This window comes from Coleofasciculaceae cyanobacterium (assembly GCA_036703275.1).
In the GTDB taxonomy this organism is placed as follows: Bacteria; Cyanobacteriota; Cyanobacteriia; order Cyanobacteriales; family Xenococcaceae; genus Waterburya.
Map to the genome: position 1 here is coordinate 173014 of DATNPK010000076.1, position 57671 is coordinate 230684.

General features: G+C 40.0%; 53 protein-coding genes, 1 tRNA gene and 2 pseudogenes. 29 read left to right on the forward strand and 27 right to left on the reverse strand.

The window, feature by feature from the left end:
- Nucleotides 1–416: 416 nt before the first annotated feature.
- A complete protein-coding gene (locus V6C71_14395) occupies nucleotides 417–1814 on the forward strand; it encodes a sugar transferase (protein ID HEY9769665.1) in 1398 nt (465 codons plus the stop codon).
- A gap of 186 nt (nucleotides 1815–2000) precedes the next feature.
- On the opposite strand, the gene mnmE is transcribed toward V6C71_14395, so the two are convergent.
- Nucleotides 2001–3377, reverse strand: coding sequence for a tRNA uridine-5-carboxymethylaminomethyl(34) synthesis GTPase MnmE (gene mnmE, locus V6C71_14400; protein HEY9769666.1), 1377 nt, complete (start codon nucleotides 3375–3377; stop codon nucleotides 2001–2003).
- A gap of 121 nt (nucleotides 3378–3498) precedes the next feature.
- Here mnmE and queC point away from each other — a divergent pair, with 121 nt between their 5' ends.
- On the forward strand, nucleotides 3499–4176 hold the full coding sequence (gene queC / locus V6C71_14405; protein ID HEY9769667.1) for a 7-cyano-7-deazaguanine synthase QueC: 678 nt from the start codon (nucleotides 3499–3501) through the stop codon (nucleotides 4174–4176).
- A gap of 149 nt (nucleotides 4177–4325) precedes the next feature.
- On the opposite strand, the gene V6C71_14410 is transcribed toward queC, so the two are convergent.
- The 4 genes from V6C71_14410 to V6C71_14425 all read right to left on the reverse strand — a co-directional run bounded on the left by V6C71_14410 (nucleotide 4326) and on the right by V6C71_14425 (nucleotide 10355).
- Nucleotides 4326–5921, reverse strand: a complete 1596-nt coding sequence (locus V6C71_14410; GenBank protein HEY9769668.1) for a 4Fe-4S binding protein — start codon at nucleotides 5919–5921, stop codon at nucleotides 4326–4328.
- Between the two features lie 582 nt (nucleotides 5922–6503).
- A complete protein-coding gene (locus tag V6C71_14415; protein HEY9769669.1) occupies nucleotides 6504–8300 on the reverse strand; it encodes a CARDB domain-containing protein in 1797 nt (598 codons plus the stop codon).
- A 47-nt stretch (nucleotides 8301–8347) separates the two neighbouring features.
- Nucleotides 8348–9646: a calcium-binding protein gene (locus V6C71_14420; protein HEY9769670.1), complete on the reverse strand. Its 1299-nt coding sequence runs from the start codon at nucleotides 9644–9646 to the stop codon at nucleotides 8348–8350.
- 211 nt (nucleotides 9647–9857) lie between these two features.
- Nucleotides 9858–10355 (reverse strand): hypothetical protein, encoded by a 498-nt coding sequence (locus V6C71_14425; GenBank protein ID HEY9769671.1) that lies wholly within the window; start codon nucleotides 10353–10355, stop codon nucleotides 9858–9860.
- Between the two features lie 525 nt (nucleotides 10356–10880).
- Between V6C71_14425 and V6C71_14430 the strand changes: the two genes are divergently transcribed.
- Entirely contained in the window at nucleotides 10881–11054 is a 174-nt protein-coding gene (locus V6C71_14430; protein HEY9769672.1) for a hypothetical protein, read from the forward strand.
- Nucleotides 11055–11282: 228 nt separating this feature from the next.
- Nucleotides 11283–13406: a DNA helicase RecQ gene (gene recQ, locus V6C71_14435; protein ID HEY9769673.1), complete on the forward strand. Its 2124-nt coding sequence runs from the start codon at nucleotides 11283–11285 to the stop codon at nucleotides 13404–13406.
- Nucleotides 13407–13563: 157 nt separating this feature from the next.
- Here recQ and V6C71_14440 read toward each other — a convergent pair.
- Nucleotides 13564–13710: pseudogene (locus V6C71_14440) on the reverse strand (F0F1 ATP synthase subunit gamma).
- A gap of 88 nt (nucleotides 13711–13798) precedes the next feature.
- On the opposite strand from V6C71_14440, the gene V6C71_14445 reads away from it, so the two are divergent.
- Nucleotides 13799–14518, forward strand: coding sequence for a hypothetical protein (locus V6C71_14445; protein HEY9769674.1), 720 nt, complete (start codon nucleotides 13799–13801; stop codon nucleotides 14516–14518).
- Nucleotides 14519–14704: 186 nt separating this feature from the next.
- Entirely contained in the window at nucleotides 14705–15253 is a 549-nt protein-coding gene (locus V6C71_14450) for a hypothetical protein (GenBank protein HEY9769675.1), read from the forward strand.
- Between the two features lie 157 nt (nucleotides 15254–15410).
- Here the strand turns inward: V6C71_14450 and V6C71_14455 are convergent.
- Nucleotides 15411–15575 (reverse strand): annotated as a pseudogene (locus tag V6C71_14455) (IS1 family transposase).
- Between the two features lie 294 nt (nucleotides 15576–15869).
- On the opposite strand from V6C71_14455, the gene V6C71_14460 reads away from it, so the two are divergent.
- Nucleotides 15870–16025, forward strand: coding sequence for a hypothetical protein (locus tag V6C71_14460; GenBank protein HEY9769676.1), 156 nt, complete (start codon nucleotides 15870–15872; stop codon nucleotides 16023–16025).
- A gap of 140 nt (nucleotides 16026–16165) precedes the next feature.
- Here the strand turns inward: V6C71_14460 and V6C71_14465 are convergent, their stop codons facing one another.
- The 9 genes from V6C71_14465 to V6C71_14505 form a co-directional block, all read right to left on the reverse strand.
- Nucleotides 16166–17110, reverse strand: a complete 945-nt coding sequence (locus tag V6C71_14465; protein ID HEY9769677.1) for a F0F1 ATP synthase subunit gamma — start codon at nucleotides 17108–17110, stop codon at nucleotides 16166–16168.
- Between the two features lie 107 nt (nucleotides 17111–17217).
- On the reverse strand, nucleotides 17218–18735 hold the full coding sequence (gene atpA, locus V6C71_14470; protein HEY9769678.1) for a F0F1 ATP synthase subunit alpha: 1518 nt from the start codon (nucleotides 18733–18735) through the stop codon (nucleotides 17218–17220).
- Between the two features lie 84 nt (nucleotides 18736–18819).
- Nucleotides 18820–19371 (reverse strand): ATP synthase F1 subunit delta, encoded by a 552-nt coding sequence (atpH, locus tag V6C71_14475; GenBank protein ID HEY9769679.1) that lies wholly within the window; start codon nucleotides 19369–19371, stop codon nucleotides 18820–18822.
- A 5-nt stretch (nucleotides 19372–19376) separates the two neighbouring features.
- The gene (locus V6C71_14480) at nucleotides 19377–19910 is read right to left on the reverse strand and encodes a F0F1 ATP synthase subunit B (GenBank protein HEY9769680.1); all 534 of its coding nucleotides are present in this window, start codon (nucleotides 19908–19910) and stop codon (nucleotides 19377–19379) included.
- A 63-nt stretch (nucleotides 19911–19973) separates the two neighbouring features.
- Nucleotides 19974–20405, reverse strand: a complete 432-nt coding sequence (locus V6C71_14485; GenBank protein HEY9769681.1) for a F0F1 ATP synthase subunit B' — start codon at nucleotides 20403–20405, stop codon at nucleotides 19974–19976.
- A gap of 80 nt (nucleotides 20406–20485) precedes the next feature.
- Nucleotides 20486–20725, reverse strand: coding sequence for an ATP synthase F0 subunit C (atpE, locus tag V6C71_14490; protein HEY9769682.1), 240 nt, complete (start codon nucleotides 20723–20725; stop codon nucleotides 20486–20488).
- A 120-nt stretch (nucleotides 20726–20845) separates the two neighbouring features.
- Nucleotides 20846–21589, reverse strand: coding sequence for a F0F1 ATP synthase subunit A (gene atpB, locus V6C71_14495; protein HEY9769683.1), 744 nt, complete (start codon nucleotides 21587–21589; stop codon nucleotides 20846–20848).
- A 65-nt stretch (nucleotides 21590–21654) separates the two neighbouring features.
- Entirely contained in the window at nucleotides 21655–22131 is a 477-nt protein-coding gene (locus V6C71_14500; protein ID HEY9769684.1) for an ATP synthase subunit I, read from the reverse strand.
- A 249-nt stretch (nucleotides 22132–22380) separates the two neighbouring features.
- Nucleotides 22381–23613 carry a class I SAM-dependent methyltransferase gene (locus tag V6C71_14505; GenBank protein ID HEY9769685.1) on the reverse strand — a complete coding sequence of 411 codons (1233 nt, stop codon included), beginning with the start codon at nucleotides 23611–23613 and terminating at the stop codon, nucleotides 22381–22383.
- Between the two features lie 401 nt (nucleotides 23614–24014).
- Here V6C71_14505 and miaA point away from each other — a divergent pair, with 401 nt between their 5' ends.
- The gene (miaA, locus tag V6C71_14510) at nucleotides 24015–24908 is read left to right on the forward strand and encodes a tRNA (adenosine(37)-N6)-dimethylallyltransferase MiaA (protein ID HEY9769686.1); all 894 of its coding nucleotides are present in this window, start codon (nucleotides 24015–24017) and stop codon (nucleotides 24906–24908) included.
- A gap of 66 nt (nucleotides 24909–24974) precedes the next feature.
- Here miaA and msrA read toward each other — a convergent pair whose 3' ends face one another.
- On the reverse strand, nucleotides 24975–25619 hold the full coding sequence (msrA, locus tag V6C71_14515; GenBank protein HEY9769687.1) for a peptide-methionine (S)-S-oxide reductase MsrA: 645 nt from the start codon (nucleotides 25617–25619) through the stop codon (nucleotides 24975–24977).
- A gap of 243 nt (nucleotides 25620–25862) precedes the next feature.
- On the opposite strand from msrA, the gene V6C71_14520 reads away from it, so the two are divergent.
- The 3 genes from V6C71_14520 to V6C71_14530 all read left to right on the forward strand — a co-directional run bounded on the left by V6C71_14520 (nucleotide 25863) and on the right by V6C71_14530 (nucleotide 29022).
- On the forward strand, nucleotides 25863–26552 hold the full coding sequence (locus V6C71_14520) for a response regulator transcription factor (GenBank protein HEY9769688.1): 690 nt from the start codon (nucleotides 25863–25865) through the stop codon (nucleotides 26550–26552).
- 15 nt (nucleotides 26553–26567) lie between these two features.
- Nucleotides 26568–27878: a HAMP domain-containing sensor histidine kinase gene (locus V6C71_14525; protein HEY9769689.1), complete on the forward strand. Its 1311-nt coding sequence runs from the start codon at nucleotides 26568–26570 to the stop codon at nucleotides 27876–27878.
- Nucleotides 27879–28059: 181 nt separating this feature from the next.
- Nucleotides 28060–29022 carry a MoxR family ATPase gene (locus V6C71_14530; GenBank protein ID HEY9769690.1) on the forward strand — a complete coding sequence of 321 codons (963 nt, stop codon included), beginning with the start codon at nucleotides 28060–28062 and terminating at the stop codon, nucleotides 29020–29022.
- 6 nt (nucleotides 29023–29028) lie between these two features.
- On the opposite strand, the gene galE is transcribed toward V6C71_14530, so the two are convergent.
- Nucleotides 29029–30015 carry a UDP-glucose 4-epimerase GalE gene (gene galE, locus V6C71_14535; protein HEY9769691.1) on the reverse strand — a complete coding sequence of 329 codons (987 nt, stop codon included), beginning with the start codon at nucleotides 30013–30015 and terminating at the stop codon, nucleotides 29029–29031.
- A gap of 340 nt (nucleotides 30016–30355) precedes the next feature.
- Here galE and V6C71_14540 point away from each other — a divergent pair, with 340 nt between their 5' ends.
- Complete coding sequence (locus V6C71_14540) at nucleotides 30356–31840, forward strand: DEAD/DEAH box helicase family protein (protein HEY9769692.1); 1485 nt, start codon at nucleotides 30356–30358, stop codon at nucleotides 31838–31840.
- A 54-nt stretch (nucleotides 31841–31894) separates the two neighbouring features.
- Here V6C71_14540 and V6C71_14545 read toward each other — a convergent pair whose 3' ends face one another.
- Nucleotides 31895–32773, reverse strand: a complete 879-nt coding sequence (locus tag V6C71_14545; protein ID HEY9769693.1) for a universal stress protein — start codon at nucleotides 32771–32773, stop codon at nucleotides 31895–31897.
- Nucleotides 32774–32939: 166 nt separating this feature from the next.
- Complete coding sequence (locus V6C71_14550) at nucleotides 32940–33134, reverse strand: NblA/ycf18 family protein (protein ID HEY9769694.1); 195 nt, start codon at nucleotides 33132–33134, stop codon at nucleotides 32940–32942.
- 632 nt (nucleotides 33135–33766) lie between these two features.
- Between V6C71_14550 and V6C71_14555 the strand changes: the two genes are divergently transcribed.
- From V6C71_14555 to V6C71_14580, 6 genes are all read left to right on the forward strand, one after another.
- The gene (locus V6C71_14555; GenBank protein HEY9769695.1) at nucleotides 33767–34228 is read left to right on the forward strand and encodes an RNA-binding protein; all 462 of its coding nucleotides are present in this window, start codon (nucleotides 33767–33769) and stop codon (nucleotides 34226–34228) included.
- A 246-nt stretch (nucleotides 34229–34474) separates the two neighbouring features.
- Entirely contained in the window at nucleotides 34475–35176 is a 702-nt protein-coding gene (gene rpiA / locus V6C71_14560; GenBank protein ID HEY9769696.1) for a ribose-5-phosphate isomerase RpiA, read from the forward strand.
- Between the two features lie 145 nt (nucleotides 35177–35321).
- Entirely contained in the window at nucleotides 35322–35666 is a 345-nt protein-coding gene (locus V6C71_14565; protein ID HEY9769697.1) for a c-type cytochrome, read from the forward strand.
- Nucleotides 35667–35780: 114 nt separating this feature from the next.
- Nucleotides 35781–36923 carry a 7,8-didemethyl-8-hydroxy-5-deazariboflavin synthase subunit CofH gene (gene cofH, locus V6C71_14570; protein ID HEY9769698.1) on the forward strand — a complete coding sequence of 381 codons (1143 nt, stop codon included), beginning with the start codon at nucleotides 35781–35783 and terminating at the stop codon, nucleotides 36921–36923.
- 98 nt (nucleotides 36924–37021) lie between these two features.
- Nucleotides 37022–37960, forward strand: coding sequence for a UDP-glucuronic acid decarboxylase family protein (locus tag V6C71_14575; protein ID HEY9769699.1), 939 nt, complete (start codon nucleotides 37022–37024; stop codon nucleotides 37958–37960).
- A gap of 104 nt (nucleotides 37961–38064) precedes the next feature.
- Entirely contained in the window at nucleotides 38065–39411 is a 1347-nt protein-coding gene (locus V6C71_14580) for a UDP-glucose/GDP-mannose dehydrogenase family protein (GenBank protein HEY9769700.1), read from the forward strand.
- Nucleotides 39412–39630: 219 nt separating this feature from the next.
- Here V6C71_14580 and V6C71_14585 read toward each other — a convergent pair whose 3' ends face one another.
- Nucleotides 39631–41865, reverse strand: coding sequence for a transglycosylase SLT domain-containing protein (locus V6C71_14585; GenBank protein ID HEY9769701.1), 2235 nt, complete (start codon nucleotides 41863–41865; stop codon nucleotides 39631–39633).
- Between the two features lie 200 nt (nucleotides 41866–42065).
- Between V6C71_14585 and V6C71_14590 the strand changes: the two genes are divergently transcribed.
- The gene (locus V6C71_14590; protein ID HEY9769702.1) at nucleotides 42066–42764 is read left to right on the forward strand and encodes a hypothetical protein; all 699 of its coding nucleotides are present in this window, start codon (nucleotides 42066–42068) and stop codon (nucleotides 42762–42764) included.
- A 114-nt stretch (nucleotides 42765–42878) separates the two neighbouring features.
- Here the strand turns inward: V6C71_14590 and V6C71_14595 are convergent, their stop codons facing one another.
- Together V6C71_14595 and pgl are read right to left on the reverse strand one after the other, a co-directional pair.
- A complete protein-coding gene (locus tag V6C71_14595) occupies nucleotides 42879–43919 on the reverse strand; it encodes an FHA domain-containing protein (protein HEY9769703.1) in 1041 nt (346 codons plus the stop codon).
- 304 nt (nucleotides 43920–44223) lie between these two features.
- Nucleotides 44224–44946 (reverse strand): 6-phosphogluconolactonase, encoded by a 723-nt coding sequence (gene pgl, locus V6C71_14600; protein HEY9769704.1) that lies wholly within the window; start codon nucleotides 44944–44946, stop codon nucleotides 44224–44226.
- Nucleotides 44947–45392: 446 nt separating this feature from the next.
- On the opposite strand from pgl, the gene V6C71_14605 reads away from it, so the two are divergent.
- A complete protein-coding gene (locus tag V6C71_14605) occupies nucleotides 45393–46130 on the forward strand; it encodes a DUF502 domain-containing protein (GenBank protein ID HEY9769705.1) in 738 nt (245 codons plus the stop codon).
- 75 nt (nucleotides 46131–46205) lie between these two features.
- On the forward strand, nucleotides 46206–47003 hold the full coding sequence (nusB, locus tag V6C71_14610; GenBank protein HEY9769706.1) for a transcription antitermination factor NusB: 798 nt from the start codon (nucleotides 46206–46208) through the stop codon (nucleotides 47001–47003).
- A 43-nt stretch (nucleotides 47004–47046) separates the two neighbouring features.
- Here nusB and V6C71_14615 read toward each other — a convergent pair whose 3' ends face one another.
- Entirely contained in the window at nucleotides 47047–47454 is a 408-nt protein-coding gene (locus V6C71_14615) for a hypothetical protein (GenBank protein HEY9769707.1), read from the reverse strand.
- Between the two features lie 95 nt (nucleotides 47455–47549).
- Nucleotides 47550–48830 carry a transposase gene (locus V6C71_14620; GenBank protein ID HEY9769708.1) on the reverse strand — a complete coding sequence of 427 codons (1281 nt, stop codon included), beginning with the start codon at nucleotides 48828–48830 and terminating at the stop codon, nucleotides 47550–47552.
- Between the two features lie 188 nt (nucleotides 48831–49018).
- Between V6C71_14620 and V6C71_14625 the strand changes: the two genes are divergently transcribed.
- Together V6C71_14625 and V6C71_14630 are read left to right on the forward strand one after the other, a co-directional pair.
- Nucleotides 49019–49615, forward strand: coding sequence for a chromophore lyase CpcT/CpeT (locus V6C71_14625; protein ID HEY9769709.1), 597 nt, complete (start codon nucleotides 49019–49021; stop codon nucleotides 49613–49615).
- A gap of 83 nt (nucleotides 49616–49698) precedes the next feature.
- On the forward strand, nucleotides 49699–50739 hold the full coding sequence (locus V6C71_14630) for a DUF6208 family protein (GenBank protein HEY9769710.1): 1041 nt from the start codon (nucleotides 49699–49701) through the stop codon (nucleotides 50737–50739).
- Nucleotides 50740–50796: 57 nt separating this feature from the next.
- On the opposite strand, the gene V6C71_14635 is transcribed toward V6C71_14630, so the two are convergent.
- Entirely contained in the window at nucleotides 50797–52197 is a 1401-nt protein-coding gene (locus V6C71_14635) for a HAMP domain-containing sensor histidine kinase (GenBank protein HEY9769711.1), read from the reverse strand.
- Nucleotides 52198–52456: 259 nt separating this feature from the next.
- Here V6C71_14635 and V6C71_14640 point away from each other — a divergent pair, with 259 nt between their 5' ends.
- The 6 genes from V6C71_14640 to V6C71_14665 all read left to right on the forward strand — a co-directional run bounded on the left by V6C71_14640 (nucleotide 52457) and on the right by V6C71_14665 (nucleotide 57038).
- A complete protein-coding gene (locus tag V6C71_14640) occupies nucleotides 52457–53941 on the forward strand; it encodes a TldD/PmbA family protein (GenBank protein HEY9769712.1) in 1485 nt (494 codons plus the stop codon).
- 187 nt (nucleotides 53942–54128) lie between these two features.
- Nucleotides 54129–54200: transfer RNA gene (locus V6C71_14645), tRNA-Gly, on the forward strand.
- 171 nt (nucleotides 54201–54371) lie between these two features.
- On the forward strand, nucleotides 54372–54785 hold the full coding sequence (locus V6C71_14650; GenBank protein HEY9769713.1) for a hypothetical protein: 414 nt from the start codon (nucleotides 54372–54374) through the stop codon (nucleotides 54783–54785).
- Nucleotides 54786–54795: 10 nt separating this feature from the next.
- A complete protein-coding gene (locus V6C71_14655; GenBank protein ID HEY9769714.1) occupies nucleotides 54796–56040 on the forward strand; it encodes a glutamate-5-semialdehyde dehydrogenase in 1245 nt (414 codons plus the stop codon).
- 147 nt (nucleotides 56041–56187) lie between these two features.
- On the forward strand, nucleotides 56188–56688 hold the full coding sequence (locus V6C71_14660; GenBank protein ID HEY9769715.1) for a DUF427 domain-containing protein: 501 nt from the start codon (nucleotides 56188–56190) through the stop codon (nucleotides 56686–56688).
- A gap of 47 nt (nucleotides 56689–56735) precedes the next feature.
- Nucleotides 56736–57038, forward strand: a complete 303-nt coding sequence (locus tag V6C71_14665; GenBank protein HEY9769716.1) for a hypothetical protein — start codon at nucleotides 56736–56738, stop codon at nucleotides 57036–57038.
- Between the two features lie 82 nt (nucleotides 57039–57120).
- Here the strand turns inward: V6C71_14665 and V6C71_14670 are convergent, their stop codons facing one another.
- Complete coding sequence (locus tag V6C71_14670; protein HEY9769717.1) at nucleotides 57121–57546, reverse strand: EAL domain-containing protein; 426 nt, start codon at nucleotides 57544–57546, stop codon at nucleotides 57121–57123.
- Between the last annotated feature and the right edge of the window lie 125 nt (nucleotides 57547–57671).

Consider the following 57671-nt stretch of genomic DNA (forward strand, 5'->3'; position numbering starts at 1 on the left):
TATATGTCCTAAGTTTTAAAATAATATTTGATTATAAATCATCGAACAACCTAAGAATATTAAATTTAAATTTGAATCATTTTTTTAATAGTCGTCAGTCTTAAGACTGATATTAGATATTTATTATTTATTTTAGAGGATCTAAAATAATTTTTAGGTTATTTTTTGATGCAGTGCATATTGTAATTTTAAAGTTTTTCCTAGCTATCTTTAATGGTTATTTGGCAACAAAATTTTAATTTTATTATTAGTAGTAAAATTACGGTTTACAAAAGTAAAAATAGCAAGATTTGATCGGTAAATCTACGGTTTATCCTGTAATATTAATTTTAATTATAAAATCCCGTGAACCTAAATAATCCTCTAACCAAATGTTTTACAGTAAGCGACCGTCGAAATACTTGTCGACTCTGCTAATGTATAGTCGCACTTCTCGGATGATTATTGTCTGGCTGCTAATCATTGGCGACATTGTTGGATTGGTATTGTGCTTCAATTTAGCTTTAAAGCTACGTCTATCTCAATCCTTAGATTTTCAAACCCCGGTTTTATATGCTCTAATCGCGATGTATCTGTTTGGCTTATATTTAACCGATACATATAAACTCAACAGGGAAGTTTCTGGTGTTCGCCTCTCAGAAAGAGCCATATTAGGTATTTTAGCAACAGTTACGGCAGTTACCTGCGGTGTTTATCTTACTGGACTGTGGGGTAGCGAACCGATAGTAGGTAGAGGAGTATTAGCGATCAGCGTCAGCTTGTTTTCAATTTGGGCTGTCACTAGCAGAATGATTGCAGATCGATGGCTTAAAATAAATCAGCAAAGCAGTCGATTTTTAGTTTTAGGTGACTACCAAAAAGTTGTAAAGTTTGGCAAGGAACACCGTAAATTAAATTCTCGGACTGAATTTGTTTCTTTTTCGGATTGTTTTGCAGGTGGCAAGTCAAATAATAGAGGCGAAATAACTAGTGGTAAGCCAATGATCTTAGACACCATAGATCAGCACAACTCAACCTGGAATCAGCAATATTGGTCGGGAATTTTAATTGATGGTGCGGAGCGTAACTTATCTCAGCAAATGATCCGAGAGCTAATGGACATGAGGCTTAAAGGGATTTATGTGTACAGCATAGCCGACTTTTGCGAACAGTTTTGGCAACAGATCCCGCCAGCTTATATTCAAGATGACTGGTTTGCCTTTACTTCTGGATTTAATATCTTACACAATCGGATTAAAGCCAAGCTGAAACAGGCAGTTGATATTTTGGCAGCAACGGTATTGCTAATTTTATCTTTGCCGATCACAGTTCCCATAGCGCTCGCCATCAAGTTGAGCAGTAAAGGGCCAATCTTCTATTCTCAAGTAAGAACGGGTCTAAATGGTAAGAAATTTCGCGTACATAAGTTTCGCTCTATGTACCAAAACGCCGAAGCAAAAGGCATTCAGTGGGCAAAGAAAAAAGATCCTCGAGTTACTCCAATTGGTTCTTTTATTCGGCTAACTAGAATTGACGAACTGCCTCAACTATGGAATATTTTCAAAGGAGAAATGAGTTTAGTTGGCCCTCGCCCAGAACGCCCTGAGTTCGATCTTCAGCTAAGAGAAGAGATTCCCTATTATGATGTGCGCTATTTGGTTAAACCAGGGATTACTGGATGGGCGCAGGTTTGTTATCCTTACGGTGCTTCTGTAGAAGATGCCTATCAAAAAGTAGCTTATGACCTTTACTACATCAAAAATTATTCCCTCTTTCTAGATTTGTCGATCGCTTTTAAAACCCTAGGAGTAGTAGTTTTAGGTAAAGGCAGATAAGAGTACTGATACTAAATCCTGTTTGAATAGAGCACTTTAAGGTTAGGTAAGTCACATGATTACTCCGCCGTCCTAAAGGATACCGCTTCGCGTCGTCCTTTAGGACAAGGGGATAACATCAGAAGAGTTATAGCTACTTTAAGTCAAGAGTACTTTATCAATCGGATTTAGTATGATAACTACCGATTATTTTCCCAGACAAAAGCGGCTAAAAATTCTGTCTAAAACTGATTCAGTAACTTCTTCTCCCGTAATCTCTCCCAATGCCTGAATTGCTCCTCTAAGATCAATTGTCCAAAAATCTAACGGCAGTTGGTTGGCGACAGTTTCTTGGACTTGTTCTAAAGCAACTCTCGCCCTAGTTAAAGCTGATGCCTGTCTTTGATTGACTGCTACCTCAGAATTGGCAGCAACTACCGCTCCTTGGCTAGCTAGAGTTAAAATTGCCGTTTCTAACTTTTCAATTCCTTGATGATTAGCTGCACTAGTATCAACTGTTTGTTCGATCTCTTCTGGATATTTTACAGACTGGGGCGAAGCTAGATCGGCTTTATTGATTACGAGAATTAGCGGTCGATTTTTTACCTGTTGATATATTTCTGAGTCTGCTGTCGTCCAACCGAGGGAAGCATCAATAGTTAATAAGATCAAATCCGCAACAGCAGCAGCGTTACGCGATCGCTCTACACCTAGCTTTTCTACGGTATCAGCAGTATCTCTAATTCCTGCCGTATCTAAAACCTTTACAGGAATTCCGCCCACTACCAAAGTAGACTCGATTACATCGCGAGTTGTCCCAGGAAGCTCGGTTACTATAGCGCGATCGCTTTTACTCCAAGAATTAAGTAAGCTCGACTTGCCCACATTGGGACAGCCCACAATCGCAATCTTTAAACCATTTCTAAGTAACTCTCCTTGTTCTGCCGTAGCTAAGATATTTTTAACCTGAATTAACACAGTCTTTAGCTGCTGTTCAATTTCTGCTTCATTTAGAGGTGGCAGATCGTCGGCAAAATCAATTCTCGCTTCGACTTCGGCGAGGATATCCAAGCAAGCTATTCTGAGATCGCGAATGGGAGTACCTAGTTTACCCTGTAAACCCGCCAGAGCTACTTCTGCGGCTGCTTTTGATTGAGCCGAAACCAGTTCGGCGATGCTTTCAGCTTGAGTCAGATCGATCCTGCCGTTGAGAAAAGCACGTAAGGTAAACTCTCCTGGTTGAGCTAATCTTGCCCCTTGAGCAACGCACAGCTGCAAAACTGATTGAACGGCAATAATTCCGCCATGACAGTGAAATTCTACTACGTCTTCGCGGGTAAAGGAACGAGGTTGCAGCATTACTAGTAACAATGCCTCGTCTACCAACTGTTTAGTTACGGGATGGCGAATATAACCGTAAAGAATGCGATGAGTCGACCATTCTTGCTTGCCTGGGGAGTGAAATAAGGTTTTAGCGATCGCCAGAGATTTTGCTCCTGATAGGCGAACAATACCTACGCTACCCTGTTGTGGTATAACGGCAGTGGCGATCGCTACTATGGTTTCTCCCTGGACTAAAGACATTCAATAAAATAAATATGTGTAAATTACCTTAAGCTAAGTATAATTCTAAAGCTTTTAGCTATGACGCGAAGCTAATCCTTTAGGATAGCTTTTAGCTATTAAATCTGAATGATCTAAAATTATGAACAAAGCAATAGTCTTGCTTTCTGGAGGTTTAGATTCCGCCACCACCGCAGCCATTGCCATTGCTGAAGGATATGAAGTTATGGCTCTTTCTTTTCAGTATGGTCAACGACATCAAAAAGAATTGGTAGCTGCGCAGAAAATTGCCAAAACACTAGGAATTAAAGAACATTTTGTGACTGAGATTAATTTATCCGCATGGGGTGGATCTTCGCTCACAGATGAATCAATGACTATTCCGATTGATGGTATTCAGTCTGATGTGATTCCTTCTACTTACGTACCTGGACGCAACACAGTTTTTATTGCGATCGCTCTTTCTTTAGCTGAAGCCAAAAATGCTCAGGCGATTTATCTCGGCATCAACGCCGTAGATTATTCTGGCTATCCCGACTGTCGCCCCGAATATCTCGCAGCCTATCAGCAGTTAGCCAATCTTGCTTCTAAAGTAGGAGTTGAAGGAAATGCACCCCAGTTAATCGCACCATTGGTTCAAGATTCTAAAGCAGATATTGTCCGTCGCGCCTTAAAATTAAACGTCCCCATTGCCGATACTTGGTCTTGCTATCAAGGTGATGAAATTCCCTGTGGTATGTGTGATTCCTGTCGGATACGCGATCGCGCTTTAACTGAAGCTGGACGGGAAGATTTGACAAGTAAAGCGATACAGCAGTAAGAAGTTAGCAAATTTACACTGATTTGACTTTTTTACTTCAACTAAGTCTCTTATTACTTTTGAGAAACGGTATAAGATTGGCTTTCTATCTGACTTGGCATTAATCTTATATCATTCCATAAAGATGCAACGCCGAATTTGTTTTTCAATTAAATTACTGGATTTAACAAATTTGGTTGCTCAAGAATAATTTCTAGCAAAATGCGATCGTGTTCCTCTTCTTCTAGCTGTAGCTTGTCGCGAAGTTGTCCTAAAGCTTCCCTACTGATATTTGGCTCAAAAAGTTTTTCTGACAAAGCTTCTTGTAGTATTTCTTTGTAAACTCGATAGTGGTCTTGTCGCGTAGCATTAGGTATTGCTGAAGCTAAAACGTATAGCTCATCGGCATTTAACTCATCTAAGGAACGTCCTGATAACAACCCAGAAAAGTCAAAAGACAGTTTTTTTAGTTGACGGCGTAATTTATGTGCGAAACCTTCCTTATTATACTTTTGGAAACTACGCCCCCAGGTTCGATAAAGCCAAACAGTACTAACCAGAATAATCAAAGCATTAAAGACTTGTTGTACCACTAAAGGTAAACGCAAAATTTCTGGACGACCACCATAGATAAAAAAAGTATTAAAGGCGATAAAAGTGCAAACAGAAAAGCTTCGGTGTACAGCCTGTTGCCGATCGCTCTTGGGATGGCGTCGTCTCAAATAGGAAAATAAAGCTCTTTCACTTCTGATGCAGACTAGCCAGCATACCCAGATAAACAAAACCAAGGTGAGAGGAACTGCTACTAGTTTGGGAATGGGAACAGACCGATTGAATAAGTAGAAGCCTGGTTTCAAGATGGTTGCTAACAGGTTTTCTTCGTGAGTCCAAGCACCAGAAAAATAATAGTTAAAATTTCCAGCATATAGGTAGTAATAACCGAAATATCCACTGACTAAGCCCAAATAACCATATTGAACAAGCTTACGACCAGGTTGGGTTAAATACTTCCAGTAAGACCTCTCAGCATCAATATCAAGACAGGCAGACTTACAGTTAGTACAGGCAATTTTTTCTCGTCCAGTACGATCGATGGTTCGGCACATCGACTGAGTTATGCTTCTTGGTGGTGCTTTATGTGCCTCGCTATCAAACAATCCTCTAGGTCCTGTAAATACTATTTGCACGATACCAAAGGGACAAACATAATGACACCAGCTACGACCACCGTAGAGAAAGACTACTGTTATGGCTGAGAATATAGTCAAGAGTAAAAAGCAACCAAAAACCATCCGGGCTGAATTAATCAGAAGAATCCGAAAATTTAGACCGATAAACAGTAAGGCAAACTGCACGTATAAATGGTTACGAACCAGCCAAAGATTGTTGTTAATCCTCAATCTCGGTTTTAATCCCAATGCTCGGGGAATTTGAGACAGAAAGTAAAGAGGACAAATGCGTCGCCAAGTTTCGTGACCCAAGACAAAGACAATCGCGATCGCACTAGGAACAATCATACCCCAAAATAACCTAGTTCCCATAGGATAAGGGGTTTCAACTAAACACTCTCCCTGAACTCTAACGCATCGAGCTGGTATACTGGCAAGAGCGATCGTGCGATCGCCAAAAGGACTAGACAAATTATGGGGATCGCTTAGATGGTGAGAGATCGGGTCATAAAACAGTGAGACAATTAGGATGAACCAAGCAATTACCAGCACCCATCTTATTAAGCGCATTTTTGCTTCAGAAATTCGCTCGATCATGATAAATACCTTGATTGTTTAATAAAAGTAGCTAAAAAAATCTTTTGTTCTTTAGTAAACTTAGGCATAAGTCAAAACACCATTTAGATAACCTGAAACACCGACAAGATCTCACTTGCTACCTCGTCCGTTCCTGATGTCATGTCTTATAAGGTTTCAAAAGCTTGTATTAAACGTTAGCTAGCGAAACGTTAGCAGATCGCTCGTCTACTCAAGCGAAGCGATACTATCTTCCTCGTCACCCTAACCATCAAATGTAGAAGCCTTCATCAGCTCTCACGGAGTTCTTATCTGCCAGCATATTCAACCATTCAACCGAACACGATCTAATGCAGGAAATCGGCGATCGCCCATAGCAATCGAACCGATATCCTAGTAACACAATCTGAAGATAGGACTCTGACTAACCGCAATAGCGATTTTCTATCCAAAAATATCCGATTCATTTAAGAAGTCACCTACTTCTAAACCTGTAGCAACGCCACTAAGTTAGATATTTCTACGTGAACCCCCCCGAGTTCTCGGCTATTGGCTTTTTCCCTAGCAGCTAGTTCAAAGCTACTGGTACTGCCCATTAATCTATCAGATTAGATCTGTTGGAGTTAAAGCATTATCAACCACGAATTGACCGATATTTTCTCCTGATTCTAAGCCTTCAATGGAAGACGAGTTTATATGAATTCCGCCAAAGACGCGACTATCGCCATTCTCTGCTGCTGCTTGGGAGAAGCTATCAAAAGAGCGAGCCAGACCTGGTATGTCTTGCGACGTAATCTCAAAGCCAAAGTCGTCACCAAAGAAAGATTCGAGGACTTTAGATGCTGCTCCACCGAATGTAGCGTGTCCTGAAGTGTAATCGGGAAATGCTGGAGTACCAATTAATGGATCCCAATCGGGGTCTTGCTTCGAGATTGGGTTGCCATCTATGTTTTCATAACCAAAACCAGGTTGAGGAATTATTTGATTTCTGGGGTCGGCATTGATAGTTTGTTCTGGGCGTGGTTGATCGAAGTCAAACTTAGAATCCCAAGAAACTACACCAGCATCAGTCAGAGCAATATTTAGCTGTGCAAACAAACGAGCCGTATCTATGAGCGACAACTCTTCACCATTTTTTTGATTTTGGAGAATTGCTTCTTGAGCAATTAGATTCCAGTGTCCAGGAGGTCTGAAGGTATCTGTGCGATCGAGAGACCAAAATTGAGCGATTTCAGTCTCTTCGCCGGTGCGAGTAATATTAGTAACATCAGTGTCCTTTAATCCACCTTTCATGCGAACGTCTTCCGTTTCCCTAGCAAATTTAGGGCTACCAAATTGTGGAGGACCATCGGGGCGAAACTGCTGGGTACTGGGGATAAAAAAGGGAGGAACGCTCTCAAACTGGGGTCCTAGTGGAGTTTGTTCCACAACCTCACCATTGACAGTAATAATCGGTCTCCACGCGCCTGGTTTATTAGTCGGCTCAAACACTTCGCCTGGCGGTGTAGTAAAGTCGGTATCTCTTAACTCTATGAGTTCTTTAGCGACTTCAACTCCAAATTCAAAACCTTTGGTCTTTTCTGCATTGGAAGCGCCTATTTCGGCAAGAGAACGCTTTTTTTGGGCGATAAAGTCAGGCGTTTGTTCTGAATATACTTCTTTTGAAGAAAGGATCGTAAATGCTGCTCCTACTACTGCTGCTTCTACAGATGCTCCACCTGGTGCCAGCTTATCTACCGCGAAAGGTTCAAATCCTCCCTCGAAAGCAACGGCGGTGTCAAAAATCGCTGTGTGTAGAAGTGCGCCGTTACGTGGGACTACTGGGGGAATTGTTCCATCTCCACCACTAGCATCAGGGCTAGTAAATCCGTAGGAGTCTGCTCCAGAAGCTTGTACAGCATTCAAAAATACTGAGTTCCAATCCTGTACGACGTTGCTGCCGTCGGTGGAAATAAACTGTTTGGCTTTGTTGTTTCCATCCTTGCTCTCTGGAATGGTGTTATTTGGGTCGACCTCAGATATTAAATAGTAGGCTCCAGGAGCTACAACACTGGGTGTACGTAAATCTGAAGAGGAAAAGTCTAGATTTACCGTTGCCGATTCTCCAGGGGCTAGGTTAAGATCGTCGACGGTTATCGTGCCGATGGTATCGTTACTACTTTGACCCGTCAGAACTTCATCTTGTCCGTCAAGTTTGTCGAGAGAACCCTTTTCATTGATATTAAGATCTTTCTTTTCCAGCTTTGAATTGGTTGAAGCATAAAGAGCCAGATCTGCCGAACCAGTAAAGGTACTGTCACCCTGATTGGTAATAATTACCTCTACTTCGCCCTCTTGTGTAGGAAAGATGCTGGGTGTTTCGAGAATCTCTCCAAAAGATGTCTTTAAATCTACTGTCATATTTCTACTCCTGATTATTTTTGCAAGTATCTCGTTTGGGTACTAGATTAAGATTGAAATTCAAATCCACTTTGAATGAGGTTTAAATCATTTACAGATAAGTCGAAGGTATCTACAGACGGTAAGCCTTGGGAATTGACTGTACTGCTAGAAGCCGAGCCAAACAACGAAGATTGTACAATGGCGATAAGTTCATCGACTTTCCCTTGCTCAGAATAGATTCCTATGCCAGAAGGTTCACCTGCGGGAGAAGCACCAAAAGTATAGTCACTCGATGAGCCAACGGCATCAAACGTATCGCCAAAAGCAAAGTCGGTTATTAAAGCGTAATCATCAGTGCCTTGTTGCTGTGGGTTGCCGTCATCATAGAAAACAACTTCCTCACCATTCTCGTTAGTGCCTCCAAGTACGAAGGTGTCGCGACCTGAACCACCTGTCAAAGTGTCGATGGTGTCAGCACCAAAATCAAACTGGATCTGAAAATCTTCTACTCCAATCAGGCGATCGCTACCCGAACCACCATTAAGAGAGTCGCTGTCAGCACCACCAATCAGGCGATCGCTACCCGAACCACCATTGATAGTGTCACTCCCAATTGCATTACTTGATGAGTCCCTGCGATCGCCGTAGAGGAGGTCGTCACCATTACCACCGAAAACTCTATCGTCCCCGTCTTCACCATAGACGAAATCATTGCCAACTTCACCATCGAGAGTATCATTGCCCTCGCCGCCAGCGATCTTATCTTTATCTGCGCCACCACCAATTGAGTCGTTGTCGTCGCCTCCACTAAGGACATCCTTTCCAGAATTGCCGCGGAGGGTGTCGTTTCCTAAACCGCTAAAGATAATGTCTCTGTCGCCTCCGCCAGAAATACTGTCATTGCCAAAAAAGCTTTCGGATGGGTCATCACTCAAGCGACTATCCCCAAAAATGACATCGCTTCCGCGTCCGCCAATAATTACATCATTTCCACCCTGTCCAGCAAGATCGTCATCTCCTGAGCCACCGTCGATCGTATCATTGCCCAGACGAGCCGAAACGAGATCGTCTCCTCCACGAGCAGAAATGTTATCTGCAAAATCAGTACCGACAATATCATCGTCATTAGAAGTGCCACTGATTTCATTAACTGTATCCCCTGGACTTTGTGCGGGCGAAAACACACCAGTAGGCTTACCGAGTACGTCAACTCCTTGCTCAGTAGTTTGTGTAACTGAAAACCTATTAGCAGAATTAGCTGTTTTGGAAGATTCTATATCTACAAGAGAGTTCTCAAGTTCATCAACTCTATTAATCTCGCTAGGACTCAATCCTAAATTCTGTAGTTCATTAATATCAACCATCGTTTACTCCTTGATTAATTTTTATGATGTTTTTGTTGTAATTAGATCGCATTATGAGTCTTTGTCTTTACCCTTTAATCTCGATCGGATTAGTAGAGTAATTATTGTTTACTGTCTATTCGTACTAGGTTTGAATTTTATAATTCCAGCCTCGATGGACTCAATGTTTTTATGTATGGCATACAGTTTTTAATTTTCAGATTCTATCCAATTATCTTGTTTCTAATTCCTGCAACATCTTCAATAAGGAAGCTTCATCTAATTCTTCCAGGCTCATAGTTATGACTCTTATTGCATCCACATAGCTTAAATAAATTTCATATTTTTGTTTTTTATCGACAGGAATTTTGTCAAATACAACACCTTTTCCCCAACGCTGAATCGTATTGGGCTTAATTTTTAAAATTTTGGCAATTAAGCGAATACATTTCTCTCGATAACCATGTTCTGACTCCATGGCTAAAATCTGTCCTTCCGTAAAACGAGGTCTGCCGTTTGCATTTATGGCAGATAAACCAAACCAACGACGGCAAAATAGTCTAGGATGTATACCTTCGGTATAATTAAAACTGTTATTTAAAATTTGGGCGGTTAAATTATCCAACCGATTATTTTTGTCTTTAGTATGAGAACCAAATTTGTTTTTAGCTGAAGCAATACTGTTATCGCGATCAAATCTAGTTACTGGGATACCTTTTTTGTAGAACATTTTCTAAAATCTTCAGATAGTAAATGCAGCAAATATCTAGAAACAGCAATTCGACAGAATGACACTGCTAAACACTTTTTCGGATCTGTTTTTTTTAAACTGGACGTATAAGTTCAAAAGTGACTACAATCATCAAAAAAATCAGTTTGTAATAAAAACTATTATTTTTGACTCTTTTGTCGATCGCTTAAAACTTTTAAATGTAAAAATTCTGGCAAGATGGCTATTCAAAGGTTTTAAACATTGCCAATTATCGACTCATACGTGCAATACGTTGTGTTGTGTCCATTTACTGTGAAATTGTCAATTTGTCTAAAAGCAGTGAATGAACTTAAGTCAATCACCACCTGCCACCAAATAACTAATTAAATACAACTATGTATAAACCGCTTATTTTATGCGATTAAATTGAGCGATCATTATTTTTGCGGTCAGGTCGCTCGATAATTGAGGCGAATTTGCTTCTAAACTTAACGTTGAGGAAAAAATAACGAATGAAGCAATTCAATAGTCGAAAAATTTTAATTGCAGGTAGTAGCGAAAGAGTCGGATTTACCATGGCAAAGGCATTTGCGCGGAGCGGTGTATATGTATGGCTTATCTATGGCAGGAATTGAAGATCGTACACCTCAGTTAATTGCGCCTTTAGTCAAAGATTCTAAAGCAGATATTATATTGTTCCTTGTGCCTTGGAATTAAACGTCCCTATTGTCGATGCTCGATCTGGCAATTTGGGGCAAAATCTTCCTTTTGCTGGGTGATTTCGCTCGGATACGCGATCGCGTCTTAATGGTAGACGAGAAGATTTGACAAGCAATGCGATTTTTTCTTTTAATACTAGAAATTTTTAAAACCAAATACTTTTTTAAAGTAGAATCATCATTCACTTCTACAATGATGTAGAAACTGATATCCCGTTGCTTGGTTATGTCAACTTTTGCCTCTTTAGAGTCAGCTTTAAAACATTTCTTTGGCTACGACACTTTTCGTCCTGGACAAAAGAAAATTATTGAAGCAGCATTACAGAATAAAGATTTACTGACGATCATGCCTACTGGAGGCGGGAAATCTCTTTGTTTTCAATTACCAGCTTTACTCAGAAAAGGGATAACTATTGTTGTCTCGCCGTTAATTGCCCTGATGCAGGATCAGGTTGATGCTTTGCAGGACAATGGTATTGATGCAACCTATCTCAACAGTACTCTGGAATACGACGAAAGGCGATCGCGCCAGATAGCTATTCTAAAGAATCAAATTAAGCTACTCTATGTTGCCCCTGAAAGACTTTTAAATCAAAGATTTGCTTTATTTCTGGAGCGAATACAAAACGATGTCGGCATAAGCGCGATCGCCATTGATGAGGCGCACTGTGTCTCGGAATGGGGGCATGACTTTCGACCTGAGTATAGTAAATTAAAATTAATTCGCCAACGTTATCCGCAGATTCCCCTCCAGGCACTTACCGCCACTGCTACTAAAAGAGTACGACAAGATATAATCCAACAGCTAGACTTGCGATCGCCCGATGTTCACGTTGCTAGCTTTGATCGCAGTAATATTCATTACGAAATACAGCCTAAAGACCGTAATATATACCGTAAAATGCTTCGAGCGCTCCGTAACGAATCGGGTGCAGGGATAGTTTATTGTCTGAGTCGTAACCGTGTTGAAGAAGTTGCCACCAGATTAAAGCATGATGGTATTGATGCGCTACCGTATCATGCAGGATTATCAGATCGAGAGCGTAGTAGCAATCAAACTAGTTTTCTCCGAGATGATATTCAGGTAATTGTTGCCACCGTTGCCTTTGGAATGGGAATAAATAAACCCGATGTGCGCTTTGTCTTTCATTACGATTTGCCCCGTAGTTTAGAAAGTTTCTATCAAGAATCAGGTAGGGCGGGTAGAGATGGTGAACCTTCGAAGTCAATTTTATTTTTTAGTCTGAGCGATCGCCAAAAAATTGAATTTCTAATCGATAAAAAGCCAGATCGTACCGAACAAAAGATTGCCATGCAACAGTTAAAGCAGGTAATTGACTATGCCGAAGGGCATGATTGTCGTCGCCAAATTATCCTGCGCTATTTCGGCGAGAAATACCAAGGCAACTGCGGCAAATGTGATAACTGTCTCAATCCCAAACCAATTGAAGACTGGACGGAAGAAGCGCAAAAGTTTCTTTCCTGTGTTGCTCGTTGTCAAGAAAAATTTGGCACTAATCATATTGTCGATGTTCTCATTGGTTCTCGCAAACAAAAGATTCATCAATACGGACATCATCTTTTGTCTACTTACGGTATTGGCAAAGGAAGAACTGCTGAGGAGTGGCGGATGCTAGGGCGAAGTTTGGTGCATCAAGGCTTGGTAGGACAAACAACTGATGGCTATCCTATACTTAAACTTAATAAACGCAGTTGGGAAATTTTCCGCGGTCATCTAGCGGTGAAGATTGCGGTAGATAAGTATCAGAGCCAAACCACAGTAGCATATAATCCGCGTCAGGCAGAAGCAGAATTACTCTTTGAAAAACTACGTCAGCTGCGTAAGCAAATTGCCGATCGCAACTCTCTTGCCCCCTACATGATTTTCGCTGATTCTAGCCTGAAGTTGATGGCACAGGTACGCCCCAAGAATATTAATGATTTTGCCGATCTATCGGGAGTCAATGAATATAAAGCACAACAGTACGGCGATCGCTTTATTTCGGCAATTTTGGAATTCAACGAACAGCACAAGTTACCCCTTAGTGTTCCCTCTAAAAGTCAGATGGCTACCCTACAGCTTCATCAACAGGGCTTAAGCGTCGTCGAAATAGCCCAAAACCGAGGTTTTGCTGTCGGCACAATCAATAGCCATTTAAGTGAACTAATTGAAATGAATCAGCCAGTTGCGCTTAATCAACTGGTTACAGCCGATAAACAGCAGGCAATTATCGAGGTAATTAAACAGGTAGGAGATATGACTCTCAAAACGATTAAAGATAGTTTGGGAGAAGAATATAGCTATGAAGAAATTAGGTTAGTTCGTGGCTGGTGGCGCAGTAATAACTGAGACTAATGAAAATTGGGATTAGTATAAGAGCCACCTCATAAAAAAACGCTCAGATTTCCTCTGAACGTTGCCTAAAATATATGATGTATAATTTCGCTTAGAGCTTAGAGCTAAAAACTAGCTAATTTGAACGAAGCTAATTCACATCAAAGGGATATTACAAAGCATTAGCACCAGCAACTACCTCAGAAAGTTCCTGTGTAATTGCAGCTTGTCTAGCTTGGTTGTAGGACAAGGTTAAATTGCCCATCAAATCTGTCGCATTTTCACTAGCATTATTCATCGCCGTCATTCTGGCTGCTAGTTCATTTGCTGCGGCTTAAGATAGATTAAGTTGGCAATTTCAATTGTTAAAATTATCTGTAAATAACATCCCACTGGAGCAAGTGACCATGATTGGTGAAAATAGACAACCAAATATTCAGTACGATCAAAATTATCAAACCGTCAATCCCGAAACATCTTATACTCGTTCGGCAGGTACAACTAACGCTTCGAGAACAACTCCTACAGAACAAAAATACGCGACGAATAGTACTCCTATGTCTGTAAATGGAAATAAAACTACAGACAAAAATCTTAATCCCCTTTTAGCAGGGGCGTTAATGGGAGGATTAATCGGTGTTAGCTTGGGTGCATTAAATGGTCTTTTAAATGGCAAAAAAACCTCTGAAGCTTTCAAGCAAACTTCTAAAGGTGTCAGTTCTGGTTTTAAAAATGTAGGGGAAGGTTTAAATTCTACTGCTAAAGGTTTGGGAGAGGTAGTTACCAGTATAGGTAAAGGTGTCAGTCATACAGTTGTGGGTGGCGCACAAGAAGCGATCAAAGGGGTTGGTGAAGTAACTCAACAAGCAGCAAATTCTGTTCAAGATACTGCCGAAAATATTAATCAAGCTGTAGCCGATACCGCCAATAACGTTAAAAATACAACTGAATCAGCCACATCATCTTTGGCGACTGAAATAGATTCTACTAGCGATATCGTACAGTACGATCGACCAGCTACCAATTCAAGTGTTGAGGAATTAAACGATTATAATGCTGCTAGCACAGATCTACTTAATAAAGAAAAGTCTTTAGCAGAAGACGACATTATGGGTTCCAATTATTAAAAGCAAAAAGTTTGTCAGCAAATTAGGTTTCTCAATGGAATTTTCGACCATACAAAATAAAAACCGTAACGTTGCATAGGCAAGCTCGACAATAAGCATAAAAAGGTAGCCATAAAATTACAAGTAAAAACTCGTTAAAGTTATTGGCTACTTTTCGTTTCAATAAATCAACAATTGAGAAAAAAAATGACTAATAGCAATCAAATTTCAATTGATCGAATCGAAAATAGTAGCTTTACAGAAGAGTCTGATCGCGTGCCATCAAATACCGATACAACAACGAAAACTCCCAAGAGCGAAATAGTAAGACTGTTAACTGGAATGCTAATCGGTGCTACTTTAGGTGGAGTTGCAAGCATTTTATCTAGCAAAAGTGCAATTTCTCGAATCAATCAAAACATTCAAAAAGCAGGAAGCGTAGTAGACAAGACAGCTACAAACATCAACAATACTGTCAAAGACGTAGGGGAAGCAGTTCAAAGTGTTGCCGTAGTCGTTAACGATACATTTCAAGATGTAGAAGTAACTTTTAAAAGTACAGCCGACGATGTTAACGAAACTGTAAAATCTACAGTAAGTACTGTTATGAATACCGCCCAAAGCGTTAATAACACCGTCAAAACTACAGCAGACATAATTAATACTGTCAAACAACCTGGAGAAAATAGAGAAAACAAGCAACCTAATAACAATGACGGTAATGAAACTCTATATAAATTAGTGCCGATCGAATGAATAAAGGCAACAGGTAATAGGTAATAGGCTTGGCATTGTCTGAAGGAAAATGAATACGATTGTCTGCGATCGACTACAATTTGTAGTTGATCGCAGGGATCGCGATGGAGTAATAGAAGATTTATTGGTAGTCCTAAAGATGTGAGGATGTGTTGTCCTAAAGGATACCGCTTCGCATATAGTAATGGACAAAGTACCAAATTGCCCCGATCTGATTTTCGATTTTCTTGGAAAATGAAAGAGTCTTCCTGACTAAACGAGAAACCCTTTGGCTTAATGTACAGTTAAATCTCTCGATATAATTAGTTTTTCCCGTTTCTTCTTGAAACAATCGCTGCGCGGGCGAATAGCCCGCCAGTCGTCGAAGACGACGATCTGAGCGAAGCTCTGCGGGGAAACCCCCAAGACCGCGTTGTTTCGCTTTTCCTATAGCTTGATAACGTTTTGAAGGAATTACCTGTTCGTAGGCTTCCCAAAAGTCGCTATAACAAACAGCACATTGTCGATAGAGTGGTAGAGATTGCCAAAGCTTTTTTTTTATGCTCCTTTTCTACTGCGATCGCCTTAATTTAGAATCTTCTAAGATTAAAGGCAAAAATAGGCTATAAGCAATAAAATGGGAATCCCACAACTAGTTATTGGCAATAAAAATTACTTATCATGGTCGCTTCGTGCTTGGCTGATTCTGGCTAAACTAGGTATTGAGTTTCAAGAAATTCGCGTACCACTTTGTACAGAAGGATATCAAGCAAAGGAAGTAAGAATTAAATAACTTATGCCTAAAGCGATCGCTTTTTAATAGTTTTGCTGCCAAATGAAAAACGTTCAGATTGCTTCTGAACGTTAGATTAAATATATAACTTAGCTTAGAGCTTAAAACTAGCTAATTTAAAGAAGCTAATTAACCTCATCTTACAAGGCATTAGCACCAGCAACTACCTCGGAAAGTTCCTGTGTAATTGCAGCTTGTCTAGCTTTGTTATAGGACAAGGTTAAAGTTCCCATTAGTTCAGTTGCATTCTCACTCGCATTATTCATCGCCGTCATTCTCGCTGCAAGTTCACTAGCTGCTGCTTCTTGTAAAGAACGCAAAATTTGGTTGTTGAGATATAGAGGCAGTAAAGCATCTAAGATCTGTACGGGATCTTGTTCAAAAATTGTATCTTTCGGATATGTTTCAACTTTTGAGGTGACGCTTTGCCTTTCTACACCAAATGCACCGCCTTTACTAGTAAGGCGAAAGATTTCGTCATCTTTTACTGCTAAGCTACCTGTTGTTAGCGGTAATAAAGTTTGAATTACAGGCTTAGAAGCAATTAAGGAAACAAACTTAGTATAGATAAGCTCCACCTTGTCTACTTCTTCTGCTAAAAACAGAGATAGTAATTCATCGCCAATTTCCGCTGCTTCGGGTGCGGTAGGAATTTGCTCTAGTCCGACAAAAGTTTTTTCAGTAGGAGCATTACGATTACCAAAATATTGCTTCGCTTTACGCCCAATCAAGACATAAGTATACTCAATACCCTGTGCTGATAATTCCTTGGCTCTATTTTCAGCTCTACGAATTACGTTGGCATTGTAACCGCCACATAAACCGCGATCGCCACTAACTACTAATAGACCAACCTTGTTAATTTCTCTTTGTTGAAACAGAGGTAGATCGACATCTTCAAACTGTAGTTTGTCTTGAATATTATAAAGAACTTGTGCCAAACTATCGGCAAAAGGGCGAGTAAAGTTTACCTGTTCTTGGGCGCGACGAACTTTAGCAGCAGCGACCAAGCGCATTGCTTCCGTGATTTTTTTAGTGTTTTTTACCGATGCGATGCGATCGCGAATCGCTTTTAAATTAGCCATATTTTTTAAAAGATAAATTATCAGGGATAAAGGATGGGACTATAAGGAAAAGAGCAAAGAACTAATCAAACCCTTGACCTTTACCCTTAACCCCTTACCCCAAAAAGCTACGCTGTTGCCATGAAGGATTGTTTAAATTCGTTAATACCTTCTTTGAGTAGGTTTTCTGCTTCATCGGTTAGTTTTTTCTCAGCAGCGATGATTTCCCCATACTTAGCTTTACTGTTACCCAGATATTGTTGTAATCCTTGAGCAAACTCACTCGCTTTATCGACAGGAACATCATCTAAATAGCCATTTAAGCCAGCGTATACTTTGGCTACCTGCTCTGCTACTGACAGAGGAGAACCTTGAGCCTGTTTAAGGATCTGACGTAGACGTTGACCCCTGGCTAGCTGGTTTTGAGTCGCTGCATCTAAGTCTGAGGCAAACTGAGCAAATGCTTCTAGTTCAGCAAACTGAGCTAGTTCTAGCTTGAGTTTACCTGCAACCTGCTTCATTGCTTTGGTTTGAGCAGCAGAACCTACGCGTGATACGGAAATACCAGCATTGATTGCAGGGCGGAAACCCGCGTTAAACAAGTCAGAAGACAGGAATATCTGCCCGTCGGTAATGGAAATTACGTTGGTAGGAATATAAGCTGATACGTCACCAGCTTGAGTTTCAATAATTGGTAGAGCAGTCATGCTACCGCCACCTAATGCATCACTCAGTTTTGCAGCACGTTCTAGTAGACGAGAGTGAAGATAAAATACGTCTCCTGGATATGCTTCACGACCTGGTGGACGACGTAATAGCAAGGACATTTGACGATATGCTTGAGCTTGCTTAGTCAGGTCATCATAGACAATCAAGGTTGCTTTGCCTTTATACATAAAGTATTCCGCGATCGCCGCACCTGTATAGGGAGCGAGATACTGTAGAGTAGCGGGATCGTTGGCATTAGCAGCTACGACGACAGTGTAATTCATCGCACCCTTTTCTTCTAGGGTATTGACTACTTGTGCCACTGTAGAAGCTTTTTGTCCTACTGCAACATAGACGCAAATTACATCTTCGCCCTGCTGGTTAATGATCGTATCTACGGCTACGGCAGTTTTGCCTGTTTGTCTATCACCGATAATCAACTCGCGCTGACCACGACCTACGGGAATCATGGCATCAATTGCGGTAATCCCCGTTTGCATCGGCTCACAAACTGACTTACGGGCAATAATTCCTGGTGCCATTGATTCAATCAGGCGAGTTTGATCGGTGTTGATATCGCCCTTGCCATCTAGAGGGCGTGCTAAAGAGTCAACGACTCTACCCGTCAAAGCTTCTCCTACAGGAATAGAAGCGATTTTGCTAGTTGCTTTAACGGTACTACCTTCCTGGATACCAAAACCGTCACCCATAAGTACGGCACCGACGTTATCTTCTTCCAAGTTGAGGGCAATACCGACAGTACCGTCTTCAAACTCTAGAAGTTCTCCTGCCATTGCCTGTTCTAGACCGTAGATACGAGCAATGCCGTCACCTACCTGAAGCACTGTACCTACATTGGATACTTGAACATCCTGCTCGTAAGACTCGATCTGCTGCTTAATAATGCTACTAATTTCGTCTGGTCTGATGCTAACCATAGCTTTCTTTGTATGTAAGAGTTAGTTTTTTGTTATTTATCGTCAACGCAATCCCTAAGATAGTTGCTGCGTCTGATTTGTGGTTTATTGATTTAAGCTGATACTAATACGACGGAGTTGTCCGCGAATGCTGGCATCGATCACTTTTGAGCCAACTTTGATAATAACCCCACCAATCAAGTCGGAGTCAATGCTGGTTTTTAGCTCTACATCACGAGCATCAGCGATCGCTTTTACCTTCTCAATTATGTTCTGCTTTTGCGAATCGCTTAACTTGGTAGCGGAAGTGACCTCTGCTAAAACGGTTTGATTTAGCTTGCGCAGTAAGTTCAAATATTGCTCTACAATTGGCTCCAAAAATACAATCCGCCTCTTGTCAATCAACAGCATCATGAAGTTTACTAAGTAAGGGTTTGCGTCGCTACCCAATACCTGCTTCAGTACTGCTTTTTTATCTTCCCCTTTGATCACTGGATTAAGCACAAAATCTTTAAATTCTTTGGACTCCGAGAGCAAAGAATCTAGAGAACGAAAAGTTTCACCAAACTGATTAGTTAAATCACGCTGCTGTGCCAGAGACATTAATGCCTGAGCATAGGGTTCTCCAACTTCACTATTGATTAGAGTTCCACTCATGATGATTAACCTCCTAATTTAGCGATACTGCTATCGATGAGCTTGCCCTGTACGTCATCGTTGAGAACATTTTCCATTTGAGATCTTGCCCGTTCCAAAGCTAATGCCACGACACGTTCTCTTAGCTGGGCGATCGCTTTTTCTTGTTCGGAACTCAGGTCTTTACCTGCAATCTCTTTAAGGCGTTGAACTTCTTTTTCTCCTTGAGCCAAGATTGTTTCTCTTGCTTTTTGAGCGTTGGTAGTTGCTTCAGAGCGAATTTTGGCGGCTGTTGATTTAGCTTCCTCTAGCTTTTTCTGTTCGTTTGCTAGAGTAACTTCAGCTTGTTTTTTCTTCTGCTCAACTGCTTGAATTTGCTCGGCAATTTTGGCACGTCTTTCGCTTAAAGTTTTAGTCAGTAATGGTTTACCAAAATAAACTAGTATTCCCACTAGGAGAGTAAGGTTGATTAGGTTTGTTTCAAAAATATCTAAGTTTAAACCAAAACCGCTTTCAACCTCTGAGTTTGCTTCTGCTAGAAATAATAAAGTCTCTATCATACCCAGATTTTGAGTTTTGTTATTTTTTTCATTTATGACCGCAATTAATCAATTTTGTTTGACTTATTTGACTAATTCTGGGTCGAGTATTTTTTCTAAGATTTGACGAGATAGAGAATCTATTTGCTGCTCTAAAGTTGCAAAAGCTGTTGCTTTCTGCTGCTCTATTTCTTGAGTTGCTGCTTCTCTTTGGGATTGAACTTCTTGTTGAGCCGTGGCTATTTTGGTTGTCGTAATTTCCTTGGCTTCTGCTTGGGCTTTTTGGATCAGATCTTGAGATTCTCGGCGCGCTTGGGCTATTTGTCTCTCATATTCTTTGACAATGCTTTCCGCTTTAGCTAGCTTATCTTTAGAACCAGTATCACCACTGCGAAGATAATCCTCTCGTTCATCCAGCACCTTCATTAATGGCTTGTAAAATACTGCGTTTAACAGTGCTGTTAAGACCAAAAACTGCACTGCCATTAAAGGCAAAGTCGCATCAAAATCAAACATTTTTTATAGGGCAAATTGGATTGAACAATCAAACCTGTAGAGACACTCTTGGAGTATCCCTAACAGATTTTTAGAAAAATTTATACAAAGGGGTTGGCAAATAATAATACCAAGGCGACTACTAGACCATAGATGGTCAAAGATTCCATGAACGCCAAAGTTAATAGAAGAGTACCGCGGATTTTACCTTCAGCTTCGGGTTGACGAGCAATACCGGCTACTGCTTGACCAGAAGCATTACCTTGTCCAATACCAGGGCCGATTGCAGCCAAACCAATAGCTAATGCAGCAGCGATAACGGAAGCAGCTTGAATATCCATGAAATTTTACCTACTTTAAATTTACTGAAAGAACTTAAAAATGGAGTGAAGCTATCAAAATAATATGCTTCAATACTTAAACAGAATTTTAGAAGTTAGATTACTTCTAAATTCAACCTCTTAATCGTGATGATCTACTAAAGCTTCGTGTATATATGCTCCTGCGAGGGTAGCAAACACCAAAGCTTGAATCGCACTAGTAAATAAGCCCAGTGCCATTACTGGTAATGGGATGAATAACGGAACTAAAAGTACTAGTACAGCAACTACTAGTTCGTCAGCCAAAATATTACCAAAAAGACGGAAACTTAGAGAAAGAGGTTTGGTGAAATCTTCTAGAATTGCAATGGGAAGTAGAACAGGAGTTGGTTCAATATAGTGTTTGAAGTAATTCAGTCCCTTCTTTTTTAGCCCAGCGTAAAAATACGCCAAGGAAGTAAGCAATGCTAGAGCCACCGTTGTATTAATGTCATTTGTAGGGGCAGCTAGTTCACCCGATGGTAACTCAAGGAGTTTCCAAGGCACTAGCGCCCCTGACCAATTTGACACAAAGATGAACAAAAACAAAGTGCCGATAAAAGGCACCCAGTCGCGATATTCTTTTTCGCCGATCTGATTTCTCACCAAATCTCGAATAAACTCTAGGACAAATTCCATAAAGTTTTGAATCCCACTGGGAATTTTTTGAATGTTCCGCGTGGCAGCTAAAGAAGCTATTACTAAAAGACCTATTACGATCCAAGAATTGAGAAAAACCTGTCCATGAACTGTAAAATTGCCGATTTTCCAAAGAAAATGTTCGCCAACTTCCAATTCCGCCAGGGTATAAGTATTTAGAAAAGTCAAAGCACCTAAAATTTCCATACGCCTAGATTGAACAAAACATTAAATTAAAACTGTTCTCGTAGTTTCTCTAAAAATCTCTTATTTTAGGCGTCGTTTTCTACTTTCTCTGTTGACCAAAAGATTGACTTTACAGTGTAGATAATGATCGCTGGTTTATAAGTTAGAAATCCAAGAAAGACAGGAAGAATGTGTAGCTGTTGCCATTTGCTAGCAACTAGTATCAGGATGACAAAAAGTCCTAATCCTTTAGCACCGAGACGTTGTTGACCTAGGCGTTCAACATCTTTGGCTAACATTCTCAAATACACTAGTCCGACAACTGCACCCAATAAATAATTGAAAGCAATATTAAGGGAGCAAAAAAACCACACAATGGGAAAAATTATTCCCATCAATACCAGAGTAGTTAACAACAACGATCGCTGTAATTGATAAAAATCTGCCATTGAATCATAAGCTTCTAAAGAAGTAGCATCATGATGAGTAATCTGTTCGTCTTGAACTAGTGATGGTTCGGGAGATTGGTTGGACAAAGGTACGTTACTCGAATGCGAATCCATTCTTATTTTTGGTTACTGCTACTACTAAAATTCTCTACATAAATAATGTAGATCAATTTAGACGGCTATTTATCCATTTAAATAATGGAATTTACCTTAGCCCAATAATTGTTTACTAAGGTATTACTCAGCAACACTACGAACCTTGCAATAATGCTGAGTAGTCACAGTACCCAGAAATCATATCATGGTAATGTAACCAATTATTAAAAATTTCTAAATGGTTAATTTAAAGAAATTTAGTTGAACTTATGGGTTTGAGTTTTTTATTGTCGATCGACGACTTAAAATAATTAACTGTCGTTTAAATAGAGATCGCACTCCGGCTAAATCTAATTGGCAATGACTTAAGATCTCGCCGACATTAGCTTGTTTTTCAGTATTTTTGTCGCAAGCAAGCATAAACTGATACTCTGATTCTGATAGGTGAACCATTTGGTATTCAAAATTGAGGAAGTTTTGACTGGGAAAGCCCTGCATACAAGGATTAAGTTCGGGAATTGCTTGACTTAACAGTTGGTCATCAGACCAATTTTGCTGACTTAAAGGCGGTTTTGCTAAGAAGAATTCGTAATGAGTCAAATTAGGATCGAGTAATTCGATTAAACGATATAATTGGCGATCGCTCAAACTCTCGGCTCTTTTGATTAGTTCAGGCGATTTACCCATTAGCCTCTCTAACTGCCAATATCCAGGATTAGAAAATCCCACAAAATCTAAGCCTGAAGCATCAATTAAATCAAACAGTGTTTCGACGTTATAGTCAATTTCTTGGGGATGAACGTACATATCGGCAAAAGATTCATCACGATGATTTTCTAATGACCATAATTTGGTTTCTTGTTGCAAAATGCGGTTATTTTCTGGCAAATTAGCCAAAATTTCCCGACCAACTTTTACCCCATCGCGATAGTCTCCCCGTTTATCTCCTTGTAAAAGCGCGATCGCTTTTTGCATTAAACTAATTTCCCAACGTCCTAATTCAGCATAAACAAAGATGTGAAAGATTCCTCCTGGCTTTAATTTCTTCGCTAACGCCTGAATACCTTTTTCTGGTTCAGGTAAATGGTGCAGTACGCCAACGCTATTGATAAAATCAAACTCTCCTTCTAGCTGAGTTGCTTCTTCTAGTCTAAGATTTAAAAACTTAACGGATTTGGCGTGTTTAGCAATTACTCCCGAACGATGACAACGTTTTTCCGCAATTTCTAAAGCTTTCTCGCTAATATCGATCGCCGTCACTTCCGCTTCTGAATTAAGGTGGATTAAGTAATCCGTACTCGAACCTGTACCGCAGCCTGCATCTAAAATGCGAATATCTTCGCTTACGGGTTTGATTCCCGTACAAAAACTATATGCCGAAATCCAATTCCACCGCCAGTTATAGCCAGGAGGTTCAAGATCGGACAGAGGATCGGGAGGGAAAGGATAGGTGTTATATAAATTGGCAACGGCTTGGTTAATCGCTTGTGAGTCAGACATCGATAGTTGGTTTTTGGTAGTGTTAAATTTAAGTAACTACAGTGTAATTACTTAAAAATCAAAATAGACATTATTTAAAATAGGTAACTTTCAGGGAATTAGAATGTCTAAAATAATTATGGATCAATGCGGTTGATAACTATTGACAGAAAACGGTTGATTTCAAAACTAAGGACATTACCAGTCAACGTTACACTGCCATGTCGTTGTTCGATGTAAAAGGTAAGCATTCGAGTAGTTCAAGAATGGAAAGCGGTTTTATCAGCAGCAACATCGATGATTAAAAAGCGATCGCCTTCTTAGTCAAACTAGCAATGGCGATCGCTAAAATTTTGTTTCCACCTTGCAGCTTTCAATCTCGATCCTGCTTGAGAAAACTCTTGACTTTTAACTCTGGAATTATGCTGATTGTAATTTGTGGCGCAACTGCTAGTGGTAAATCTGGTTTGGCTTTAGAAATTGCCCAGCGCTTAGATTCAATTATTATCAGCGCTGATTCTCGTCAGATATATAAAAAATTTGATCTTGGTACAGCGAAGCCATCTCTAGTAGAACAAAAGTTAGTAGCTCATTATCAAATAGATATTTGTGAACCAACAGAAACATTAACCCTGGCTGAATATCAACAGCAAACTCAAAAAATAATTATTAATAGCAAGACTAATAACCCTCCTCTACTGGTTGGTGGAACAGGGTTATATCTAGATTCTATTACCAAAGGCTTAAAAATTCCTTTAGTCTCTCCTCAACCAGAATTGCGATCGCAATTATCTTCTCTGGGACAAGCTCAAATTTACCCTTGGTTGGTTCAGGTAGATCCGATTGCAGCGCGAAAAATCCATCCTAATGACCAATTTAGAACGTTGAGAGCGTTAGAAGTATTTTATGTCACAGGAACACCTATTTCTGCCCAACAGGGTGAAAATCCGCCTAATTATCCTATTTTACAAATTGGCTTAGATTGCGAGGTTGCCATTTTAGATCGGCGCATAGCTACTCGTACCAAGCAAATGATTGAGCTGGGGCTAGTTCAGGAAGTAGAGTATCTCTGTCAAAAGTATGGCGAACAGCTGCCTTTGTTAAATACCCTGGGATACACTGAAATAAAACAATATTTGGCGGGGAAGCTCAGTTTAGAACAGGCTATCGCCCAAATTATAACTCATACTCGGCAATTTGCTAAACGGCAACGCACCTGGTTTAAGAAGAATCAGCAAATTAATTGGTTTGATAATACCAGCCCCGATTTAGTCGAGCAAGTTTGGCAGAGAATCAAAGATTTTATCACCGATTAGGATAATTATTGGGCGAACGACCAAGCGATCGCAGTATCGATTCTATCTCTAAAAGCTATTTAAATCCTAATTAGCAGGATAGCAAACGCCTACGCCACCTAAACCGCAGTAACCATTTGGCACTTTACTAAGATACTGCTGATGATAATCTTCAGCGTAATAAAATTCTGGAGCATCAATAATTTCGGTAGTAATTGGGTCATAACCAGCTTTACTTAATTCTTGCTGATAAGCTGCCAAAGAAGCTTCTGCCAATTGTTTTTGCTCTGGGGTATAAGTATAAATACCAGAACGATATTGAGTACCGCGATCGTTACCCTGACGCATTCCTTGGGTAGGATTATGACTTTCCCAAAATACTTTCAATAATTCTTCGTAACTGATTTTAGCGGGATCGTAAACCACCAAAACAACCTCGTTATGTCCCGTCATACCAGAGCAAACCTCTTGATAGGTAGGATTAGGAGTATGTCCTGCCGCATAGCCAGCTGCCGTAGTGTACACCCCTTCCTGCTGCCAAAATTTTCTTTCTGCGCCCCAAAAGCAACCCAAACCAAAAACTGCCTGTTCCATATTTTTAGGAAAAGGTGGCTTAAGAGGATTACCGTTAACATGATGCTTTTCTGGTACTGGCATAGCTCGATCGCGCCCTGGTAATGCTTCTTGAGAAGAAGGAGTTGTGGCTGGTTTGCCTAAACCGAATAGTCCCATAAAAATTCTTATTTAGCTTTTATTAATTTTTTTTACGCTACTCTAATCATAGAAGAATCGTTAAACTTTGAAATTCGGCTAACCCTACCTTCTAAAGGTAATTAAGATTTTTCGCTCTTGGCATCCTGCGTGACGCTGTTGAAGCTTGATTGTTGTTCCCTATTTACTTACGATACTATAGCCAGGAGTGCAACTAGATCCATATTAGCTAGCCATTTAATCAAGTTTAGTTAGAAAAGGTTTATGAAAATTTTAGTAGTAGAAGATGATGAACGTATCAGTGATGCGGTAGTAGAGTATCTCAGCGATCTCCATTATGCTGTTGAAGCGGTCTATGATGGTCAAAGTGCCTGGGATTTACTAGATGTGTTTACTTACGATCTAGTGCTGCTCGATGTTATGTTACCCAAAATAGATGGGATTACTTTATGCCAAAAGCTACGTAAAAAAGGCTTCAATCTTCCTATTTTGATGTTGACTGCTCAAGATACTTTGGAAAACAAAATTGTCGGCTTAGATGCAGGTGCAGATGACTATTTAGTCAAACCTTTTGAATTAGATGAATTATCGGCTCGGATACGCGCCCTGTTGCGTCGAGGAAGCAGTAGCTTGCCTCCTATTTTGAGTTGGGAAAAATTACGCCTTGACCCAAGTAGTTGTGAAGTCTTTTATCAAGAGACGCTTTTGCCTCTAAGCCCTAAAGAATACAAGTTACTAGAATTTTTTTTACGTAATGGTCGTCGCGTGTTTAGTCGCGCTCAAATTTTGGAACATCTCTGGTCTTTTGAACAAGTCCCAGAAGAAGCAACCGTCAAAGCCCATATTAGAGGGTTAAGACAAAAATTAGAAGCTGCTGGCGCACCCCACGATTTAATTGAGACTGTTTATGGTTTGGGATATCGTCTGAAAGAAGAACCCCAACAGGTCAAATAATTAGGTTGAACAATAATGCATCAAGACTTGCGATCGCGTCTGCTACTGTACTATTTGATAGTCATGGCAGCTATCTTAAGTGTTTTTGGCACGGGGGTTTATGTTGTATTTCGACGCAATCTTTATCAACAACTCGACCGAAAATTATTAACCTTAGCTCAATCGGCTACACCTTCTTTTACGGCAGTGCAAGAGCGCGGTAACTCCTATCTTAGTCAAGTAGAAGAAGTTCCCTGGCGCGATATTTTTAACCGAGATCGACAAAGCCTAGAATGGTTTGACGAGAAAGGAAAGTTGTTGGGTAGAAAAGGTTTGATCGAGCTAGATGTTCCTCCAGAAGTAGGCACGACATTCATTCAAAATCCCGATACCGAAGAAGTGTTTCGGACTCATACTCTTTCAATGTTTATTCGCAGAAATAATGAAGCAGGTCCTCCTACTTTAGTTGGTTTTATTAGAGCAACTCAATCTAACCAAGAAATAGAGCAAGCAGAAGAGCAGCTATTCACAATTTTAATTATTGGGGGTATGCTGACTTTAATTTTGATTGGCTTGGGTGGCTTCTGGCTGACGCAAAAAGCAATTCAACCGATTGAAGCTAGTTTTTTACAGCTAAAACAGTTTACTGCCGATGCGTCTCATGAACTGCGTAGCCCCCTAACGGCGATCAAAGCTTCTGTAGATATTATGCGTACTCATCCAGAGCGAGTTCATCCTAAAGATACCAAAAAACTAGAGGCGATCGCTGGTGCTACACTACAGATGAGTGAGATGTTAGGCGATTTGCTATTTTTAGCCCGCGCCGATGCCGATGCGGAACTACCTGTAAATGAGCGCAAATTAACCCCAGTATTTCTCAATCAAATTCTGCAGAACTGCTTTGTACTCTTAGAACCTTTGGCTAGCGATAAAAAAATCGTGTTTCAGTCAAAATTCAGGGAGGAAATTCATGTGTTAGGAGACATTCCTCAGCTTTCTCGACTTTTCTCAAATTTGTTAGAAAATGCTCTGCAATATACTCCAAATGAAGGTAGAGTCAGTTTAGATTTATATCGACAAAATCGTTTTGCCGTGATTAGCGTCCGCGATACGGGTATAGGCATTGCTCCAGACCAAATCTCTAAAGTTTTCGATCGCTTTTGGCGAGCCACCAAAGCTCGTTCTCATCGAGAGGGCGGTACAGGTTTGGGTTTAGCTATTTCGGCAGCGATCGCCAAACGTCATGATGGAAGAATTTCTGTCACCAGTGAACTCAATATTGGTACCTGCTTTTTGGTACGTATTCCGATTCTTGATAATAAAAGATCGCCGATGATAAAAGTTTGAAATAAATTACTATCTTAATCGAGCTTATTTTTTTTAAATGGCAGTTTGACCATGTTCAAACTGCCATTTGCTATAGCTAACTATTTTTAAAAAAATACAGATAAATTTTGACTATAATTTTCAGCCTCTGACTGGGCAAGATAAAGAGGGTGTATGAGCGATTAAAGACAAGATAGTCACTATGAATCGAAACAACTCAGAAATTGGTACTGTTTCTGGACAAGAAATTTATCAGAAGATTTACCACAATATTCAGCAGGTAGTACAAGGGCAATCAACCGCGATTAGAAACTTACTAGCTGGGTTTGCCAGTGGTGGTCATGTCTTATTAGAAGATTATCCTGGTACAGGTAAGACTACCTTAGCTAAAGCTTTGGCTTATTCAATTGATGCTCGGTTTAAACGCATTCAGTTTACTCCCGATTTGCTGCCCTCCGATATTATTGGCATCTCCATTTTTAATCAAAGCGATCGCACTTTCCAGTTTCATGAAGGTCCAATTTTTGCCAATATTGTTTTGGTAGATGAAATTAACCGTGCTTCTCCTCGCACCCAGTCGGCACTATTGGAAGCGATGGCTGAGTCTCAGGTAAGCGTGGATGGTCAAATTAGAAAGTTACCCGATCTATTTTTGGTGATTGCGACTCAAAATCCAGTCGGTTCTCATGGAACATATCCTTTGCCTGAAGCTCAGATGGATCGTTTTGCGCTCCAGTTTAGCTTGGGGTATGTTGCACCTGAAAATGAGGTAAAAATTTTATCAGCTCAACTTCAGAATCATCCCCTAGATAAGATTAAACCCTGCGTTTCTCTCTCAGAAGCGATCGCACTAATACAGCAGGTAGAACAAGTTAGGGTTAGCGATGTCATGAAACGCTATTTGGTCGATCTAGTTAATGCGACCCGTACCGCCGAAGGAATACAGTTAGGAAGCAGTCCCAGAGGTTCTTTGGCATTAATGAAGGTGGCTCAAGCCTTAGCTTTATTTGATGGTTATAAATTTGTTGCCCCAGAACAAATACAAGAATTGGCAGTTATGGTCATTGCTCACAGGTTAGTTATGCAGCCTCAAGCACGTTTTTCAGGTCAAACTGCTGCGGGAGTAGTGCAAGATCTTCTGAAAACTCTTCCTGTTCCTAGCTAATTAAAACTAAATCTGGCTGTTTAATTTTTTCTTTTCCCAAGCAAGAGCAGAACTAACAATTTCATCTAAAGAATCATGTTGGGGTTTCCAGCCGATTACTTCGCGAATTTTAGCTCCAGAAGCTACAACACAAGCGGGATCGCCCAGTCTACGAGGAGATTCAATCACTGGGAAATCTACCCCAGAAATTTCTTGAATTTTAGACAATACCTCTTTAACGCTATAACCACTGCCATAGCCACAGTTGAATATTTGGCTAGTAGCTTCCTTTTCCAGATAAGTTAAAGCATCAATGTGAGCAGCAGCTAGATCCTCAACATGAATGTAATCCCGAACTCCTGTACCGTCAGGAGTAGGATAGTCTGTCCCAAAAATACTAGCGCTCGAACGAATTCCCAAAGCTGCATCACAACCTACCTTGATTAAATGGGCGGCTTTGTTCCCCATCTGACCAATTTTGCCAGAACTGTCGGCTCCTGCCACGTTAAAATAACGTAAGATGACATATTTAAGCTCTGAAGCTCGAGCATAGTCACGAATAATAGTCTCACTCATCAACTTTGATTTGCCGTAAGGATTAATGGGTAAGGTAGGAGAAGATTCTCGAACAGGATATTCCTGAATTTCGCCGTATACCGCAGCCGTACTTGAAAAGACCAACTGGTTAACATCAAACTTTTGGCAACACTGCAATAAATTAACTACGTTACAAGTATTGTTGTAGTAATAATTGAGGGGCTTCTCTAAAGATTCGGGAACGGAAATGCTGGCTGCAAAATGAAGTACAGCATCAAACTGGTGTTGGGTAAAGACCTGTGCCAAACGCTGTGGGTCATTTAATTCTCCTTGAATTAATTCGCCATACAGTATCGCTGCTGCTGAACCTGTAGACAGATTGTCATAAATAACAATCTCATAACCAGCTTCTCCTAGCTTTTTTACAGTATGAGAGCCAATATAACCCGCACCACCAGTAAGCAAAATCTTCGCCATAGTAATTTGTATCTAAATTCCTTTTGATCGCAATTAATTATCGCAAGTGTTTAAATATTTAATACAAAACTTCGTAAAAAGTTTAAGGTTTAAACTTAAATGGCTGTAATTTACTAATAATAATCTGTAGTCATCCTAATAAACACTAAAAGCTATTTTTAGAAGTATGTACTATAGCATTTACGTAGTCTGCACAACTTATTGACCAGAACTACAATTAAAATTTCATCTCAACAATTTTAGGGTTCAAGAGGAAAACACCTTGCAATTTGTCTAAATAAAGCGGTAATTTGATTAAAAGCAACTATCAATTTTGTGCTGCCAAAACTCAGTGTAATTTATGCCTCGATCGCCCAAGCTAAAATTCGATCGCGGAACTTTAATCTTACATCCACCCCCAAAGGGCCAAGCTTGGTTGGATTATGCCACTTGGGACGATCGCATAGAAAAGTTTCGCATTCCCGCGATTTATTACCGTTCTCTCGTAGAAGCTCTCCAGGCAGATGACAAAAAAATTATTGACGAAGCCAGAGAATTTTACAATCTGGAACTAAAATCTAGATCGCAACTCGAACCCTATCCCCATCAGACAGAGGCATTACAGGCATGGAAACAGGCGCGAAGGCAGGGAGTCGTAGTTTTGCCTACCGCAGCTGGCAAGACTTATTTAGCTGAGTTAGCAATGCAGTCTACGCCTCGCACTACTTTGATTGTGGTGCCAACTCTAGATTTAATGCATCAGTGGTATGCTCAGATTGAATCTGCTTTTCCTCATGCAGAAGTGGGTTTGTTGGGTGGTGGTTCACGCGATCGCACTCCGATTTTGATTGCTACCTACAACAGTGCAGCAATTCACGCCGAAACCTTGGGTAATCGTTATGCACTGCAAATCTTTGATGAGTGCCATCATTTACCGACCGACTTTTTTAAAGTAATTGCCGAATATGCGATCGCTCCTTATCGCTTGGGGTTAACTGCGACTCCTGAACGCAGCGACGGTACTCACCGCCATTTAGATACTCTAATTGGCAAAATTATCTATCGTAAAACCCCTGAAGAACTCTCTGGTGCAGCCTTAGCCAATCACAAAATAGTCCAGATGCGAGTCAAACTATCTGAGCTAGAACAATTAAAATACGAAGAGGCGATCGCGATACGGAGTAAATTTTTGCGTCAGTCTAATATTTCTTTAGGTAGCCTTCAAGGATGGCAGCTATTTGTCCAAGCTAGCGCGCGATCGCCCCAAGGTAGAAAAGCGATGTTAGCTCACCGACAAGCAAAAGAGATCGCTTTGGGTACAGATGCCAAAATCCGTGTATTGATTGACTTAATCGAAAAACATTCCACAGAACGCATTTTAATTTTCACTAATGATAACGCCACTGTTTATCGCATCTCGCAACAGTTTTTGATTCCCGCTATTACTTATCAGACTGCGGTTAAAGAACGTCACGATATTTTAACCAGATTTAAAGCAGGAGAATATAAAACTTTAGTAGCGTCTCACGTACTCAATGAAGGGGTAGATGTACCCGATGCTCGAATTGCAATTATTCTGTCTGGTACAGGTTCTACTAGAGAATATATTCAAAGATTAGGTAGAGTGCTAAGAAAAGGCAATACCAGTAATAAACAGGCGATTCTCTACGAGGTTGTGACAGAAAACACTAGTGAAGAAAGAACATCAGAACGCCGTCGCGGTGAGCAAAGCTACGAGCAACCTCAACACCCACAATTGCAGCTCATTACGACCAAACCGAAACCCAAAAAGCAACAGTTCAAAGCAGCCGAAAAATCAAAACAATGGAATACGGAGGAAGAATAGTTAATTAATGTTTGCCGATTCTCACAAAAAAGCTTGCAGCTACAAAAAATAAAATTACTTTTTAGGCGAGAATAACAATACGGGAAACCAGCTACTACGCATCATATCATTGGCAAAACTGCGAACCGTCCACTGGAAAAGACTGTTGCGATAATCTGTAGCAATGGCGATCGCGCTAATGTCGAAATCCAAAGCAGCAGTAGTAATTTCCTGCAAAGGATTGCCTACTTTTACCAGAGTATCTACTTCAAGATCTAAAGCTTCTAGTTCTTTTTTTACCGATTGTAGATTAGCTTTTGCCTCTTCTACTCGCTGTTTGGCTAAAATCGACTTCCTACCGCAATCATCAACCACCGACATTAGCATACACTGCTTTAGCGAATTTTCTGGGCGATTCTGGGCATACTTTTTAATTTCTTCAATCAAATAACGAGCAGTCTCACTATTGTTGTAGGGAATCAGTAGATAACGCCAAAGATGACGACAGCGTAAGTGCAACTCTTCAAGAGTATAGGTAGTGATTAGTTCGGGGCGAATAATATTGAGTGGTTGGCTGGTGGCTTTCGCTAATCCAGCGCTGGTGCTGCCAAAAAATTTCTCTTGTAATAAACTTCTAATTGGAGTTCCCGTCATAATTACATCTACGGGATGCTTTTTCAATACTCTAGGAATTGTATCGAGGGGTTTTCCTGAAAGGACTTCTATTTGAACATCTACACCGGAAGGAGCATGCTCTAAAGCTTTCTCAAAGCGTTGTTTAGCTCGCTCTATTTTTTCATCATCTACTCTTGGCACTTCTCCTTCTTCCCAAAGCGGAACACTATGAAAGAAAACGATTTTCTTTAGACCACTTTGAGCCAAGCTTGGCACGCAATCAAGGAAACGGTACAAACCGTCGGTAAAATCTGTGCAGATTAAGCAACTTTGAAACATATGAGCTAAATGACAAATCTTTTTTTTAGACTAACAAATAAAAGGTTCGACACTCGCAATAATCTTAATTTTCTTATTTTTTCTTGAGTATTAACCCCAACATCCCCAGCTTTTTTCCTGGAAACCAGCGAGAGAAGGAGGCGTAATCAAGTACGATCTAGATACTTTATATCGTTGGCGGAGAATCTATTCCCCATTGATGACGAATAAAGTGTTGATACATATTGTCCTTAAGGATCATTTGCTCATAGAGCTTAACTAGAAATTCTTGAGCTTGTTCATGGCTCATTGATTGAACTTGAGTCTCAAATGAGCGAATATTAAATTTTTGCTCTAGAGACAGTTTCATTGAATCTGACATAAAAAACACTCCTAATTTTTAGATTGTCTGTCAATTAGACTCAGATTACTTTTAATGTAACCCAATGTAACAATATTTTGACAAACACTACTTTTGGTTATACTTATCATAATAGTTGATTGTCAACTATTAAAAGGAGTTTTAACTCTGACTTAAGGCTGAAATATTGCTAAAAAAGGATAAATAAATCGAATAAATTAGCTAATTGTGTAAACGTTCTGTAATAATTAGATATGGTGCAGAATTTAAAATAGGATTCAACTTTAAAATAAATTAAGTGTAGGCTAAGCTGGGGTTGCTCCAGCCTGTACAGCGAAGCTGTTACTGATTAGCATTATTTCCAGTTACAGCTGTTTTTTAAGCTACTGAGGCGATAATTGAAACTAACGCCAAGTTTAATAACCAGTGCATTGCAAGATAAGTGTTAGCCATTTTCAACTGCTCGAGTTAGCAGGAAGTGTGCATCTTAGGTATGATGTCTGGTGATGTAAAAAAGTTGAGTTGGTTCACCAAAAGATTCGTCTATAAAAAGCTTTTAGACAATTCATTATATTTTGGCTCAGTTGCCATCAAAAAAGCGTTCGCTCTGCACACAATGTTGGAATAAAATTAGCTTGGGAGATTATAGTTTTATGTCTATTCGTCTATACGTGGGTAACCTACCAAAAGAAGAAATCGATCGCGATGCCTTGGCTGCAATGTTTGCAGATGAAGGAGACCAGGTTTCTACTAAAGTTATCAAAGATCGAAAAACTGGAAAATGTCGTGGTTTTGCTTTCGTTACCGTTGCTAGTGATGAAGCAGCAGATCGGTTTATGGAAAAATACAATGGTCAGTCTTTTATGGACAGCCCTTTGAAAATCGAAAAAGCTCTACCTCGTTCTAAAGGCGAGGAAGAAAATGCACCTGCGGAGACTACTGGTAATAGTGGTAATAGTGGTAATGCCCCGAAACGCAAAAGTAGTAAAAAACCCAGTAACAGTAAAAAGCCTAGTACTAATCAAAAACAACAGAGTAGTACTATTCAACCCGATCCTCGTTGGGCAGATGAATTAGCCAAGCTAAAAGAAATGTTGGCCTCTGCTAATAATTAAGCTTATTAATCGCGTAAAGTACGGCAACGATAATACTGTTTAAAGACTTTGAATTTTAAAACGGTGACAATGACTCAAAAGGAAACTTGGGGTGATTGAACACCGTAATTTTTTTGACTTTTTTAACTTGAATTAACCCAGATTAAAATTACATATTTGATTGTCAGTAATACTAATTTTGGGACAGATATCTGAGAAGATAAGTCTCAGCTCAAATAATTATGAAGGTATAGGGAGATTAATTTAATGACTGATCCTGTCAAAACCATGAAACAAGAAGTGGGCAGAGCTGCTGCTGCCCGTGTTCAATCGGACTCAATTGTTGGACTAGGATCGGGTTCAACTGCTGCCTATGCGATTGAATATATTGGCGATCGCTTATCCAAAGGCGAAATTAAAAATATTGTCGGTGTGCCGACTTCATTTCAGGCAGAGGTATTAGCCAAAAAGTTTAAGATCCCCTTGGTTACTCTAGATGCTATCGACCATATTGACATTGCAATCGATGGTGCTGACGAGGTAGATCCCCAGAAAAATCTGATTAAAGGCGGTGGGGCGGCACATACCCGCGAAAAAGTTGTAGACTCTCTAGCAAATGAGTTTGTTGTGGTAGTCGATGATGGCAAGTTGGTAGAGCGGCTGGGATCGACGTTTTTATTGCCTGTCGAAGTTATTCCGATGGCAGTTGCTCCTGTAATGCGTAGTTTAGAAAAGTTGGGCGGCAAACCAGAACTACGAATGGGTGTTAAAAAAGCTGGCCCCGTAGTTACCGATCAGGGCAACTTAGTCATCGACGTTAAGTTTGACCATATTGATAACCCTGGTGAGATGGAAAAAACGATCAACAATTTTCCTGGAGTTTTAGAAAACGGACTATTTGTCGGTGTAGCCGATATTGTATTAGTAGGGGCAATAAAAGACGGTAAGCCCGAAATTCGCGAGTTTTAAGCGATCGCCTCAAAATTCTGACCCTTTTAGATCTACTTTTAAAAGGGGAGGCGGATTTTTTTTCTATTTATCAATTTATAACTAAGAACTAGTCAAAGAGAGACTTAAATCAACTGATTGTTTATCTTTAAAGGAGATTATTATTTTGCGAAAAATCATTTTTATAGTTTTGCTCGCAATATTTGTTTTAGTGACTGCGATTGATGCCCCTGCTCTTGCTGATACGATGGCACACTCAAATAATGGTGCAGCAGTGTTCAAAGCTAACTGCGCTGGCTGTCATGTCAAAGGAGGTAATATTGTACGACGAGGGAAAAATTTAAAGTTGAAGGCTCTCCACAGAAATAAAGTAGATACTCAAGCTGCGATCGCAACTCTGGTAACTAACGGCAAGGGTATCATGTCGGCTTATGGGGATAAACTAACTACCGAACAAATAGCTGAGGTTAGTGCCTATGTACTAAAAAGAGCCGAACAAAATTGGCAGTAAGAAATTTTACTCAAAGGCATCGGCATTGCGACAGTCATATGAAGTACATACTATGCTCTTTCCAATATAATTACCTTAAGCAAAGAATATTTTTAAATCTAATCAACACAAAAAGTGGTTAATCAAGCCCAAACGAGTCTAGTTACAGATATTTTATCGAGAGCAGCAAGAGCAGATATTTCGGTAGAAGAGGGAATATATCTGATTCAAGAACAAGATTTAGAAGTGCGATCGCTTATTGCTCAGACAGCAGATCGCCTACGCGACAAACAGGTAGGCGATACCGTTACCTATGTAATTAACCGTAATATAAACTTTACTAATATCTGCGAGCAGCACTGTAGTTTCTGCGCTTTTCGCCGTGATGCTGGTGAGGTCGGCTCATTTTGGCTCAATACTGAACAAATAATTGCTAAAGCTACTGAAGCTGTCTGTATTGGAGCAACAGAAATATGTATGCAGGGTGGATTAAATCCCCAAGCAAAACATAATGGTAGTTCCTTGAATTACTATCTCAACTTAGTTAAAGAAATTAAATCACATTTTCCGCAACTACATTTACACGCTTTTTCTCCGCAAGAAATCCAGTTTATTGCCAGAGAAGACGGTATTAGCTACGAAAAAGTGCTGTCAGCTTTAAAAAGAGCAGGATTAGGCTCAATGCCAGGTACAGCAGCCGAAATTTTAGACGACCGCGTCAGAAAGATAATTTGTCCTGAAAAAATTGACAGTGCGACTTGGGTAGAAATTATCAGCTTGGCTCATCGTTTAAGTATACCTACCACCAGCACGATGCTTTCTGGTCATGTTGAAACTGCTCGACAGCAAATCGAACATTTAGACCAATTGCGATCGCTCCAGCAAGCTGCTGTTAGTAACAATTATCCCGCTAAGATCACTGAGTTCATTATTTTACCTTTTGTGGGACAAGAAGCTCCTGCTCCGATTCGCCATCGCGTCGGTAGGGATCAACCTTTAGTTGCAGAGGTGCTGCATCTAACTGCCGTTGCTCGAATCTTTTTAGGGAATTGGATAGTCAATCACCAACCAAGCTGGGTCAAAATCGGCTTAGAAGGAGCTAAACAGGCTTTGCAAAGTGGTTGCAACGATATTGGCGGCACGTTGATGGAAGAACATATTACAACTATGGCTGGAGCGCAAGGAGGAACCTGCATGACGGTAGAAAGTCTAGAACAGGCGATCGCGTCTTTAAATCGACCAAAACAACAAAGAGATACTTTATACAAATACCTATAAAGCATTTACTATGTAGATTTTGTTACCTTAGCAGACATCGCAAATATTACAAGGTTAGTTTAAGATTGTTCTTGAAATACCTAAAATTAAATCTACAAATGAGAATATTAGTAACAGGCGGTGCAGGGTTTATCGGTTCTCATCTCATCGATCGCTTAATGAACCAGGGTCATGACGTAATCTGCCTGGACAATTTTTTCACTGGTCATAAGCGTAATATCCTTCATTGGCTTGATAATCCTTATTTTGAATTAATCCGTCACGATATTACCGAACCAATTCGCCTTGAAGTAGATCAAATTTATCATCTTGCTTGCCCAGCCTCTCCCGTTCACTATCAGTACAACCCCGTAAAAACTATCAAAACCAACGTGATGGGTACATTAAATATGTTGGGACTAGCCAAGCGAGTCAAAGCAAGATTTCTCCTCGCCTCCACCTCCGAAGTATATGGCGATCCTGACGTACATCCTCAACCAGAAGAATATCGTGGTAACGTCAACTGCATTGGTATACGTAGCTGCTATGACGAAGGTAAAAGAGTAGCCGAAACCTTAGCTTTCGATTACCATCGACAAAACAATGTTGATATCCGAATTATGCGAATTTTCAATACTTATGGACCGAGAATGTTTGAAAACGATGGTCGCGTTGTCAGCAATTTTATCGTTCAAGCACTAAAAGGCAATCCTTTAACAGTTTATGGTGACGGTTCGCAAACTCGTAGCTTTTGCTACGTAGCCGATTTAGTTGAAGGGATGATGCGGTTAATGAACGGTGAACACATCGGTCCAATTAATATTGGTAATCCTGGGGAGTACACGATCCTACAGCTGGCTGAGACAATTCAAAAAATGATTAATCCTGATACAGAACTGGCGTTCAAACCTTTGCCTCAAGATGATCCTAAACAAAGACAACCTGACATTACTAAAGCTAAAAATCTGTTAGGCTGGGAACCCACAATTAATCTTGAAGAAGGTTTAAACATGACTATAGAAGATTTTAGTTCTCGTATCAACGAAGCTAAATCTTAAATTAGAAGAATTTAAAAGATGGGTTTTCTTCTAATATGATTAGCTATTAGCTCGAAACATATTAATCACAAGACAACAAACAATACAAAAGGTTAATTAATTCTATGCGTGTTTGCGTTATTGGTACTGGATATGTCGGTTTGGTTACTGGTGTTTGCTTATCTCATATCGGACACGATGTTATCTGTGTCGATAACAACGAAGAAAAAGTTAAGTTAATGCAGTCTGGACAATCGCCAATTTATGAACCTGGTTTGTCCGAACTAATGAAATCTTCTGCCGAGTCTGGTAGATTAATGTTTACTTCTGATTTGTCCAAGGGTGTGGCTCATGGAGAAATTTTATATATTGCCGTAGGGACTCCGCCTTTACCGACAGGAGAAAGCGACACTCGTTACGTCGAAGCAGTAGCTCGCGGAATTGGTACTCACCTCAAAAACGAATACAAGGTAATTGTTAATAAGTCTACCGTTCCCATCGGCTCTGGCGACTGGGTAAGAATGTTGGTTCTTGATGGTAATAAAGAATCTGGTAGTAGTCTTCAACCTAGCTTCGATGTAGTCAGCAATCCTGAGTTTTTAAGGGAAGGTTCGGCAGTATATGATACTTTTAATCCCGATCGCATTGTCTTAGGTGGCAACAGCGGTAAAGCCATTTCGATGATGCAAGAACTATATCAACCTTTGGTAACGAGAGAATTTGCTGAAGATAAATCTCTGCCTGAAGTTCCAGTGGTAATCACTGATCTTAATTCGGCTGAAATGATCAAATATGCGGCTAACTCATTTTTGGCAACCAAAATTAGCTTTATCAACGAAGTGGCTAATATTTGCGATCGCGTCGGTGCCGATATAACTCAAGTTGCCAAAGGAATTGGTTTAGATTCTCGTATTGGGGGCAAGTTTTTGAGTGCAGGAATTGGTTGGGGTGGCTCTTGTTTCCCCAAAGATGTCTCTGCCTTAGTTCATACTGCCGATGACTATAATTATGAGTCTGAGCTATTAAAGGCAGCAATCAACGTTAATCAGCGTCAACGCTTAATCGTCTTAGAAAAACTCCAAAATGAATTAAAAATTCTCAAAGGCAAGACTATTGGTTTATTAGGTTTGACTTTCAAACCAGATACCGACGATATGAGAGATGCCCCGGCACTAGATTTAATTGAGCAGCTTAATCGCTTGGGAGCGAGAGTCAAAGCCTACGACCCCATTGTTTCCCAATCAGGCTTGAGTCATGGTCTTTCTAATGTGATCATTGAAACCAACGCTGAAATGCTAGCAGATGGATGTGATGCTCTGGTTTTGGTTACCGACTGGAAGGAATTCCTCAAGCTAGACTTTAACAAAATGGCTGAATTAATGAGCAATCTTTTAGTAATCGATGGACGTAACTTCTTAGATCGTGACGCAGTAGAAGCAGCTGGTATACGCTACATCGGTATGGGTCGATAAATTTGACCAACGGTCCGTGCCGTCTCCGTCGTTTCACACCCCAATGCGATGGGTGCGACACGAAGTTAGTCCTTTAGGGCAAGCGGCGGAGTAATCTGTGACTGACTAGAAGTATATCGATAATTATCTTAGTTGGATTAACAGTGCAAAGCAGAAAGCATTCTACTTTGCATTTTTTCTGGGCTCAAGTAGAAACTATCAATAGTTATTCGGAAATAGCTAGAAGTTTTTAGGGCTATTAACCGTTTTTTCGGACAAATTTTCGACCTTTTGGCGGATTTCGGGGTTATATAACCGTAAATAGTTCCAATAATTACCGAATACTCCCTCTACATAATCTTTAGTTTCGGCAAAAGGTATTTGTTCTACAAAGCGATCGCGATCGCTGAGATCATTTGTGGCTAACCAAGCGTTAACGTTACTCGTACCAGCATTATAGCTAGCGACTGCTAATAAAGAATCATCATTATAACGATAGTGATTGTGTTTGAGATACCAAGTACCAATTTTGATATTATCTTCGGCATTGGTCAGGGAATAATTTGCTAGCTGAATTTGTTCGGCAACCCATTGAGCAGTTGGTGGTACAATCTGCATCAAACCAACAGCACCAACAGCAGAATCAATGTTGGGATCGAAGGTAGATTCCTTTCGCATTACCGAAATAACCAACAAAGGATTAATTTGCTCTTTTTTCGCGTGTTGAAGAATTTGTTCATGATAGGCAAAGGGAAACAAACCTTGCCAATAAGCTTTAGTTTGACGCAAGGCTCTCCACTGCTCTAATTCTTGAGGAGTTTCTCGCTGAGTTAATTCCCAGATTGACTGGATTCCCTGACTATAATGACCTAGTTCTAACTCGATCAGTCCCTCGGTAAATTGCTCGTTGACCGATAATTGTTGCGGATGTTCAATTTCCGACTGCAACAATAGCCAGGCATTGTAATACTGTCCCAACAGATATAGCTCTTGCAAAGCTTTTGAACCCATCGGTAAAGGGCGATAAGTTTTAGTTAAATCCAAGACAGGTGAGAGAGGGGGCAGCCGCTCAAAATCGCCCACATTCCACCCTAGCATGACTGCAGAACGCCATGCCCAATAAGATTGAGGATAAAGCTCAATTACTCGATTAAAGGCTGTCTTGGCTGCCTCGGGGTTATTAGTCTCGATCGCCCATTTTCCCGTCCAATAAATAGCTTTAGGTGCAAAATCTAGCTCTTGGTTAGATTTAACTACAGGCTGCATCCACTCCCAAGCACCACTTTTGTCGCCATTAGCTGCTAGTTTTTGGGCAGTCTGCCAACGATATTGAGCAGCAGCAGCAGAGTCACTATATTGATTTAAAAGTTTTTGTCGGGAATCATTGGCTGCTTCGTACTTGCCAAACCGTTCATGGATATTGGCTTTAAGGCGATAGGCCTGTGGCGCATCTTGGGGAAACTGGGCGATCGCTTTTTCCAGATATACCACTGCTTCATCACCGCTAGAGATACTGGCAAGATAGATTAAGGCTGGTCCTGCTTCTCTGGCATCATGATATTCCCCAAGTAGTCTTTGATATGCGCTGCGAGCCGTAGACAGGTTTCCGTTACGATGAAACCCTCTAGCAGCGCGATAGAGATTGCGGGGTGTGGGAGCGGCAAAAGTATAGGCATCGGCAGCTTTGCGATGTTCTGCAACTCGCCAGTAACCATCGGCGATCGCTTCCCAGTCTTCGGGAGTTAACCTGGCAGGATATTCTAAGACAAGGCGATCGCGAACTGCATTTAAGTCTGAATCTCGACTGTATCTTGCTAATAGCATTAATAGTTCAAACTGGTCGGGATTTTGGCGCAGACGTTGGCGAGCAATTTTTTGCGTAATCGGATGATTGGGAAATTCCTTAATTAATCTCGCGGTTTGTCGAACTTTGTTGTCCTCGAGCAAGGAAAGAGCGTTAGCGGTTAATGGATGCTGAGGGTAATTTTTAATTAAGTACTTAAAAGTTTTTTGCGCTGTTTGTTCCTGCTTGTTTTGCTGATATGCCTGAGCAGTTTTGAATAAAATTTGGGGACGCAGTAAAGGATAGTCCTGTGCTAATCCCTCAAGATAAGTCAAAGCCAGTTTACCTTGCTGTTGCTCAATCAAATCCGCAGCCAATAGATAACGGGCGCGATGGCGATCGCGCAGCTGAGCGGGAGATAAATCCCGCGACTCTTCAACTGAGGCAAGAAGTTTTAACTGGGATCTTCGGGCATCAGGGGAAAGCGATCGCCGAACTATCGAAGCTGACTTTTGAGTCGATTCTAGCTGTTCCAATTTAGAAGACTGATGCTTTTGGTAATCCCAAGCTAACCAGCTTAGAGTACAAATTAAGCAAAGTGCCGCTAACTTTTTAGGTTTTGAGAACAATCTGACCTGGTATCTTTTGGATTGTGGTTGAGGTTGTTGGGAGCGCACGTGAGATTCTAGCATGAGTCTACAAAAGGATGAGGATTGATCGAAGGTAAGTGATGAAAATCTTTCCTAAACCTTATTCATCAAGTAAGACACTTATCAAGTACGGATTGAGTCTGTTCATCATCAGAAGCCAAAGCAAATTTGGAACTATGATCTGTAGCTCTGCGTCAAATGCTCATAACTAATCTATTAAGAGAAATATTTTTTACCTAGTCATGTTTAACGCAAAACACTCTAAAATAGCTACCTCTATTTTGATGATTCTATCTGCTTCGGCAACAACAATCGCTAACCCAGTCAATATAACTCCTGCTCAAGCACAGCTTTTTCCTGAGCAAGCACCAAGCAGAAACAGAGAATATTCATCTCCCAGACCCGACCCTAATCCGACTGTTCGCTCCAATACCATACCCAGCGGCTTTGTAATTCCTGTCGAGTATGAAGAAGAAAAAATTTTAGTAACACCAGAGGAAACTGTTCCCGTTACCCTTTTGGTTGCTGCCAATGTTAGAGATAATCAACGTAATACTTTAATTCCTTATGGGAGCGAGATTTTTGGGCAAATTGAACCCAGCGATGACGAATCTGGTTCTTTGTTTGTCGCACAAGAAATAGTCTTTCCTGACGGAACAACTCAGTCAATTGATGCAGTATCTGAGGTAGTAACTCGCAAAGAAACCGTCAAAAAAGGCGCAAATACAGGCAAGATTCTCCAAGGCGCAGCAATTGGTGGTGCTGCTGCTGCGGTCTTATCGGAAATTTTTGGTGATATTGGCGCAATAGAAGTTTTAGGCGGTGCTGGTGCTGGTGCCCTGGCTGGGCTATTGCTGGGAGGAAACGAAGTGGAATTAGTTTCCATCGATCCCAACAACGATTTAGACTTGACCTTAATGAAGGATTTAGCCGTACGCTAAATCTTAAGCAAGTTTTTGTTATCTCGTAACATTTTTTAACAACTTTGACCTTTAATTATTAAACTAGCGGCAATTAATTGAATCCATTTGGTCAATAATTTAATGCCTAAAATTTTAGCTAAGTTGGAAAATGAATGTTACTAGATCGCCTTTACCTAAAGCAACGCGATCGCCAGCTCTTAATCGATGACGATTCCCTTTGAGTAAAGGAGCGTGATTGATATAAGTTCCATTGGCACTACCAACATCCTCGATATAGTAAGCGTCTCCTTCAATTCTAATATCTGCATGAATCCGTGAGACTACTTCAGAATCAGGAAAACCAGCTACGTCTATATCTGGAGGAATTTGACCATTGGGTTTTCCAATATGAACCACGTCTAAATTAGAAGCAATTTTTATATTGGTGTTGCTCTGCAAATGAAGTAGGCTAGCAGTTTGTATTTGTAACTGCGTTGCACCAGTCAGGTTGCTCATGGCTGCTAAGTTGGTTGGGGGTACAGATTTAGCTGGAGTTTTAGCCGAATTATTAGATTCAATGTTTGTTTGGGGCTGCTCTGATTCTATTTCCAATTCTTCTGAACTTACTGGCGTTGGCTCACGCCCTAAATCTAAATCTGGAGCATCAGATTCCCAGGGCATAGTAACTTGATTAGCGGAACTTGATTCTGCTGGGGCAGGTCCAGACACAAAGCTAATTGTTTCGGTTGATTCGGTTTCAGGAAAGCCGTAAGATAATTCTTGAGTCTGAGCAAAAGTGCGATCGCCTTCAGTTGGTTCGATTTCAGGGTTATCCCATTCATTATCATTCCACTCATTGTCATCCCAGGGGCTTTGAATTGAAGATGGCATTGGGGTTTCAGGTAAGATCTCAGGGTTTACTTCTGAAACAGGCATTTTATTATTTGGTAATGGTAAAGTGACTTCTTCTAAAGGAGTATTAGATAGTGAGCCAATAAAAGTCTCTTCCACCGAGGCAGATAATGGATTCTCTGCCTGCAAATTAAAGCCACATTGACCACAAAAAGTAGCATCGGTCTGGACTGATGCCCCACAGTTAGGGCAGCTAGTTGAAGCTGGCAAGGGAGTATAACAATTTTCGCATTGCAAAGATTCTTCAGGGTTTTGATGATTGCAACTAGGGCAAGTAATCATAAGTATTTTTAATAGTAACTATTACACTGCTACCAACGTGGGTATTTTTTTCCCACTATACTACTTGTTAGGGTTTAAGTTTTTTAAAATTCGCTAGTAGAAACGTGTTGATTTGATGAAGTCAAAAATTGAGTCAAAAATTTTTATTTTTTAGTCAGATTCATCTTTATCGCTGATGAATTTGACCAACACCAAGAGCAAATATTTTTGGTAATTCTTTAGCTGATAAGACAATACCTCTGTTCCCCAATATTTCACATATAACTAAAAGCAAGACGTACTTAACTAGCTTTAATGCCTTGCCTTATAGCTCTGCTCCTGCTGCTTGGTCTAATAGCCATAATAATTCTCCCTGTGGTTGAATCAAACGAGAGGGATATTGCATCTCGTCACCATGAGCAGCAAAGATTTGTTTTAAGGCTGGACGTTTACTAGCTCCGGCTACTAAAAATAGAACACAGCGAGCCTGGTTGATCACAGGGGCAGTAAAAGTAAGTCGAGGTTGACCATCTTTATTGCCTACAGTAATCAAGCGATCGCGCACCGATAGAGCTTCTGTATGAGGAAACAAGGAAGCGGTATGACCATCATCTCCTATACCCAAAAGAATTAAATCAAAAGTGGGAAATCCTGACTGAGTTTTAAAAAACTCTCGTAATTCTAGTTCGTGTTGTTGAGCATCCTGCTGCGGATCGCCTGAAGCAGTATTCATAGGGTGAATATTAGTCTCAGGCATCTCAATTTTGTCTAGCCATGCTTGGCGCGCCATTAATTGGTTACTGTCTTGATGTGTAGCAGGAACATAACGCTCGTCGCCCCAAAAGATGTGTATTTTTGACCAGGGCAAAGATTGACCTGATAATGCTTCATATAGAGGTTTAGGAGTACTGCCTCCAGACAAGGCGATCGTGAATCGATCTCTTGATTCAATAGCTGCGTGTAAACGAGATAAAATAATCTCCTGCGCTTTCTCAACTAGAGCAGATTTATCAGCTAAGACTTCTACAGTTCTATTCGTAATAGCCATATCGTTCCCTAAATTATCCAAAAATGTTATTTATCAAGTTAAAAAGACTCGACAACAGTTTGCCTCAACCTAGTCTCAACTCTGTCGATCTTAGAACTGTGTGCCAAAATTATGACTAAAACTTAAAGTTATGTTTAGGGCTGCTACGGACTAGCTGTTATTATCGAAAATTCATTTAATTGCGAGCCTAATTACTTTCATAGCTGAATCGACTGAATTATGGATAATCTAGATTCAATTTTGCAAGATAGAATATAGGATTGACGTTGTTTGATCAGACTAATACTAAACTAACGTTAGCTAAAATTTCATTTAATTTTCAAGCAGTATATAATATATGTATTAATGTCAATACTTGCAACAATTCTTCATATGCTTTAAAACTTACTATTAGAGTTTTTAGAGTTTAATTATACAAATTTAGTTGTGAGGAGAGTATCTGCTCTGTGCTACAACGTTTAAAACAAGATTTAAAAAGCGATTTGATCGCGGGTTTATTGGTGGTAATCCCCTTAGCCACAACTATTTGGCTATCGATTTTTATTGCCAAATGGGCTATTGATTTATTTACCCGTATACCTAAACAGATCAATCCCTTCGATGGATTAGATCCAATTTTAACCAATATTCTTAATTTCTCCGTCGGATTAGCCGTACCTCTTTTAAGTATCTTAATTATCGGCTTGATGGCGCGGAATATTGTTGGACGATGGCTACTAAACTTTGGGGAACAGTTTCTTCAAGCTATTCCTTTAGCAGGTTCTGTTTATAAAACCCTCAAACAAATCTTAGAAACTCTTGTAGGTGATTCTAAAACCAAATTTAGAAGGGTAGTGATAGTTGAATATCCCCGTAAGGGAGTATGGGCAATTGGGTTTGTGACGGGAAAAGTCAGTCCACAACTTCAAGCCCATCTCACTGAAGAGGTGATTAACGTTTTTATTCCAACTACTCCTAATCCCACTTCTGGATGGTATGCCATAATTCCTCAGCAAGAAGTGATCGATATTGATATTTCGATCGAAGATGCTTTTAAAGTTTTGATATCGGGCGGAATAGTTAGCCCGGAAATTCCTGCTGTCAAACCACATCTTTCAGTTGCTAAAAATAAACAAAAAATAGCGGTCAAAAATGGCTTTGTCTCAGATGAGTCTAATTTGATTTCCCTAGAAGAAGAAGGTTAAGCGAAACTAGACGATATAATGATTAAGCTCGATCCAATTATCGGGCATTCACTATTTGCTTAAAATAGACAGAATATGGCCCTGCGCAAACAACCCAGAAGTATTGCTCGCGAATTAGCTTTGCTGAGTATCAGCCAAATCAAAACTAAGAAAGGCAAACTGGCTCAAGAAGACCTTGATAGTCTAGTTTTAGCTGCTATTCGGACTTTAACTATCGAAGTTCAAGATAACTTAGAGGCAGCTTCAGCGGAAATCAAACGGGGTGAAGAACGTATTTTAAACAGCGAGACCCGAGCCAGCGATTTAAACAGTGCTAGAGTAATGATACAAGAAGCTTTGTCAGTGTCCCAAACAGCAGTGAATCGTCTGGGGATCGCGGTCGAATTTCCTGAGTTTTTGCAGCTTACTAATCAAGAGCAAGTAAGGCAGTACGCGACAGAAATAATTGCTACGGTTAACGAATATCGCCAAGAAATAGAAGCTGCAATCGAAAATGTTTTGGTAGCTTGGCAGCTTAGTCGTTTAGCAAAAATCGATCGCGATATTTTGCGGATTGCTGTAGCAGAAATAATTTATTTAGAAGTTCCCGAACGGGTTGCAATTAACGAGTCGGTAGAATTAGCCAAACGCTATTCTGATGAAGACGGGTTTCGCTTTATTAATGGAGTGTTGCGGAGATTAAGCGATCGCCTTAAAGAAAGTACAGCGCAGTCAACATCAAAGATTGAAGCACCAGAAAAAGTAGAGGCAACAGCGATCGTTGAAGACACAGAGATAGGTAAACAGATAGAAGCAACGGAAATTAACAACCTAGCCGAGCAGAATAATCAGACTTTACCTATATTGAAACAAACTTTTATAAATCAGGAATAGCGTAGCAACTTTACGAGGTTAAATTCTCTTGGTTTTAAACTATTTATTCTTTGGTTGGTTGCTTAGTTCTAGCTTCAATTTCTGCTAAAGTTTTCAAAAGAATGCGTTTGGCTTGTAGATTCCAACCCCATTTTTGAATGTTAATCGCGAAAGGGATACCAATTGCAGGAGCAAGGAAATCCACAGGCTGGCGTAGAGAAATGCCAAACAGCAATCCTAATCCAGCAATACCCCAAAAAGGTAAAGCTACTGTTTGGCGCTGTTCTTCAATCAATTTACCAAAAAAGCCTTGAGGCATCAATTCTAATAATTCTTTTTTTACTTCTTCTTGCTGTGTGGGGGTTACAGAGATGCCGATTTTGCGCCGTAATCTTTCGATTTTGCGAGCATCAGTACTATATACGGCTAGCTCATCTTCAGCCATGGAAATTAAACGTTCTAATTGCGACATTGATTAATAACTATATTCAAATAAGTAATATATAAAATAAACTTTTAAACCTATAGCCTATAGATATAAGCCAGTCTTATTGACACTCCGCACGTTTACGCTTCGCTAAAAACGTGGGATTCTTGGTTCACCGAGTCTCCGTTAGGCAGCAGGTTTGCACCAACCACCCAAGAGGGAGTCTCTCCCCAAGCGTAGATTCCGCTATGCCCTAGCGTATTTAATCCTCGTTGCAGGATGTTGATAGCTGCGTTTACGTCTCTATCTTCGCTGTACCCACACTCACAAACATGAGTTCTGGTAGAAAGAGACTTTTTGACTACAGCACTACAATTAGAACAGGTTTGACTGGTATGGTAAGCTGGTACTGCTATTGTTGCTTTTCCATACTTATGACCAAAGTATTCTAACCATTGTCTGAAAGTAGACCACCCTGCATCTGCTATCGACTTAACTAATTTTCGATTTCTAATCATGCCTTTAACATTTAAGTCTTCATAGGCTACCAAATCGTTAGATTGGATTACGCAGTATGCTGCTCGCTTGCAATACTCAATACGTTGCCTACTTACTCTTAAATGTTTTTGTGCATATCGAACTCTAGCTTTGTGATAATTAGAAGATTGTTTGACACATGAGCGATACTTTTTAAACTTTTTCCTGTTGGCTCGATTCAGTTGTTTTTCGGCTTTTCTATAAAACTGAGGAATTGTTTCTAAATGCCCATTTGAGTCTGCATAAAATTCTTTTAAACCAACATCAATTCCAAGGCATTTTTGAGTAACCGGAAAAGGCTTGACAGTATCTCTAGGGTCTAGTTTTAAAACAAATTGAACATAGTAACCATCAGCACGTTTGATGATTCTGCATCTTTTAAACTGCTCTAATTGAAAGTAGTTCAAATTGCGACTGACAATTAATTTGAGCGTTCCTATTCCTTTTTTGTCGGTAAAAGTTATCTTTTTTTTGTCTTCAGATAATTTCCATCCAGAAACTTTATACTCAACAGAACGAGAGTGTTTTTTAAATTTAGGATAACCTGTTTGGTGCGCGTGCGGCCCGCCGTAAGACGACGGGTCGGTCGCATCCGCTTTCTTACCTAAAATATTTTTTTGGCAATTATTAAAAAAACGACTAATACTAGACCATGTTCTCTCCACAGCGCATTGTGTCGCATGAGAATTTAAATCTCTAACAAACTGATACTCTTTTCTTAGTTGAGTATTGTGTTTGTAGATATCGTATTTGCCTACACCACGATTATCCATCCAAAAACGAAGACACTTGTTTCGGACAAATTGAGCCGTTCTAATTGCTTCGTCTATGGCTAGACATTGTTCTGGTTTAGGATTGCGAACTTTGAACTCTAAAACAAACATTTTGACGCTATGTTTTACAGCGTCACTATAACATATTTTGTTATAGTTTGTATGCCGGCGGACTAAAGTCCGCCGAGTTGCCCGCAAGCCCGTACTATCTGTCAAGACTAGTACTCTTCTCATCCCAAATTTAACTGAATATTTGATGTTTAGTCAGAGATTACTCCAAAATAATTAAACTTAATTAAATGATTTCTCCTCAATTAACGGCTTTAGCTACCTATTTAGCTGGAGAGTTTAGCAATCAACAGCAAGCTTCAGAACAACCAGCTTGGTACGTCAATTTAAGGCTTTGGATACGTCCAGTACCTATTTTTACCGATAATAGTATTACTTTATTTGCCGAACAGGCTAATGTAATTAAAATCGACCAACCCTATCGTCCAAGAATTTTGCGCCTGAGACAAAAAGAAACCATAGAGGTGGAGTTTTATATGTTTGAGGATCTAACCACGGCGCAGGGTGCAGGATGTAATAAAGCTTTAATTGAGCAAATAACCCCAGAAAAAATTAAATTTTTGCCTGACTGTACACTTAAAGTCGCGTCAAAACAGCTGAATGATGGACAATATTGTTTTGAAACTACGCCAAAAACCCAAAAACCCTGTACAGTTAGCTATCAAGGTACAACCTTTCAAGTGTTCCTGGGATTTAAAGTTACAGCGAATGAACTACAAACTTATGACAAAGGCATCGATCCCGAAACTGGTAAAGGAACTTGGGGCGCATTAATGGGTGCATATCGCTTTAGTAAACTTGGAGATTTTTCTGGGGAACTAAATTAATAACAATTAGTATTTTGACAGCTAAGTAAATAGTTAGCTTTAGATGTAACGTTTTAGATAGGCGATCGCGAGAGAATTAATTAATGAACAAAATTTGGTTATTGTGGGAAATTCCTCTAGCTTTGCTCTCCTTTGTATTCAACAAAGTGATGAAGTTTATTATTGGCAACTTATTTACTATTTATCTGGCGGTTAATCAAAAAAAAGCTTCTCAGTGGCGAGTATTGTCAGAAAAAATGATTAACGCTCCACTAATTTTACCCGTTTTAATGACTAAAGGACCCCGCTGGAATACTCATGCGATCGTTGGTACATTAGGGCCGTTTAAAGTAACAGAAACTATAGCTATAGATGTTGAAACTGCTAATAAATCTTCTCGTTCTTGGATTGCTGTTGTCTATAGTTTTCCTGGCTATAAAACAATTACCAGCCTTGAATCAGAGCAGATTGACCAACGGTCAGAGCAGGCTCCGTCGTTTTACACCAAACTATGCGGTGCAAGCGGCGGAGTAATCTCTGACTCAACTAACCCTTGGTATACAGTCAAACTTCCCGCTGGTAAATATTCATTAGGGGTTCGCTATTATAATCGAGCCGATACGATTAACTATCCTGGGGTAAAAGTAGACAATCACTTATTTGTAGAATCTTTTAATGTTCCGAATGATATTAATAGTTATTATGACAATTTGATCGACGCTAAAAATTGGTTGTATTCCAGCTTACACTATTATATTTATACAATTCTCAAGCTACGTAACTATTTACCAGAATCTTTTGTTCGCTACGAATACTTACCAGTTGGCGCGCCTGCAACCCACTTTGCCTATAATTATTTAGATTCGCGGCAAACTCTTCAAATAGAAATTGAGCCAGAAATTATTGAGCAATTTGACATATACTTTACCCTTTACGATCGCTCCAGCCTACCATTAACCTGGTGCATGATTACCGAACCTAAATATGTACTGCCACCACAAGATATACAAGGTTACTATTTACTGAGGATTAGACCTAAACCTGAGTTTTCCCAGACTAATATCAAAGTAAAATCTCATCTGTCTGACGTAGATAGCTTAAATCAGCATTGGTTAATTAGTAATTCACAAGTCAATGATAGATAATCAAAGATCAATCAATATCGATTTCCTAAAATACTCATGATAGTTTCACTCAAGATTTTAACTACCAGATAAAGGAAAACTAATTATAAAAGTACTTCCTTGATTTAGCTTAGAGCGTACCGTAATACTACCACCCATACTTTCGACTAAAGTTTTGACGATAGATAGTCCTAACCCTGTTCCACCAGAGCGGTTGCGCGCCTCGTCCACACGATAAAAACGCTCAAAAATCCGATTTTGCTGCTGTAAAGAAATACCCACGCCGCGATCGCTTACTTGAATAACTGCTCGATCATTTTGTGCAGTTAATTTTATGGTTACAGAGGTTTCTGGCTCGGAATATTTGACTGCATTATCAATCAAATTTAACAAAACTTGCTTAAGACGATGGTTATCGGCTTTGATTGCGATTAAATTAGCCTTCATTTCTAAATTAATCTTTCTACCGCTGTATTGCTGCGCCATACCCACTATCTCTGTAATTAGATCGTTAAGCAGAAGATTCTCGATCTGAAACTGCATTCTGCCACTGTCTAATCGCGCTAAATCTAATAAGTCTTGTAGTAGTTGTACAGTGCGATCAGCTTCCGAGGCAGCAGTAGTTAAGGCTTCAATTTGCATTTCTGATAAATTACTACCTCGGCGTAAAATACTGTGAATATAGCCAGAAATAATCGTCAAAGGAGTTCGTAGTTCATGGGACACATTGTTTAGTAGTTCCCGCTGATGTTCCCATGCTTCTGCTAGCCTCATTAACATTTGGTCGAAGGTTTCGGCTAGTTCTTTAACTTCGGTAGGAGCTTGTTCTAAGTTAAAATGAGCCTGGTCTAGTTTATCAGCAGAAATTGTACCAGTAAGTTGGCTAATTCTTTTCAAAGGCTGCATTGAACGGTGAATGTAAACCGCAATTATGGTAGTCATTGCCGCGATCGCAATTATTGTGGCAATGATTAAACTACGAATCAAATGCAGAAACATAATTTGATCCTGGGTAATATTGTGCGCCAAATAAAGTTGACCCAAACTGACATTTTTAACCCGTAATGGTGTAGCACACATCAACCAGTAGTTGCCATTTAAATCCCTAACCTGAGGAATTAAAGGAACATTGTTGACAGTCAGTAAAGTATTGCTAATTTCAGCCTGATTCAACGTCTGAGATTTGGCGATTACTTGATTGTTAGAGTTTTTCAGCCAAATTAATTGTTTAGGAGTAGATAAGCTGCTAATTGCTCGTTGCACTCTCTGTTGGATAGGAATCATTTCGCTGTAAATCTCGACATCTCTGGGAAAACGAGCAGCAATATATTTGAGGTTTTCTTTGTGGGTGGAGACTAACATTTGCTGCATTCGCATACTTGTCCAAGCAGCCAGGCTACCCAAACCCAAAGCTGTTACCGTAGCAATTCCAACGGTTAATCTTACTTTTAATGAAGCCGTATCAAATATTTTTCGCACTGTTTTAGAGGTAGCCGATAAATTTGTGGGCTGTTTTGCTTGCTTTAATCGCGATTTTTTACTCTTAGCTTTAAATTAAAAAGTTACCTCAAATTTTTCAATATTTCGCGGCTCGGATCGCTTAAAGTGTTGCAAACCATTCTAAGAAACTGATTAAAGTTTGCTAATAAATCTCGATGAGCCTTAATTAGTCATGTTTAGATCTTAGCTTTTGTCTAAAATATACCTATATCAATACTTTTCTTAGATCAAAGCTCTTATGGTACAAGCTCTGCAAACAACTACTCAGGAATTAGCCACTTTAGCCGTAGACTTAATCCGTCAGTCTGGTTGTGAGTATGGCGACATCCGTATCTGTCACTATCGCCAACAAAGCCTTGCAGCGCGCGATCGCTCTTTAAATCGTCTTTCAGACAACGTTAGCTCTGGTTTTGGGGTGCGAGTACTTCTGGATGGTGCATGGGGTTTTGTTGCTTCTCATCGTATTACCCCAGAAGAAATTACTAGGATTGTTAATTTAGCTGTAGATACCGCCAAAGGAAGTCGGCTAACCCAGCAAGAGCCAGTCAAGCTAGTCCCCGTAGCAGCATATCAAGAAAAATACATTACGCCGATTCAAATCGATCCCTTTGAGGTTTCCATTCAAGAAAAAGCTGAATTATTGCTAAACATCAATGAACAATTTTTAAGTTACGGTGATCGAGGCATCAAAAAAGCCTATTCATTTCTCAGCTTTATTAAAGAAGATAAAATATTTGCTTCTACCGTCGGTTCAGTAATTGAACAAACTATCTATCGTAGCTATCCTGGTATGGGCTGTACGGCGATCGCTAACGGAGATGCCAAAAGCCGAAATTATGAGCGTCCCCCGCTTAATATTGGTTATGAACATATTAATTGTGCCGATTTATTGAGCAATCTTGACCGAGTGGCGAATGAAGCCATTGAAAAAGTTCATGCTCCAGAATTCACTGGTGATGGCAAAACGACTCTAATTTTAAAACCAAGTAATTTGTTCCTGACGATCCACGAATCTGTCGGACATCCTACCGAATTAGATCGGGTATACGGTTACGAAGCCAACTTTGCCGGAACCAGTTTTGCTACTACCGATAATCTACACAAACTACAGTATGCTGCTCCTTGGGTAAATCTAGTCGCCGATCGCACTCAACCTCAAGGGCGTAGTACCATGGCTTACGATGATGAGGGTGTACCCGCACAACGCTGGTATGTCGTCAAAAACGGCATTCTTAATGACTACTTAACAGATCGAGAAACCGCTTATCGTTTGGGACGAGGTAGTAGTAACGGTAGTGCCTACGCCGATAGTTGGTCTAGTACACCAATGGTACGTATTCCTAACTTGGGTTTAGAACCAGGTAAGCCAGGCGACAGTCATACTGCAACTTTAGCAGAGATGATTGCCGACACCGCAGACGGAATCTTAATTGACGGTATTGGTAGCTATTCCATCGATCAACAACGTCGTAACTTTCAGTTTGGTGGGGATGCTTTTTGGCAAATTAAAAACGGCAAGATTATGGGAATGCTGAAAAACGTTACCTATCACAGTATGACTACCGACTTCTGGAACAGCATTGATGCCCTTGGTGGCGAATCAGAACTAGTCCAGTGCGGTACAAATATGTGCGGTAAAGGCGAACCAATGCAGATTGCCCAGATGACTCATGCCTGTGTTCCAGTGAGGGTTAGAGATATTCATGTTGGTAGGACTTCATGAACTACTCTGCCCTGGCCTAAGGCAATGACAGAGAGTAGGTAGGGCAAACCGTCTTTCGCTCCTGCTCATGTCAATCTCAAAAATTCCTTGAAAAACTTGACGCTATCTGCCATAATAATTATCGGCAAGGAAATAATACAGCCCCATACGGTTGTAGATTAACATTCCGAAAGGAATTCGTTGAATTGCGGGTGTAGCTCAGTGGTAGAGCGTCACCTTGCCAAGGTGAATGTCGCGCGTTCGAATCGCGTCACCCGCTTATAAATTCTTAAATAAAATTAAAGCATAAAGTGATCAACTAAACCTTATGTCTTGATTAAAATTAAATTGAGGTGTGCCAAGAAAGCAAAAGCAAGATAATATATTTATCTTCACAAATAGCGATCAAAGTTTATCTAGCATTTAATTTTATTAACTTTAATCAATAAGAGTGCGTTCACAAAAAACACAGAAAATAGATTTAAGTAGTGAATATCCTTGTCCTTGTAGAAGGAAAGGCAACCTAAAGCCGATTGTTCTTACCGAGGCTTTGGGGTGTGATCGCTGCCAACAGATTTTTGTGGTCAAAAGAGATGGTCAGGTAATAGAACAATTATCTTCGATCTATCAAAAAAAATCGTGGCGGTGGACAGGAAATCGTTGGAAAAACGCTTATGCTCGTTGGACGCAAAGCTATTTATCCATAATGTTAATTCTGTTGCTGAGTCTCAGCGTTGTAATAGTAGTCATCTTACCGTTACTATTGCGGTGGTTGAATGCCCAGAGTATCATTTCCTGGATAGTGATATTTTTATTTTTGATTATCCTGCTAATCTTATCGCTGTTTATAGTCTATCGGCATTAATAGCAAAACAATGCAAAGTTCATCAGACCAAATGCTGACCATAGTTCGAGAATCTCAAAAAGCCGCAGCTAAATTAGCTCGAATATCAGGTGTAAAAAGAAGGAATGGGGTATTGGCACTAGCTAAGGCAGTAGAAAGCAGTTTTGATGAAATATTAGAAGCCAATACTTTAGACTTAGAAATCAGTCGTGAAATGGCGATTGTCGAGCCAATTATTGATTGGTTGAAACTAACTCCAGAAAGGCTGCAAATAACCGTTTCTATTCTAAAGCAGCTTTCTAAGTCAGCAGACCCCACCAGACGCTTAATTAATGCTGCACACCAAATAGAGCCATCTCAAACTTATTGTCAGCTAATTCCTTTGGGAACAATTGCCTTAATCTACGAAGCTTTTCCCGAACTTGCTGTGATCGCAGCGGGAATGTGCCTCAAAACCGGCAACAGCTTAATTACGAGAGGGTGTAGTGCTGCTAGCAATTCAAATCAAACCATTGCCGCTATTTTAAAAAAAGCGTTAGCCACTACCGATTTACCTTCAAGCTCAATTGAAGTTATTTCTCCAGATTTAGGCATCTCCGTTCAGGACTTAGTTACTCAAGATCGATATTTAAATTTAGTGATTCCCTATGGTCGTCCCAGCTTAGTACAGCAGGTAGCAGAAAAAGCTACGGCAACAGTTCTTAAAACCACTATGGGCAACTGCTATTTGTATTGGTCACTTAGTGGGAATCTAGAACTAACCCGTCATGTAATTGTTGATAGTCATGATGGCGAACCCGATGCTGTTAACGCTATTGAAAAGGTACTAATCCACCAAGATATGAAGTCTTCAGTTTTACAGTCTTTATTTAATAATTTGCAACAGCGCGGATTTGAGCTACGGGGAGATGAAGCACTAATCGAGCAATTTCCTGAGTTCTTAAAACCCATTAATCCTCCAGAATGGAGAAAACCTTATTTAGCTAAAGTCGTAGCATTTCGCTATGTTGATAGTTTATCTCAGGCTGTTTTCTGGATTAATCGTTATAGTGGTGGTCATGCAGACTGCATTGTAACCGAATCCTACTCCGAGAGTCGCCAATTTGTAGAAGGCGTAAATAGTGCTTTAGTCTATATTAATACTTCACCCAAATTTTCTCGTAATCCAGAAGGAAGTGAAGATGTATTTTTAGGTATGTCTAATCAGAAAGGATATCGACAAGGATTAATTAGTGTCGAAACTTTCACTACGATCAAACAAGTAGTCCAAGGATAATCAATCAATAGTAATTAATCAAGGCGTTATCGGTTACATCCAGATAGTAATAATCAAATAATCAGTAATTCGTAATACAACCATCCTGTTAAATAAAATGCCTACGGACAGCGCGAACGCGCAGATCGTCACCAATCGAGATAATTAATGATTCATCCACAACGTATTGAACCGCAACCTGGACAAGAGTCTGTCTGGGATTATCCCCGCCCTCCGCGTTTAGAACAATCGCCAAAGCAGATCGAAATTGTTTTTAATGAGGTTACTATCGCCGCTAGCGGCAATACTTATCGAGTATTAGAAACTAGCCATCCTCCTGTTTACTATATTGCTCCAGAAGATATTCAAATGGATTATTTTCAGCCAGTCAGATCTCAAAGATCGTTTTGCGAATGGAAAGGATTAGCTGGCTATTACAATTTGATTGTTAAAGAGCAACAAGTTATTAACGCAGCTTGGTACTATCCTCACCCGACGGCAGAATTTGCGCCAATTAAAGACTATATTGCTTTTTATCCAAGTAAGATGGATGCTTGTTATGTTGATGGCGAAAAGGTTCAAGCACAAGCAGGAGACTTTTATGGCGGCTGGATTACTCAAGATATAGTTGGACCATTTAAGGGAGAAGCAGGTAGTTGGGGATGGTAAAAGTATCTTTTAATCATTAACATTCAATATTTAGCTGGGAAGAAAGAATGCTTAGAGCTTGGTTATTTGGTGTAGGGATTTTGTTTGTGTTGGCAGAGTTTAGTATTTGGTTAAAGCAGTTTATTTTGCCACTGCCAATTTATATTTTAGCGGGGGCTTTTTTAGCGATCGCCTCTAATTATGAAAAGGGTATAATCGCTTTGTTTCGGCAAGATACTTTAAACCCTGACGTTTTGACTCAAACTGCCACCTTAATCAAGCAAACTAAGGTTTTAGAAGCTCAGAATGTAGCAGCATATCAGTTTACCGAAGCTGCAAAACCAAAAAACGGGGATCGACAATCTGATTAAAAGTTAATTAAGTTAATTAAAATCTATCTGGGCAAGCTTTTAATTAACCTTATCTGAAAATTATTTTCAGCATAATTTTGCCTTACACGAAGTGGTTTTGATTAGCAATTATTTCATCGCCTAAGTTATCACACAGCAATTTAGTTGCTTCATCTACAGGGAGAGATTTACTAAACAAGTAGCCTTGAATATACTTACAGCCTAAATCTCTTAATAGCTCTTTCAACTCTACTGTCTCTACTCCTTCGGCGACAATATTGAGTCTTAATCCTCGACTAAGAGTAATGATTGCATCGACAATAGCAATATCTGCGAGAGAATTAGCTAGATTCTGGATAAAAAAGCGATCGATAATGGTAGAAAAAGGAAACTGCTTTAAGTAGCTAAGAAATGAGTAACCAGTGCCAAAATCATCTATAAATAAAGTAATACCCATGCTATGAAGTTTTTTGAGAATTGAGTTGGCAAATTTTGTATCCTCGATAGCAATAGTTTCAGTAATTTCAATATTTGGACTAAAGTTTAGGCATCTGTGCCATGCTCGGGATAAATAGCGATACCAATATAGCTGTTAATATAAACTGGTCTGGCTTCTATTTCAAAAAGAAATTTTAAAGCCTCGATAATTCGTTG

Excerpts from the sequence above, each read along its gene's own strand:
- V6C71_14505 (HEY9769685.1), bottom strand. The coding sequence starts at position 23,613 with ATGTCTGACTCACAAGCGATTAACCAAGCCGTTGCCAATTTATATAAC.
- V6C71_14445 (HEY9769674.1), top strand. The coding sequence starts at position 13,799 with ATGATTGGTGAAAATAGACAACCAAATATTCAGTACGATCAAAATTAT.
- V6C71_14520 (HEY9769688.1), top strand. The coding sequence starts at position 25,863 with ATGAAAATTTTAGTAGTAGAAGATGATGAACGTATCAGTGATGCGGTA.
- V6C71_14485 (HEY9769681.1), bottom strand. The coding sequence starts at position 20,405 with ATGTTTGATTTTGATGCGACTTTGCCTTTAATGGCAGTGCAGTTTTTG.
- V6C71_14590 (HEY9769702.1), top strand. The coding sequence starts at position 42,066 with ATGTTTAACGCAAAACACTCTAAAATAGCTACCTCTATTTTGATGATT.
- V6C71_14555 (HEY9769695.1), top strand. The coding sequence starts at position 33,767 with ATGTCTATTCGTCTATACGTGGGTAACCTACCAAAAGAAGAAATCGAT.
- rpiA (HEY9769696.1), top strand. The coding sequence starts at position 34,475 with ATGACTGATCCTGTCAAAACCATGAAACAAGAAGTGGGCAGAGCTGCT.
- V6C71_14550 (HEY9769694.1), bottom strand. The coding sequence starts at position 33,134 with ATGTCAGATTCAATGAAACTGTCTCTAGAGCAAAAATTTAATATTCGC.
- V6C71_14410 (HEY9769668.1), bottom strand. The coding sequence starts at position 5,921 with ATGATCGAGCGAATTTCTGAAGCAAAAATGCGCTTAATAAGATGGGTG.
- recQ (HEY9769673.1), top strand. The coding sequence starts at position 11,283 with ATGTCAACTTTTGCCTCTTTAGAGTCAGCTTTAAAACATTTCTTTGGC.
- atpA (HEY9769678.1), bottom strand. The coding sequence starts at position 18,735 with ATGGTTAGCATCAGACCAGACGAAATTAGTAGCATTATTAAGCAGCAG.
- V6C71_14500 (HEY9769684.1), bottom strand. The coding sequence starts at position 22,131 with ATGGATTCGCATTCGAGTAACGTACCTTTGTCCAACCAATCTCCCGAA.
- mnmE (HEY9769666.1), bottom strand. The coding sequence starts at position 3,377 with ATGTCTTTAGTCCAGGGAGAAACCATAGTAGCGATCGCCACTGCCGTT.
- V6C71_14620 (HEY9769708.1), bottom strand. The coding sequence starts at position 48,830 with ATGTTTGTTTTAGAGTTCAAAGTTCGCAATCCTAAACCAGAACAATGT.
- atpE (HEY9769682.1), bottom strand. The coding sequence starts at position 20,725 with ATGGATATTCAAGCTGCTTCCGTTATCGCTGCTGCATTAGCTATTGGT.
- V6C71_14595 (HEY9769703.1), bottom strand. The coding sequence starts at position 43,919 with ATGATTACTTGCCCTAGTTGCAATCATCAAAACCCTGAAGAATCTTTG.
- V6C71_14530 (HEY9769690.1), top strand. The coding sequence starts at position 28,060 with ATGAATCGAAACAACTCAGAAATTGGTACTGTTTCTGGACAAGAAATT.
- V6C71_14660 (HEY9769715.1), top strand. The coding sequence starts at position 56,188 with ATGATTCATCCACAACGTATTGAACCGCAACCTGGACAAGAGTCTGTC.
- V6C71_14625 (HEY9769709.1), top strand. The coding sequence starts at position 49,019 with ATGATTTCTCCTCAATTAACGGCTTTAGCTACCTATTTAGCTGGAGAG.
- nusB (HEY9769706.1), top strand. The coding sequence starts at position 46,206 with ATGGCCCTGCGCAAACAACCCAGAAGTATTGCTCGCGAATTAGCTTTG.
- V6C71_14540 (HEY9769692.1), top strand. The coding sequence starts at position 30,356 with ATGCCTCGATCGCCCAAGCTAAAATTCGATCGCGGAACTTTAATCTTA.
- V6C71_14575 (HEY9769699.1), top strand. The coding sequence starts at position 37,022 with ATGAGAATATTAGTAACAGGCGGTGCAGGGTTTATCGGTTCTCATCTC.
- msrA (HEY9769687.1), bottom strand. The coding sequence starts at position 25,619 with ATGGGACTATTCGGTTTAGGCAAACCAGCCACAACTCCTTCTTCTCAA.
- V6C71_14640 (HEY9769712.1), top strand. The coding sequence starts at position 52,457 with ATGGTACAAGCTCTGCAAACAACTACTCAGGAATTAGCCACTTTAGCC.
- V6C71_14480 (HEY9769680.1), bottom strand. The coding sequence starts at position 19,910 with ATGATAGAGACTTTATTATTTCTAGCAGAAGCAAACTCAGAGGTTGAA.
- V6C71_14655 (HEY9769714.1), top strand. The coding sequence starts at position 54,796 with ATGCAAAGTTCATCAGACCAAATGCTGACCATAGTTCGAGAATCTCAA.
- V6C71_14465 (HEY9769677.1), bottom strand. The coding sequence starts at position 17,110 with ATGGCTAATTTAAAAGCGATTCGCGATCGCATCGCATCGGTAAAAAAC.
- V6C71_14580 (HEY9769700.1), top strand. The coding sequence starts at position 38,065 with ATGCGTGTTTGCGTTATTGGTACTGGATATGTCGGTTTGGTTACTGGT.
- queC (HEY9769667.1), top strand. The coding sequence starts at position 3,499 with ATGAACAAAGCAATAGTCTTGCTTTCTGGAGGTTTAGATTCCGCCACC.
- atpB (HEY9769683.1), bottom strand. The coding sequence starts at position 21,589 with ATGGAAATTTTAGGTGCTTTGACTTTTCTAAATACTTATACCCTGGCG.
- pgl (HEY9769704.1), bottom strand. The coding sequence starts at position 44,946 with ATGGCTATTACGAATAGAACTGTAGAAGTCTTAGCTGATAAATCTGCT.
- V6C71_14395 (HEY9769665.1), top strand. The coding sequence starts at position 417 with ATGTATAGTCGCACTTCTCGGATGATTATTGTCTGGCTGCTAATCATT.
- V6C71_14450 (HEY9769675.1), top strand. The coding sequence starts at position 14,705 with ATGACTAATAGCAATCAAATTTCAATTGATCGAATCGAAAATAGTAGC.
- V6C71_14545 (HEY9769693.1), bottom strand. The coding sequence starts at position 32,773 with ATGTTTCAAAGTTGCTTAATCTGCACAGATTTTACCGACGGTTTGTAC.
- miaA (HEY9769686.1), top strand. The coding sequence starts at position 24,015 with ATGCTGATTGTAATTTGTGGCGCAACTGCTAGTGGTAAATCTGGTTTG.
- V6C71_14420 (HEY9769670.1), bottom strand. The coding sequence starts at position 9,646 with ATGGTTGATATTAATGAACTACAGAATTTAGGATTGAGTCCTAGCGAG.
- V6C71_14630 (HEY9769710.1), top strand. The coding sequence starts at position 49,699 with ATGAACAAAATTTGGTTATTGTGGGAAATTCCTCTAGCTTTGCTCTCC.
- V6C71_14415 (HEY9769669.1), bottom strand. The coding sequence starts at position 8,300 with ATGACAGTAGATTTAAAGACATCTTTTGGAGAGATTCTCGAAACACCC.
- V6C71_14615 (HEY9769707.1), bottom strand. The coding sequence starts at position 47,454 with ATGTCGCAATTAGAACGTTTAATTTCCATGGCTGAAGATGAGCTAGCC.
- galE (HEY9769691.1), bottom strand. The coding sequence starts at position 30,015 with ATGGCGAAGATTTTGCTTACTGGTGGTGCGGGTTATATTGGCTCTCAT.
- V6C71_14460 (HEY9769676.1), top strand. The coding sequence starts at position 15,870 with ATGGGAATCCCACAACTAGTTATTGGCAATAAAAATTACTTATCATGG.
- V6C71_14525 (HEY9769689.1), top strand. The coding sequence starts at position 26,568 with ATGCATCAAGACTTGCGATCGCGTCTGCTACTGTACTATTTGATAGTC.
- V6C71_14585 (HEY9769701.1), bottom strand. The coding sequence starts at position 41,865 with ATGCTAGAATCTCACGTGCGCTCCCAACAACCTCAACCACAATCCAAA.
- V6C71_14425 (HEY9769671.1), bottom strand. The coding sequence starts at position 10,355 with ATGTTCTACAAAAAAGGTATCCCAGTAACTAGATTTGATCGCGATAAC.
- atpH (HEY9769679.1), bottom strand. The coding sequence starts at position 19,371 with ATGAGTGGAACTCTAATCAATAGTGAAGTTGGAGAACCCTATGCTCAG.
- V6C71_14665 (HEY9769716.1), top strand. The coding sequence starts at position 56,736 with ATGCTTAGAGCTTGGTTATTTGGTGTAGGGATTTTGTTTGTGTTGGCA.